The organism is Streptomyces sp. NPDC052012 (genome assembly GCF_040689265.1).
In the GTDB taxonomy this organism is placed as follows: Bacteria; Actinomycetota; Actinomycetes; order Streptomycetales; family Streptomycetaceae; genus Streptomyces.
The window spans coordinates 109,325-150,476 of record NZ_JBFAXA010000020.1 but is presented as its reverse complement, the minus strand read 5'-3'; the positions used below and the strand labels follow the sequence as shown (position 1 = coordinate 150,476).

The window sequence follows — 41,152 nt, the reverse complement described above, 5'->3', positions numbered from 1 at the left end:
CTGCAGGGGGGACCCTGTGGGAGAGTAGGACGCCGCCGAACAATTATTCCGGGGAACCCCGCACCGTATGGTGCGGGGTTTTCTGCGTTTCTGGGGAGTTCGTTTCTGGAGGGTTCTCAGGACGGTTCGACCAGCTTCGTGTCGTAGGCCAGGATCACCGCTTGGATGCGGTCCCTCGAACCCGTCTTGGCGAGAATGCGGCCCACGTGGGTTTTGACCGTGGACTCCGCCAGGTGGAGGCGGGTGGCTATCTCGGTGTTCGTCCAGCCCTTGCCGATGACCGTGAGGATCTCGCGTTCCCGTTCCGTGAGGGCGGCCAGGCGCGGGTCCGGGGTGTTGTCGTCGGCCTTGTTGCCGGTGGGCAGGTGGTGGGCGTAGGCGTCCAGGAGGCGGCGGGTCAGGCTGGGGGCCACCACCGCGTCGCCCGTGGCCACCGCGCGGATGCCCGACAGCAGTTCCTCCGGCTGGGCGTCCTTGATGAGGAAGCCGGAGGCGCCGGCGCGGAGGCCGGCGTGGGCGTACTCGTCGAGGTCGAAGGTGGTGAGGATCAGGACGCGGGTGCGGTCGCCGGTGGCGACGATGCGGCGGGTGGCCTCGATGCCGTCCATGCCGGGCATGCGGATGTCCATCAGGACCACGTCGGGGTGGAGTTCGGCCGACTTGCGGACGGCTTCGCTGCCGTTCGTCGCCTCGTCCAGCACTGTCAGGTCGTCCTGGCTCTCCAGGAGCATCCGGAAGCCGAAGCGCTGGAGGGGCTGGTCGTCGGCGATGAGGACGGTGGTCACTGCGGGGTTTCCTCCGGGAGGTGCAGGTGGACGCGCCAGCCCTGTTCGGGGTGGGGGCGTGGGCCGGCCTCAAGTGTGCCTCCGTACAGGGCCGTTCGCTCGCGCATTCCGGTCAGGCCGCGGCCGTCGGGGGACGGGGGTGCGGTGGGGGTTCCCGTGTCGGTGACGGTGAGCGTGACGGCGCCCTTGTCGCCGTAGGCGATGGTGATGTCGGACGAGGCGTTCGGGCCGGCGTGTTTGAGGGTGTTGGTGAGGGCTTCCTGGATGACGCGGTAGACGGTGAGCTGGCGGCCCGGCGGGAGGGTCGCCTCGCCCTTCACCGTGGTGTGGACGGGGAGGCCTGTCGAGCGGACGCCGTTGATCAGCTGGTCGAGGTCGGTGAGGGTGGGCTGGGGGGTCAGTTCGGCGGGTTCGGTCGTGTTGGTGTCTTCCCTCAGGACGTCCAGGAGGCGGCGTAGTTCGCCGAGGGCCTGCCTGCTGGTGGTGGCGATGGCGTCGAGGGCTTGGGCTGCGCGTTCCGGGGATTTGGCGGCCGCGTATCTGCCGCCGTCGGCCAGGCCGGTGATGACGGAGAGGTTGTGGCCGATGATGTCGTGCATCTCGCGGGCTATGCGGGAGCGTTCGGCGGCAGCGGCGAGCTGGGCCTGCTGGTCGCGTTCGATCTCCAGGCGGCGGGCGCGGTCCTCCAGGGCCTCGGTGTAGTTCTGCCGGGTGCGGACGGTGATGCCGATGAGGGCGGCCACGACGACGGACGTCGCCTGCGATCCGATCTGCTGGCTCCACTCCCCCTCGCCGTAGCGGGCGGCCGAGACGAGGACCGGGGTCATCGTGAGGGCCGTGGCCCACCACAGGTGGCGCAGGGGGAGGCGCAGGGCGATGTGGAAGATGACGAGGAGCTGGAGCAGGGCGGCCTGGAGGAGCGCGCCGGTCCAGGCGTTGACCAGGGCGAAGGGCGCCATGGTGAGCAGGACGGCGGCGGGGTGGGCGCGGCGCCGGAGCAGCGGGACGGAGAGGCCGAGGCTCAGGGTGAGGACCAGCCAGCCGGGGACGTCGGGGTTGGGGGCTACGTTTCGCCAGCCCTTGCCCACGTAGTCGACGAGGGCGGCGGTCACCCAGAAGCCGGCCAGGTGCAGGTCCCACAGCAGTGGGTGGCGCCGGTCGAAGGCGCGCAGCCGCCGTCGTATGCGCTGGACGTACTCGGTGAGGGGTTCGGCCCGCCGTTCTTCCGTCACGGGCTCCATGGTGCGGGGCGGGAGGGTCATACGTCCCGGCGCCTGAGGAAAGTCGCCGCGGCGGCCAGGGAGGCGGCTGCCCACAGGGTGAGGGCGAGGAGGGCCGCGGCCGGCGTCGCCTGGTCCGGCAGGGGCTGGGCGGCGGTCAGGGACTCCAGGGCCTTGGCGGGGAAGTAGCGGACGGTGTCGGTGACGATGTCGTACGGGAGCATGCGGAGGACTTCCGGGAGGATCATCACCAGGCCGATGTAGGCGCCTGTGGCCATGGGGACGGAGCGGGCGAGGGCGCCCAGGCCGAGTGCCATGACGGCGAGCAGGGTGAGGGCTGCCGCGTTGCCGGTGAGGCCGCGCAGGACGCCGGGGTCGCCGAGGGCTGCGGACTGGTCGGTGCCGGTGAGGAAGGACTGGGCCAGGGGGAAGGTGAGGAGGTTGGTCCACAGGCAGAGGGGGAAGGTGATCGCGGCCAGGACGGCCGCCTTGGACCACAGGACCGGCAGGCGGGTCGGCACGGCGGTCATCGTGGCGCGGATCTGGCCGGTGGAGTACTCGCCGGCGGTGGCGAGGATGCCGAGGACGGCGAGGTTGACGGTGGCGAACTGGGTGCCGAGGAGGACGAAGACCACCGTGTCGAGGCCGCCCTCGCCGGTGCCGTCGTAGGCGGCGCTGATGCCGACGCCCATGCCGAGGGTGAGGGCGGTGGTGGCGGCGAGGTTGATCGAGGTGGAGCGGAGCGTCCACAGCTTGTGCCATTCGGAGCGCAGGACGCGGGCCGGGGTGATCCGGTAGCCGGGGGCGGGGACCGTCGTGGTGGTCATGCGGCTGCTCCTTCCGGGGTGGCGGTGTATTCGACCGCGTCGCGGGTGAGGTCCATGAACGCCTCCTCCAAGGAGGCCGTGTTCGGGGTGAGTTCGAACAGGGGGATGCCGTGGGCGGCGGCGGTGCGGCCGATGTGTTCGGGGCCGGTGCCGTGGACGGTGAGGGTGCCGGGGGCGTCGGTGGTGAGGGTGATGCCGGGGGCGGTGAGGAGGTCGGCGAGGGCGGCGGCCTCGGGGGTGACGACCTTGACGGTGCCGGCGCCGGAGTGGCGTACGAACTCGGTGACGGTGGTGTCGGCGAGGAGCCGGCCGCGGCCGATGACGACCAGGTGGTCGGCGGTGAGAGCCATCTCGCTCATCAGGTGGGAGGAGACGAGGACCGTGCGGCCCTCCGTGGCCAGGGACTTGAGGAGGGTGCGGATCCACAGGACGCCCTCGGGGTCGAGGCCGTTGACCGGTTCGTCGAGGATGAGGGTGCCGGGGTCGCCGAGCAGGGCGGCGGCGATGCCGAGGCGCTGGCCCATGCCGAGGGAGAAGCCCTTGACCCGGCGGTGGGCGACGTCGGTGAGGCCGGTCTGGGCGAGGACCTGTTCGACGCGGCGCTTGGGGATGCCGTGGGTGAGGGCCAGGGCGCGGAGGTGGTGGTGGGCGGTGCGGCCCGGGTGCACCGAGCGGGCCTCGAGGAGGGCGCCGACCTCGGTGAGCGGTGCGGGGTGGGCGGTGTAGGAGCGGCCGCCCACGGTGGCGTGGCCGCGGGTGGGGGCGTCCAGGCCGAGGATCATCCGCAGGGTGGTGGACTTGCCGGCGCCGTTGGGGCCGAGGAAGCCGGTGACGGTGCCGGGGCGGACGGTGAAGGACAGGTCGGTGACGACGGTCCGGTCGCCGTAGCGTTTGGTGAGGTCCTGTGCCGTAATCATGCTTCGATGCTCGTCCGCGCGGGGGTGGGGGGGCGTCGGACCGGGGGCGGTTAATGGGGTGAGGGCGTCGTACCCGGGTACTACGGTGGCCGCATGAGCTACGTGATCAGGTCTGTTCGTGCCGAGGAGTGGCCCGCGGTGAAGGAGCTGCGGCTCGCGGCGCTGCGGGATCCGGTGGCGCACCTGGCCTATCTGGAGACGTACGAGCAGGCGGTCACGCGGGACGACGACTACTGGCGGGAGCGGACGGCCCGGGCCGCCGAGGGAGCGGACGGGGCGCAGCAGATCATCGCCGAGGCGCCGGACGGGCGGTGGGTCGGCTCGGTGACGGTGCTGGTGGAGGAGCCGGGGACGACGGACTGGGCCGGGCACGCCGTGGAGTGCAAGCAGGGGCATCTGGTGGGGGTGTTCGTGCGGCCCGAGGAGCGGGGGAGCGGGCTGACCGAGGTGCTGTTCGACGCGGTGCTCGACTGGTCGTGGGCGCACGGGGTGGAGCGCGTGCGGCTGTTCGTGCACGAGGAGAACGGGCGGGCGTACCGGTTCTATCGGCGGGTCGGGTTCCAGCCGAGCGGGGTGACCGTGCCGTTGGAGGGGTCGGGGAAGCTGGAAGTGGAGCTGGTGCTGGAGCGCGTCTGAGTCCGGGTCAGACCGGTCAGACCGGGAGTTCGTCGTGCGGCCAGCGGGCTCGGCCCTGTTCGCGGGAGCGGAGCAGGGCGAGGGTGGGCATGCCCTGGTCCGTGCCGGTGGCGAGGAGCTCCGGGAGCTGGGGGAGGGGAGCTACGGCCGCTACGTCGTCCAGGACGAGGGTGAGTGGTGGGTCGAGCCGACCGGAGGATGACCGTGCGGCCATGCGCCGGCCGTGCTCGACCACGCTTGCGGCGAGGGCCGTCAGGAGGGGCATCGCGCCCGGGGTGGTGCGGGGGTCCTCGATGGATTCACCCACCACATAAAGCGTGCCCCCTTCGTGGATGAAGGAATCCAGGGCGAGGGCATCATTTCGGTTGGGAGTGCAGGCCTCGCGGACGTTGACCGTGGAGAGCGCGGCGAGGGCGCGGGTGGTCAGCTGCTGGGCCATGTCGCGGCGTTCGGGGTGGGCGGTGAGGGCGGCTTCGAGTTCGCCTGCGGCGCCGGGGGCGGCCTTGGGGCTGGTGCGGAGGATGCGTACGGCGTCCTGGATCTGGGTGCCCTGGGACCAGCGGTGGACGTGGCGGATCGTGCGGCCGTCGATGGCGGCGGCGTGGAGGTAGCTGCGGAGGAGGGTTTCCGCGGTGTCGCTGACCGCTTGGTCGAGGCGGCTTGTGGGGCGTACGGGGGTGAGGAGTGCGGCTGCTCTTGATACGGCGGTGTCCTTGACCTCGCAGCCGGTGGTGGGGGACCAGTGGAGGCGCGACGGCGTGTCGCAGAGGTGGGTGGGGTCGTAGAGGTGGGTGGGGCCCAGTTTGGCTCGGGCGTCTTTGGTGGACTCCCAGAGGGCGGGGTTCGAGGTGACGACGAGGATGGGGCCCTGCGCGTCCTGGACGGCTTGGGTCGCGGTGGTGTGGCGGGTGGCCGGGGGGCCGTAGTGGACCGCGCGAGTTTCCCACCCACCCGTCCGTTCGCCGTCGGACACAGGCGTGGGGGTGGCTTCTTGCGGTGCCGCCTCCTGCATGTGCTCCGGTGCCGGTCTCGGCGTCGGTACGTCGTGGTGGTCCGGCGCCGGCTCCCGTGCCGGTGCCTCGTGACGTACGGGCGCCGGTTCCGGAGTCGGTGCCTCGTGGCGCACGGGCGCCGGTTCCGGTGTGGTGGCCGCGGCCAGTCGCTCCGCACGTCTGCGTGCCCGTCCCGCCCGCCAGCGGGCCACCGTGCCCAGGACGAACACCGTGAGGACGAGGAGGACCATCAGCTGGCCGATGAACAGGCCCCAGAACAGGCCGTAGCCCGTGAGGTCGGTGGAGGGGGTTTCCGGCCAGGCGCCGGGGATGTCGTGGGGCTGGGCGATGAGGTGGCGCATGGCCAGGGGGGTTCGGGCGAAGGTGACGCCGGCCGGCCAGGAGCCGTGGGTGAACAGGCCGGCGAGGCCCGTGGCCGTCCAGACCAGCACGGTCATGCCGAGGAGGAAGGCGAGGACGCCGATCAGCAGCCCGTCGGGGATGCCGCCCTGGCCGTCCCGCCCCCGGTGGTCCTCCGGTCTCACCTGTCCGCCCTCCCCCTGCGCCTACGCCACCGTCGATTCGGAGTCGCCGACGTGTTGTTCCACGAAGGCAGCCGCACGCTCCTCCGCCTCCAGCTCGGCGGCGCGCAGGGCGTCGTCGGACAGGTCGGCGGAGGACTCGGTCATGGCGCGGTCGGTGAAGACCAGGGGGCGTTCGGTCTCGGTGACCAGGTGTTTGACCACCTGGACGTTGCCGTTGACGTCCCACACCGCGATGCCCGGTGTCAGCGTTGGGATGATTTCCACCGCCCACCTGGGCAAACCCAGGACCCGGCCGGTCGCCCTCGCCTCGTCCGCCTTCTGGGCGTAGATCGTCCGTGTCGAGGCCATCTTCAGGATGGCGGCCGCCTCCTTCGCGGCGGCGCCGTCGACGACGTCGGACAGGTGGTGGACGACGGCGACGAAGGACAGGCCGAGCCGGCGGCCGAACTTCAGCAGGCGCTGGAACAGCTGGGCCACGAACGGGCTGTTGATGATGTGCCAGGCCTCTTCGACGAGGAAGATGCGCTTCTTGCGGTCGGGGCGGATCCAGGTGTGCTCCAGCCACACGCCGACGATCGCCATCAGGATCGGCATGGCGATGGAGTTGCGGTCGATGTGGGACAGGTCGAAGACGATGAGCGGCGCGTCGAGGTCGATGCCGACGGTGGTCGGGCCGTCGAACATGCCGCGCAGGTCGCCGTCGACCAGGCGGTCCAGGACGAGGGCGACGTCCAGGCCCCAGGCGCGTACGTCGTCTATGGCGACGTTCATCGCCTCGGCCGACTCCGGTTCGGGGTGGCGGAGCTGGTCGACGATGTCGGAGAGGACCGGCTGGCGTTCGACGATGGTCTCGTTGACGTAGGCGTGCGCGACCTTCAGCGCGAAGCCCGAGCGCTCGTCGAGGCCGTGGCCCATGGCGACCTCGATGATCGTGCGGAGCAGCGCGAGCTGGCCCGTGGTGGTGATCGCGGGGTCGAGCGGGTTGAGGCGGATGCCGTGGTCCAGGGCGGCCATCGGGTCCAGGCGGATGGGAGTTATCCCCAGCTCCTGCGCGATGAGGTTCCATTCGCCGACGCCGTCCTCGCCCTGGGCGTCCAGGACGACGACCTGGCGGTCGCGGAAGCGCAGCTGGCGCAGGACGTAGGTCTTCTCCAGGGCCGACTTGCCGTTGCCGGACTCGCCGAGGACCAGCCAGTGCGGGGCGGGCAGTTGCTGGCCGTAGAGCTGGAAGGGGTCGTAGATGTAGCCCTTTCCGGAGTAGACCTCGCGGCCGATGATGACGCCGGAGTCGCCGAGGCCGGGTGCGGCGGTGGGCAGGTAGACCGCCTGGGCCTGGCCCGTGGAGGTGCGCACCGGCAGCCGGGTCGTCTCCACCTTCCCGAACAGGAAGGAGGTGAAGGCATCGGTGACGACGGACAGCGGATCCCGCATCTGAGATCAGCCCCTACCTTCGAATGCCGGTGGCGAACGGGAGTGTGTTCACGAAGGCGCGGTGGTGCTCGCGGTCGCACCACTCCAGCTTCAGGTACGACTTTCCGGCCGAGGCCCTTATGGTCCGCTTGTCGCGGGCCAGGGCTTCGGGGGAGCGGGAGGAGACGGTGATGTAGCCGACGAGGTTGACGCCGGCGGCGCCGCTCGCGAGGTCCTCGCCGCGCTGGTCGAGGCGGGAGTGGGCGGCGATGTCGCGCGGGTCGACGGTGCGGTTCATCTTGGCGGCGCGGGACTGCTCGGCGACGTCGTTGGTCTTCTCGGTCAGCATGCGTTCGATGGCTACCTCGGTGGGCTCGAGATCCATCGTCACGGCGACCGTTCGGATGACGTCCGGGGTGTGGACGAGCAGCGGGGCGAGGAAGTTGACGCCGACCGGGGTCATCGGCCACTCCTTGACCCAGGCGGTGGCGTGGCACCAGGGGGCGCGGGTGGCGGACTCGCGGGTCTTGGCCTGGAGGTAGGTGGGCTCGGTGGCGTCCAGTTCGGCCGGCCAGGCGTTGCGTTTCGTCATCGCCTGGATGTGGTCGATGGGGTGGTCCGGGTCGTACATGGAGTGGATCAGCGAGGACAGTCTGCTCTGGCCGAGCGGCTGCCGTACGCGGATGTCGGCCTCCTGGAGCCGGGAGCAGATGTCGGTCAGCTCGCGGGCCATGACGACGGCGAGCCCGGCGTCGCGGTCGATCTTCCCGCCCTGGGTGCGCACCGCACGCGCCATGGCGTTGGCCTCGGCGGCCAGTTCGCGGTTGTAGTGCATGCAGGCGACGAGGTACGCGCGGTGCTGCTCGCTGCTGGTGGACACCATGGACTGCAGCTGGTCGTACGACTCCTGCAGCCAGGCGGGTGCGCGGTCGTCCCCGCGGACGGCGACGTCCTTGGCGTGGGCGTCGGGGTCGGCGGGGAGGGTGCGGGCGAGCATCTGGATGCGGGTGACGAATCCGTCGCCGTTGGCGACGTGCTTGAGCAGGGTGCCGAAGCGGTCGACGAGGGCTTCCTGGTCCTCGGAGTCGCGCAGGCCGACGCCGGGGCCCTCGATCTCGATGGCGGCGGTGACGGTCTTGCGGTCCGCGTGCAGCAGGACGGCGATCTCGTCCGGGCCGAAGGGTGCGGCGAGCCAGGTGATCCGCCCGATGCCGGGCGGGGGCCCGACCTCCACCTCGCGCCCGTCGAGCCGGGTGCCTGCCTCGACGACCCCTGACCGGTAGGTGGCGCCGGTGCGCAGGGTGCGCTTGTAGCTGCGGTTGATCTCGAACCACTTGTAGAACGTGCGGTGCTTGTACGGCACGTACACGGCGGCCAGCGCCAGCATCGGCAGGCCCGCGAGCAGCACGATGCGCAGGGACAGGACGGGGACGAGGAGCCCGCACATCATGCCGAGGAACGCGCCCACGACGATGAGCGCGATCTCTCCGGTCTCGCGGTTGCGGCCGATGATCGCGTTCGGCCGGGCGCGGCCGATCAGATACGTACGGCGGGGCGTGACCGGGTGGGACACATGGGCCGCGTGGGAATCAGCCGTCAACGCCCTTCACCTCCCGTGCGGTTGGTACTGCTGGTGCGGGTGCTGCTGGCGTGCGGTGTGTTCACCGGGCTGCTCGAGCGGGGGGCGGGTGCGGCGGAGGGGACAGTTCCGCCGCCGCCGTCGGAGGTGCGCGAGCTGTGCGCGGCGACGCCACCGGAGGCGGGGTTGGAGGGGCGGGGGGCCTCGTTGTGGTGGGCTCGGGAGCTGTGGGTCTTGATGCCCTGGGCGACGAGGGTCGCCGGGGAGCTGATCACGGCGGCGGCCTTGCTCTCGGCGCCCTGCATGATGCGGTTGTTGCGGGAGCCGGCGATCTCGTCGCCGAAGCCGGGGACGAAGCGGTAGATCATCGCGGAGGCGAAGATGGCGAGCAGGATGATCGCGAGGCCGGAGACGACGGCGGAGAAGGCGTCGGGGCCGTCGTCGGCGGAGAGCGCGCCGGCGAGGCCGAGGACGATCACGATGACCGGCTTGACGAGGATGACGGCGATCATGATGCCCGCCCAGCGGCGGACGTGTCCCCACAGGTTCTTGTCGACGAGGCCCGCGTAGACGACGGTGCCGAGGAGGGCGCCGACGTAGAGCAGGGCGGCGCGGATGACGAGCTCCAGCCAGAGGACACCGGCGGCGAGGATCGACACGAAGGAGACGACGATCAGCATGATCGGTCCGCCGCCGATGTCGTCGCCCTTCTCGAGCGCGCCGGCGAACGTCCCGAAGAACGTGTCGGTCTGATCGCCCGTCGCTTTCGCGAGGACCTCGGTGATGCCGTCGGTGGCGGAGACGACGGTGTAGAGGATCAGCGGGGTGAAGGCGGAGGCCAGGACCGTCAGCCAGAGGAAGCCGATGGCTTCGGAGAGGGCGGTGGCGAGGGGGACACCTCGGACGGCCCTCTTGGCTACGGCGAGCAGCCAGAGGAGGAGGGTGAGGATCGTGGAGGCGGCGAAGACGACGGCGTACTGCTGGAGGAAGGTGCGGTTGGTGAAGTCGACGTTGGCGGTGTCCTCCACGGCGGCGCTGAGCTTCTTGATGGTCCAGGAGGCGGCGTCGGCGCAGCCCCTTGCCAGGGAGGAGAGGGGGTCGAGGGTGGAGGTGGGGTCGGTCAGGCCGCCGCCGGTGCCGCCGGGGGAGGTGCTGCCGGATTCGCCTTGCTCGCAGTAGTCCTTGGCGGGGCCGCGGATGAGGTCGCAGGGGTCGTTGCTGTTCGTCGGGGTGGGCGTCGGCGTGGGAGCGGCGACAGCCTGGGTGGCGAGCAGCACCGCCGTGGTCTGTACGCCCGTGACGGCGGCCGTGAGCTTGAGGAAGCGGTGGTTAGCGCGCATACGTGAACCCTCCGTACTCCTCGACAGCCTTCGTCATGTCGTCGGCGGTGGAGGCCTGCTGGTCGCGCCCGACTGGGACTGGTCCGTCCTTCTGCTGGAAGTCGGTGACCTTCCAGTCGTTGTTGATCCACTTCAGCTGGTAGGTAGTGGTGTACCAGCTCTCGGTCACCGGGCTGGTCGAGCCCTCACCGGACAACCCGAACAGTGAGGTGTACCAGACCTCGACGGTGGCGCTGTCCGCGCCGGAGGCTGTCACCTTGGTGCCCACGGGGATCACACGGGACACGAAGGTTTGACCGGCCGGCGCCTTGCCGTTCTTGTCGAGGCCGATCTTTCCCAGGAACTCGGTGTTCGAGTACGCCTTGTCCAGGTCGGCTTGCCGGGCGGCGGCGACGTCGGGGGCGTAGACGGTGCTGACGATCTCACTCCGTCGGTTCTTGTCGAACATCTCGGCGGAACCGAGGGCGACGGAGTAGTTCGCCGCCGCGCTCTCCGCCCCCTGACGGTCATGGGCGAAGCCCGACGGGATGCCGGCCGCCTTGGAGTCCACCGGCTTCTCGCCCGAGGGGGCCGTCGCCGCGGCCTTGGGGGCGTCGGCGGAGTCCCCTTCCGTACCGGAATCCCCGCCCCCGCGGTTCGCGAAGGCGATCGCGGCGATGAGGAGGACGACGACGCCGACGACCGTCACGAGGCTGCGCGACGACGACCGGCGCCCGCCTCTGCGTGCACCGCCGTACAGATCGCCGCCGCCTTCCGGCATGCGGGTGCGGGTCTGGCCCGATTCGCCGTCACCGAGACTCATACCGCGTACGCCCCCTCGACGTCGTGCGGAAACACCTCGTACTCCGTGTACTCCTCGTACGACGGTAGCCGTGCTGGTTCCCGCGCGGGCGCGGTGTGGTGACTCGACATCAGGGAAACGCAACCTCAGCCGGTGGGCGCGACGGGCGGGTGGGTTGGAGGGGGTGCCGGGCGGGCCCGGTCGGAAGAGATGGTGCCGGGGCTACACCGCCATGCCGTACACGATGGTGAACAGCGTGCCGAGTGAGCCGATGATGAAGACCCCCGTCAGGCCCGCGATGATGAGGCCCTTGCCCTGTTCGGCGCTGAAGGTGTCCCGCAGCGCGGTCGCTCCGATGCGCTGTTTGGCGGCGCCCCAGATGGCGATGCCGAGGCAGATCAGGATGGCGACGGCCATCACCACCTCGATCATCACCCTCGCCTCGTTGCCCAGGCTGCCGAAGGGGCCCCAGTCCGGAGCGATCCCGCCGATGATGGTGTTGATGTCTCCCTTTTCGGCCGCAAAGAGCATGTAAGTCACCGCCCCTGTTGGGTAGTTCCGCAGTCCCCTGCGGTGCGCAGAGGTCAGGCCTCATTCTCGCCGACGATGCCGCCGTCGTATGTCGACTTGGCGTCATTGACGGGCGGGATTCGTACGAATAGCTCGTATGGTCACTCTGTGTATCACGCCGCGTCACGCTGGGCAATGAGGTATGGGCGGAACCTGGCGTGTGGTTCTGTCGCCGGCTCTCTCCGTACAGTGCACGGTTCCCTGACGGTCGTTCGGGTGAGGGGTCGTGCCGTTGTTCCCCGGGTGAAGGCTACCTGGCGTCGCCTGCGCCTGACAGATGATCACCACAGGGGTCGGCGTCCGGGGGCGGTGCAGGTGTGAAACCTCGCCACGAGCTGCGGCGCCTATGTCTTGGATATGATCCGTTGGCGCATGCCTTCGAGCCACCGCCGTAGCGTCATGCCTCTGGGGGGTAGGAGTTCGAGCCCCAGTATGTGCGTCGCCTGCTTGAGTTCTTGGTCCGAGTCGACGAGGGCGAGGAGCTCGGTGATTTCTTCGGCAGCGTCTCCTGCTTCCTCCCCACTCATGTCGCCGACATAGTCATCGATGGCCTCCTGCCACGTGGCATACCAGCAGGGGAAGTCCTGGCAGAAGTACGCTCCCAACAGCTGATCCAAGATCGGGAACCGCTCTTCCCATTCCTGCGGACTCCGTGGCTTCAGGCGCCGGTCTTGCAGGGCCCGATGGATCTGGTCCCTCGCGATGCGCAGACAGTCCTCTACGGTCATGCCCGCGGGGGGCTGTATGCGCGGCAGCGCATTGACTTCGTCGGCGATCCCCTCGGCGGACAGTCCGATGGCGAGCAGCTCGTCGATCTGCTGCACGGCCGTAGCGCCACGTGCCGGGTCGCGGGCCACCAGCCTGAGGTAGGGCGCCAAACCAGGACCGGGAACATCGGCGGCGTCCGAGTATGTGAAGCCGCTGCTTGCGTAAGCCGACAGAACATGATGGATCTCATGGAAGCGCTGTGCCGGCGGGCCGGCCTCGGTCATGCGTATCTCCTCACTGGTTGGGGGAGACGAGGACGAGCAGGGGATCTCCCTAGCGGTCGCGCCGGATCAGTGAGGAATACGCGCCAAAATCCGGGACGGGTTCCCAGTTGGTGGAGACATCAATGCCATGGCGACCCTCCCTGGATTCCTGGCCGTCGGCCTCGACCGTACGTTGCACAACGCCGTCGGCTGTGAACTCGTACGTTTCCAGGCGATCTACATCCGCGTACCCACCGCGTTCCTGAGAGGATCCGTAACTGTAGGACCTCACCGTTTCCAGGAAAAGTGACCCGTTGATCAGGGTGAACGTGTAATCGAGCGCGTCGCGACCGTACTCGTCCATGAAGATGACCGAGGCGTAGCCTGTTTCGAGTCGCATTTCCACCCGCAGTTCCGGTGCGGCCCCTTCTCGGGGGGATGCGACAGCGGTGTAGAGCTCGCCGGAGCTGTGACGGTTCCGAGCCTGCTCCGGCGTGAGCGGGTTCATGGGGGTCTCTGTCAGATTGTTCCACTGCTCGCAATAGGTCCACATCATGGCCGATTCACCCTGTACCCTTCGGTAGCCGGTAGACGAAGCCTTGCACGTCCCGGATTATCACACCATGATTCGCTGCTTCCCTGAGCGCCCACTCCGGCACAGGTTGGGACTGGACGGGGACTTCCAGGTAGTATTTCCCTTTCAGGGGCTTTCCGATCAGGTGTGGATATTTAGCCCGTGCTTTTGGTGTGTCCGGTATCTTTGTGCCGGCCTTGTACTTCTGGCTGATCTCACGCAAATAATTCTTGAACGTATCCGGCGTGATCTGTGATATCTGTGTCCGCTTGCGCGAGACTATCTCCTTTCCAGGTAAGTACGAGTCAAGCCATTTCCCGTTCTCGAGATAGACCTCATTGGCCGGGTATCGCGGCCAATTTTCTATGTTGAATCTTCTACCCGCATTCCACTGGTCGCGCAGCCACTGCGGAACGTCACCACGATGCCCGCCAGGCGGCTCACTCGCCCCCGCTCCCCCCGCGCCGACCGCCATCAGAACCACACCCGCGGATCCGAGTACGCCCGCACCAAGCGCGGCTTCGGTTGTTAGGGCGGCGCCGACTGCTCCGCCTCCGGCGAGGGCGAATCCGCCAGGGGGGAACAGGGCGAGCAGGGAGAGCAGGAGGAGGGCGAAGCCGAGGTAGACCAGGAACGTGTTCAGGGCGTCGAGCAGATGGAGCGTACGGACGGCTCTGCCGTCGGGACCCGCGTCTCCGAGCCCGCGCCAGAGCAGGAATACGCCGGTGGTTGCAGCCCCAAACGCGATGCCCAGACGGAAGCGGTGGGCGGCCAGCAGTTCTCCCAGCGGCTGTGCCGACACCTGCCGCCAGCTGCCCAGCAGAACCGTGAGCTGGTAGGCGATCCAGGCCAGGGCGGCTATGCCGAAGCCCATGAGGATGTGTGGTCCCGCATCGGTGCTGAAGAACTCCTGGAGGCCGGCGGTGGAAGTGAACGAACCGACCACCAGGAACAGCAGCGCGGGGAGCATGAGGACGCACGGGATCAGCAGCAGCCACCGCCGGTTCGAGCGGCGGGCTCCTCTGACGGCCTTCAGCCAGGCGCGGATGTTCAGGGCCTGCCAGGCGCTCCGGTTGTCGGAGGCGTCCATGCGGGCGGTGATCCCCGCTACCACTTCATGCAGTTCCCTGCTGTCGTCGGGCGGCGCCGACGTGGTGGCGTACAGCAAGGAGCGCCGCAGCCTGACGTACCGCAGGACGATCAGCAGGCTCCATGGCAGACGCCAGGCCGCGTAGCGCAGCAGGGCTCCCAGGCTGTCACCCTCGGCGCGTTCCGACGCGAGGAGCACGCCGGGTACGGTGCGCTTGCCGCGGTGGAGTCGGCGCAGGTCGACGACCATGGCGAGGGGCAGGCACAGGAGCGGTGCCACCCAGGTCAGACCGTCCAGGGCTTCCAGGCGCTGTCTGGCCTCTTCGGTGTGTTCCTCCACCGCATAGTTGTTCACGGCGTGGTGGACGGCGGCGGCAACGATCGGCGGCACCGACAGCAGCCGCACCCAGCCGTGTGCGCGCCACAGCAGTCCCGCCCCGAAGCCGGCCAGGGCGGTCCACACCAGGTGCGTGAACGTCTCCGTGCCTGTCGGCCCGCCCAGCTCCAGTTGGCTGAATGGTGCCGGGAGCCAGGACGTCAGCACCTGCCCGAGGCCCGGTACATAGGGTGGGGACAAGCTGTCGGGGATGATCCAGCCCTCGCCCCGGTCGATCGCCCGGTCCGCGTCGAGGCCGAACCGCAGCACTGCCTCCAGCAGTCCGAACCCGGCGCCCAGTGCCGCGCCCACCACCACGAAGTCAGTGAGCCCCCACTGGCGGCGGACCCTCGCGCTCAACCCCACCAGCAGCAGTGGGGAGACCTTGATCAGTTCCTCCACCCAGGGCGCCACGGTGTAGCTGGTGGTGTTCACGACCGTCACCAGCGACTGCCCGGACTGCTCCGCGTAGACGCGTGTGTAGGCGAACTCCACCAGCGCGGTCGCGACGCCGCAGCCGTACACCCCCACGACGAGCGCAAGCAGCACGGTCGACAGACGCACTGAGCGTGTGGGAGAGGAGAGGGCGAACAGTTGCAGTACGCCCCACACGGCCGCAGCCGCCATCACCAACGTCACAGGCACACCACCCCGAGCTGCACCGACTCGAACGCTGATTCGCAATCGCGAGCGTGAGGCGATGCTAGGTGGTCAACTTGCGGCTCGGTGGGCGAGTTGGCGTCAAGTTGTGGCAGGCGTGGCCTGGAGTGGGCTGTTCAGTTCACGAAGTGATCGAACTCACCGGCGCGGACACCGAGCACGAAGGCGGTCCACCTGTGGTGGTCGGTGGTCACGGTGGCGGCGCCGGGGGTGTGGAGGCGTACGGTGCCGTCCTCTGTGGCGGTGATGCGGATACGGGGGTGGGGTGCGGGCGCGCCCTTGAGGGAGTGGAGGAGGGAGCGGAAGGCGTCGGGGGTGGTGGTGAGGATGGCGCCGGTGGGGTCGGCGGATTCGGTCATGTGGATGGCTTGGGGGGTGGCGGCGACGTGTATGCAGGAGTCGCCGGTGCCGCAGAAGGACGACTTCTGCCAGGTGAGCTCGGGCATCGCGGTTCCTCTCACAGGTCTCGCAGGACTTGGTGGATGGCGTCGCGAGACTTCACCGGGTCGAGCGCCCGGGAGTCCAAGCGGTCGAGCAGTACGCGGTATGCACCGAGCCGAGCAGCGCCTCCGCGAGGAACAGCCCGACGATCACCAGCACGGTTGCGGTCACCGGCCGGGAGTCCGACAGGTCCGTGAACACCTTCTTCACGACGAGCGGCTGCACGAGCACCACTGCGGCGGCCACACAACTCAGCAGCGAAGCGACGACCAAGGCCGGCGCCTGTGGCCGGGCATGGGCGAGCAGCTGCCGCAGCGGCACCTTGACGACGTCGGTGTCCTGTCCGGTGTTTCCTTCCTCCGGCCGCAGTCCGAACGCTCCCCGCTCGTGCCCTGCCCTCACCGTGTGTCCTCCCTCACCTCGCCAGCGGCGCAGCGAACCCGCGACACCCTGGAAGGAGATGCCCGTCCTGCACTTCAAGTTGCAGGCCCTACCTGGCACTCGGCCCACACCAGCTTCCGTCTCCGGCCCCCTCGCGAGCGGTCCCATGAGGACGCCCACGCCCGCAAGAGCGACAGACGACGGCCGCGCCCGGTGTAGTACGTCCGCGACGCACCTCGGGATTCACCCGATGCACATGCCAACCCGATAACCCTAGGCCTGTCGGTTACGAGATCGGCACGATGCAGGTCGTGAGTGGGTGAAGAGCGTGAGGACGCGCCCTCTTACCTCACGAAACGGACGCTGTATGAATTCTGGCCGCGAACTGGCCCTTGACGCAGGGGAGGTTGGTGTTGATGACGCCCCGTCGATAGCGTTGGCACACGTGTGAAAATCCTCGCCCCACCGGGAGCTGTCCGTGAACCGCCGTTCCACCCTGCTCGCAGCCGTGTCACTGACCACTGTCGCGGCCCTGTCGCTGTCCGCCTGCGGAAGCGGTGACGAGAGCGACCATAGGGACGACCGGATCGCCGGAGCCGACTTGTCCGGGTCCGGAGCGCCCAGCTCGAGTGCCACGGAGTCCGTCCGCCGTCCGACGGTCAAGCTGCCGTCGGACGTCAAGCTGGCCTTCACACCAGAGGAGACCGGGGACTCAGTGAAGGACGCGATCCTCCGCGACAATGCTGAGTTCATCCGTGCCCTCAACGCGGCCATCGTTGCCCAGAATCCGCGACTGCCTGTCCTGGAGTACTACACGGAAGGAGAAGGCGCGGCAGCCGCACAGCAGTGGGTGCAGCAGTTCATGGACGCGGGCTGGACGGTGACGGGCACTACTCGGTACTTCGACCGCGCCGTGAAGGTGAAGTCCGAGTCCAGCGCGGCCATTGGCTACTGCGGAGACGAGAGCAAGGGCTACAGCAAGGTCATCAAGACCGGCGAGCTCAAGGGCACCCAAGTGACCAAGGACAGCTATGTCGCCTACAGCGCTCAGGTTGCCAAGAACAAGCAGGGTGTCTGGGAGCTCGTGAAGATCGCCTCGACTCGCGGTGCGGCAGGGTGCCAGCCGTGATCAACCCGCTCCGGACAGCTCTTATCGCCGTTGCCGTAGCCGTGGCTTGCCTGGGTTCGGCCTCGAACGCCCTCGCGACGCAAGACCCTCCTGGCGCCTCCCTCGGCGATGGCCCTGGTCCGAAGGCGGCGGACACCAGCGCATCCGCGGGTGCCCAAGGCGACAAGCTCTCCTCATCGGTCACAGGCGTGATCGTCTTTGACCGCTCCAAGAACGGCACCGGCACGTCAACCGGTGGAGTGACGTCCACCACAACCTGGACCCCGCCCGCCTGCTACTACGCGCCCAGTTACACGCCCAAGGAGATCAGCTCGCGGATGCGGCAGATCTGGATGGGCAGTTCCCCGAGCCCCGAGTGGTCCAGGAAGACACAGGACTACTTCGTCAACGGCAAGCCCTACAAGGACTTCAATGAGGAGAAGGAAGGGGAGGGCTACTGGTGGGACGCGTACATCACCGAGGGGCGTGAGGCGGACCCGGCGGCTCAAGACTGTGACGCGTTGCCGTTCTGGGTCGACAAGGGTGACGCACCGCCGGCGGATGTCCCGCAGGCGATCACCTCCGAGGTGCTCGCTCAGCTCGCCTACTCCGAGATCCGTGTCCCTTCGACCGAGGTGAGCCTCGCGCCGGCGGGGGCGACCAAGGTGAACCTGCCGACGTGGGCGTGGCTGGACACCACTCAGTTCAAGCCGGTGTCCGTTACTGCTTCCGTCCCACTTCTCGGCCTGAGCGCGACCACCACCGCAGAGCCGGTCTCCTTGAAGATCACGCCGGGTACGAACGATGCGATCACGTATCCCGCATCCGGTGAGTGTGCGATCCGAGACGGGCAGATCGGCGAGCCCTACGCCAAGGGCAAGGCCGACGAGACCCCGCCCTGCGGCGTGAAGTATCTGCGCTCATCGGGCGACGGTGCGTACATGCTCAAGGCCACGGTCACCTGGAAGATCAACTGGACGAGCACGACTGGTGAGGGCGGAGACCTCCCGGACGGCACGTTCGGTGCGGAGCAGGACGTCACGGTCCAGGAGGTCCAAGCCGTCAATCGCTGACACAGAGGGGAGCGAAGGTGTCCAAGGGACCCGACCTGCAGGTCGACTTCAGTCTGTTGAACAAGAGCGCCAAGCAACTCAATGAGATCCAGACGGAATTCAAACGTCTAGGAGAGTGGAAGAAGGACGTCAGGGCCGTCGTCGGCGATGCGCGAGTCCGCAAGGCCATGGGGGACTTCGTGGACAACTGGGACAAGAACCGTAAGCGGCTGATCGAAGAGATCGAGGAAGTGGGGAAGATGGTCGAGACGACGCGAGACGCCTTCCAGAAGCTCGATGACGACCTGGCCAAGGCCACCGAAGGCAAGAAAAGGTAGCGCTTTGGAGGCGAGCGACTGATGGTACCCATAACTCCACCTGGGGGAACGTTGCATGGCACGGCCCGCTGATTGGTCACCGCTGGCCGCAGCGGACCCTGTTCCCGGTGACCCGGCGGGGACTCGCGAGGAAGTGACCCATATGAAAGGGGTCGCCAAGAAACTCCGTGAGCAAGCTGCAGCCATGCTGGCGATCGCTGACAGTGACGGCTTGAAGGGCAAGTACGCCGACGAGCTCGGTGAGAAGGCACGGGGACTGTCCAAGAGGCTCGATCTCGCCGAAGACCGTTACCGGGAGGTCAAGGGCCACCTCGACGGCTGGGCGGACGACATGGAGACCGCCCAGAAGAAGGCCGGTCAGGCCCTGCGGCAGGCACAGGAAGCTCAGCGGGTGCTGGACGCTAACAAGCCGGATGTGAAACAAAAGGACTCCGGCAAGGAAGAGGCATCCGAGGATCCAGCAGTCAAACGTGCCGAGGAGGACCTCGAGGAGGCGCGCCGAAGGCTGAACGCGGCGGTGACCTTCTACGATGAGCGCGCAGAGCACTACGCGGGCAAGATCCGGTCGTCGATCGACGACGACATGGAAGATAGTTGGTGGAACGACTTCAAGGCCGCCGTAGGAGACGCCGACTGGCTGGGTGACTGGGCAGAGGCGTTGAGCTGGATCGCAACGGGCTTCTCTGCCCTGGCGATCTTTTTCCCGGCTCTGGGTGTCGTGGCCCTGGCGCTGACTGGTGTGGTGGCTTTGATCCATCTCGTCCAGGCGCTCACCGGAAACGGTTCGTGGTTCGACGTCATCATGGACATCGGTGCGCTGAAGATGGCGCGTAACGGGATTAAAGCGGCGAAAGCCATTAAAGGGCTGCAACAAGGCGCTCGTGAGGTCGCGCAAGGGCTGGCCAACAAACAGGCGAAGCAGGCGGCTCAACGCGCGAGCATGGGCGCGCGACGCGCAGGTGGAAGGGCGGGTCGGATTCATCGGGCTGCGGACTTCCAGAAGGGCAAGCGCGCTGCACGCCAGGTCAGGGAGACGGAACTGCCTCGGCCGAGTCTGCGTGAATCAGCCAGCGTGTTCGGTGACAAGGCCATCATCAAGCAGGTGAAGGACATTCGGCTTTGGCGCGATCAGTTCCCCGGCAGTCCGAAACTGACCGAGAGCGCCGAGGCGGCGAGCAAGCAGCTCAGCGCCTATCAGGGCTCGTGGATCGTGGGGACGGGCCTGGACGCTGGTGACAAGCTGGCGGGCGCGGTTGATTCCACTTCCGACGAATACGATCGAATGAAGGCGCGGATCTCCGCACCTGTCGGTTCGCAATGGTGAGGTCCAGGCTGGTGAGGGACGAATCGGATACGGCGCCGCAGCGTCGGCCGCGAAAGGTGGGCGAAGGCAGGACCCTGCCCTCTGCTCATAGGCGTGGACGCCTCTCCCCCAAAGCAGTTCGAGCCGCTCGAGCCGCGCAAGAAGCAGCTTTCCGGCAGGAGGCCGCACTGTATGGGGCCCAGGCGGACGTCTCCACAATCGGTGACGGCGAGGAAATGCGGGGTGACCGCTACCGATACGCGCTCCTTGCTGTGTGCTTGCTGGCGTTCGTGCGGGTGGGGCTGTCGATGGCCACGGAGAGGATCCAGGGGGAGGCCCTGCTGCCGCTGCCGACCTGGGAGTGGGACGTGGCCGCGCTGACTCCCTTGCTGGTGCTGTTCCGATACCGAGATCCGGCTCGACGAAGGAGGGTCTTCCAGCTGGACTCCCATCTGCGCTTTTTCAGCGGCTTCTATCTCTTTTACGCGCTGCCCTTCGCTGTGCTGGACCAACGCTGGGTGCTGTGGCCTGCAGTAGTCTTCAGCGTCTCGGTGTTCGTCGGCATCTGGTACACGAACAGGCGGAATGCCGATCATGGCTGAGATCGTTTCTCCGCCCAACGGCTATCGTCTGCTCCTGCCCTCGGACTGGGTACAGATTCCGCTGCGTCACATCGAGGCAGAGGAGGCCGCGCGCAGGATCGCCACCGAGGCGATGGGACGGGTACCTGCCGACGTCCCGCGTGACAAGCTGACACCGCTTCGGCTCGAACTCGAGGGCCGACTCCGCGCCGCAATCGCCGACGCCCAGAAGGCCAAGGCGCTGGACCTGTATCTGCCGATGCGGCTGGACGGCGAAGTGAATCTCGGCGCCTCGATCGTCGTCTCAGAGGTCAGGCTGCCCCAGCAGTTCGCTCCCGACGGCTCTTCCGTGCCGGCATCCGATCCTGTGGACATCGCCGTGCGGTTGATGTCCAGGGGCGAGGGTATGGGGCTGGATCTCGCGAGTGGAGAGATCGACGGCGCTCTGGCGGTAAGGCGGGAGTGCGTGGTGTCCGCCGACGCCGGCCGCGGAGCTGAGTTGGCCAGCCGGAGAGTGGACTACATGGTGTCGGTGCCCGGCAATCCCCGCCAGTGGTTCCTGGCCGCCTTCTCCACCGTGGGAGCCGGTGATCCGCACGACGAGCTGGCTGACGCGCTCGTTGAGTGGTTTGACGCGTTGATGGGGACCTTCCGGTGGAGCTGGACGTGATCGAGGACTGGGCGGATCCGGAACACGAGTTCGATCTCGTGGTCGACTACGACCCGAGCCTGTGGCTCGAGATCCCGCCGCGGTGGGACGACGAGTCGTGGGAGGACATCGGCGCATGGGCAAGTGACTCCGCACGGCTTCTGTGGCAGTCACACGGCGCAGACCCAGGAGAGGGTGGGATTCCGTTTCTGGCGGGCACTCTGAGTCGCTGTGCCGAAGCCTTTTCCCCGGAACGGTTCGACACACGGGTCCTGCTGCATATCAGTTCGCCTACGAGCATGCCTCTGCCCGTCTTCACCGCGGTGCGCCCCGCAGTGGGGGACCGTGAGGCGACACTGCGTGCTTTGGTCCGGGCAGATGATCCGGACGCGGTCGAGCCTCCGGTCGTCGAGGCCTTTCCGAGCGAAGACCTGGGCGAAGGCTTGCGCGCACTGCGTTACGTGCGCCAGGACGACGCCCGGGAAGTGCTGGCCGGATTGAGTTATGCCTGGCGCAATGAAGACATCGGGACCGACACCGTCCTGTGGACGGCCACGGACGACATCGCCCAGGTCCTTCGGGCCGCCAAGGACATCGAGCAGTTGACGCGCGAGATTCTGATCCGCATCTGGGACGGGGAGCCGGAGGAGGGCGGCGCGGCGGACGTGAGGTGATGGGGGTGTGCCGGGGCGGCGCGGGTTCGGTGGTGGGCCGAGCTCGTTCCAGTGGTCAGGAGGCCGCTCTACACTGGCCGCGGCGGTGGACTCGCGGGCTGTGCTGGAGGGTTGACGGTGCGTAAGGTTTGGGTGTGGGGGACCTTGGCCGTCGGTTCTGGGCTTGCCTTTGTGATGGTGCTCGTCATCGGGGTGTACGTCGTTGCCGGGAATCTGGTCAACGGGGTGGGGGGCGGGGCCGCCAAGGCGTTGGCCAAGGGGGCTGTGCCGGCGGCTTATCAGGGGCTCGTGGCCAAGTGGGGGAAGCTCTGTCCCGCCATCAATCCCGCGTTGCTCGCCGCGCAGCTGTATCAGGAGAGCGGGTTCAATCCGAACGCGAAGAGTCCGGCCGCCGCGCAGGGGATCGCTCAGTTCATTCCGGGGACCTGGGCCACGCACGGGATCGACGGGGACGGGGACGGGGACCGCGATGTGTGGGATCCCGCGGACGCGATTCCGTCGGCGGCGCAGTACGACTGCACGCTCGCGTCCTATGTGAAGGACGTGCCCGGGAATCTGACCGAAAACATGCTGGCCTCGTACAACGCCGGGGCCTACGCGGTGATCAAGTACCGGGGTGTGCCGCCGTACAAGGAGACGCAGAACTACGTGAAGCGGATCCGGGCGTTGGAGGACAGCTTTGCTGCGCCCGTGGGGCGGGTGGATCCCTCGCGGCAGGCTGCCGGGGCCATCGCGTACGCGCAGAAGAAGTTGGGGACGCCGTATCTGTGGGGTGGGAACGGGACGCCTGAGCAGGGCGGACGGTTCGACTGCTCCGGGCTGACCAAGGCCGCGTACGAGAGTGTGGGGATCGAGCTGCCGCGTGTGGCGAACGATCAGTACAACGCCGGGCCGCATCCGAAGCGGGACGAGTTGCTGCCGGGGGATCTGGTGTTCTTCTCGGATGATCTGACCGATTCTCGGGCCATCCGGCATGTGGGGATTTATGTCGGGGGTGGGTACATGATCGATGCGCCGCGTCCGGGGGCTGTGATCCGATTCGACCCGATCGACACGCCTGACTACTTTGGTGCCACCCGCGTCACCGAAGATGGCGCGAAAGCACTCCCCACGACGGTGTGAGCGGAGCGTGAAGCAGCCCCCTGAGCTGCGGCGATGAGTCTCTCTTCGATAACGTCTGAGTGATCATTCAGTGGAGTGTGGAACGTATCAACGGGGGCCGTGCGTTCCTGTTGTCGTAGCCCGGGCAGACGTACGGATCTGACGAGCGGATCTACAGACCACGGGGGTGGCAAGTCGCGGCGTACGCACGGTGCGCCGGGAGAGAAGACGAAGGGGCCGCAGCACCATGGCTGGACTCGCCGAATCCGGGTCGAACCCCGACGTCGACCTGCTCTACGACATCAATGGCCTCGCCAAGGACGCGCCGCCGTGGTTCGACCGGATCATGGAGTACGTCGGCGAGTACGGGCTGCTCCTCGCCATGGTGCTGCTTGTGGTGTGGTGCTGGTGGGGTGTGCGTCGGCGAGGTGGTGAGGACGCGGCGTCGTCCGTCGCCGCGTTGGTCTGGGCGCCGCTCGCGGCCGGGGTCGCGGTGCTCGTCAACGTGCCGATACGGGGGTTCGTCGAGCGGCCCCGGCCGTTCAAGGATCACCAGGGGCTCGAGGTCCTCGTCTCCGGCAAGAACGACTTCTCGTTCGTGAGCGACCACGCGACGATCACCATGGCGCTGGCGGTGGGGCTGTTCGTCGCCAACCGGAAGTTCGGGATCGTCGGAATCGGGATCGCGCTGCTCGAAGGGTTCTGCCGTGTCTACATGGGCGTGCACTACCCGACCGACGTCGTGGGCGGACTCGCGCTCGGTACGGCCGTCGCCCTGCTGCTCTCGCCCGTGGCCATGGCGCTGCTGACGCCGGTCATGCGGGCGATCGAGCGGTCGCCCCGGGTGGGGTGGCTGATCGCCGCGAAGGGGGCACGGGCAGACGCGCTGCGGCGGGACGGTGTGATGCCGGGGGCTCGGAGTGAGGCGTCGGGGGCTGCTGCCGCTTCTGAGGAGCGGGATCTGGCTGCGTGAGCCCCGTCGTCTCGTGATCCCCCGTCGCCCCTTGATCCCTCGTCATCTCGTCCGCCCCGTCGTCTATGCTCCCCGGCTTCTCAGAGCGCCTGGGGGTGGGTGAAGAGGCGGGTCGGGTCGTACTGCTTCTTCAGTGCTGCCAGGCGGGGGGCCGCCTGGCCGTAGTACGCCTTGCGCCAGTTCTTCAGGGTCGGGTCCGGGTAGTTCTGGTACGCGGCGCCGGACGCGTACGGGCGCATCGCCTTGTGGGCCGACGTCAGCCACGACTGGGCCGGGGTGCCGGAGGCGGTCTCGCTCCAGGACGCGAGGTACTGCGCCAGCATGCGGGAGCGGCGGTGCACGAAGGCCGTGGCCGTGGGGGAGACCCGGTTGACGGCGCCGCCGAGAGCGGTGAGCGCGATGCTGGCCGAGCCGCCCCGGACGGTGGGGAGCTGGGAGAGCAGGGTGCGGATGGCGTCCTCGCCGAGTGCGCGGTCGAAGAAGTCGGAGCGGGCCGCGTAGGTCTCGCGGCGCAGGGCGCCCTTCGGGGAGCGGCCGGGGGTGGTGCCGGGGAGATGGCACTGGGCGTCCTCGGAGAAGGAGGAGCAGCCGGCGTACAGCTCCATCGCGTCCTCGTACGAGCGGCGGCGGAGCGAGACGGAGGCGGCGGGGGTGCCGATGCGGGCGGCGAGGCGGTCGACGGCGTTCTGGAGGTCGGTGTAGGTGCCGAGGGAGAAGGCCGCGATCGAGAGGGTGGGTGTGCGGGAGGGGGTTGCGGCGAGGTGGAGTGACGACCAGATCTCGTCGGGCTGGGTGGGGGCCCAGTCCTGCCAGGCCTTGACGACCGCGGCGGCTTTCGGCCACGGCCAGGTGAGGTAGGCGGTGACGCCCTGCGGGGCGGGGTGGGTCTTGAAGTGCAGCTCCGTGACGATGCCGAAGTTGCCGTTGCCGGCGCCGCGGAGGGCCCAGAAGAGGTCCTTGTGGTCGGTGGGGGTGGCGGTGAGTTGCTTGCCGTCGGCGGTGATCAGCGTGGCGGCGGTGAGGTTGTCGCAGGTCAGGCCGTAGGCGCGGGAGACTACGCCGTGGCCGCCGCCGAGGGTGAGGCCGGAGATGCCGACGGTGGGGCACGAGCCGCCGGGGATGGTGGTGCCCTTGGCCGTGAGGGCGCGGTAGACGTCGATGAGCTTGGCGCCGGCGCCGATCACTGCGGTGGTTCGGGCGGCGCGGATGGTGCTGAGTTTCGATACGTCGATGATCAGGGCGTTGTCGGCGGAGGATGCGCCTGTGTAGGAGTGGCCGCCGTTGCGGATGGTGAGGGGGGTGGCGTGGCGGCGGGCGTAGGTGAGGGCGGTGCGGATGTCGTCGGCGTGCTGGACGTAGGCGACGGCGGCGGGTTTGAGGGTGTCGAAGCGGGTGTTGTAGAGGCGGTGGGCTGTTGGCCAGGTGGCGTCGCCGGGGCGGATGAGGGGGCCGTCGAGGTCTCGGGCGAGGGCGGTCCAGTTGGCGGGGGCCTTGGTGGTTGCGGTTTTTGTTGCTGTGGTGGTGGTGCGGTGGGGGGTGGGCGTGTGCGTGGGGCGGGTGCCGGTGTCGGTGCCGGGGCTTGTGTTTGTGCAGGCGGTTATGAGGGTTGCCGTGCCGGCTGCGATGAAGGTCCGCCGTTCCATGTACGCCTCCCGTTGGTGTCGTGGGACGAGACGGGGTGGCGGGCGTGGGGGTTCCATGGTGCGGGTGGGTGGGGGCTGGGCGGGGGTGGGTGTCGCTTGCCCGCGCTTGCGGGGTGCCTCCCCCACTCTCGGCTTCGCTCGAGCGGGGGGACCCCCATCGCCCACCCGTGCCGCCCCAGCGGCACGACTGCCCGCAGCTACGCGGGGGCGCCCGCGGCTGGGTGGGGGTGGGGGGCGCGGCCCGGCGCTGACGGGGTGCCGTGTCCACCCGTGCCGCCCTGGGGGCACCTCCCAGGCTCTTAAAGGCACTGGGGGGCACGACTGCCCGCAGCTAGGCGGGGACGGCTGGCCGCAGCTGCGTGAGTGCAGGTGCGTCGACTGCCCGCTGCTAGGCGGGGACGGCTGGCCGCGGCTGCGCGGGGTGGCGGGCGGGGGTGTGTCACTCCAGGGTGTGGTTTTTGGCGTCTGTTCTGGCCTGGCTTCTGGCTCTTCTTGCGGGGCCTCGCCAACCGCAGGTGCACGTGGCTATGCAGAAGGGGCCCTGCTCCGTGGTGGTCGTGGTGTGGTGCACGGGGGTCGGTTCGGCGTCCTCGTTCGACACGGGACAACCGTAGCGGCGGCGGCCGCGCGCGTGACGGGGGCACCTACTCGTCGTTAACCGGAACGACAGGCGGCCCGTGTCGGACGTAGCGGGGGTAGGCAAGGCGATGGCTGGATCGCGACGGCAGCTGCGGGGCAGGCAGGCCGGTGTCGGGGGCGTTGCGATCGGGGTGGTCGGATGTCTCTGGGTCGCTGGCTCCGGGTGTTCCCCCAGCGGGGCCGTGACCGGGGGGCCGCCCGCCGGGGACCCGGTCGAGGTGGTGGAGCGGGCCGCCGACGCGCTGGTCGACGCCCGGAGTTCCAAGGCGCGTACCTCCATGGAGATGGCCACCGGCGGGACCCGGGTGACCATTCGCGGGGAGGGCGTCTACGACTTCGCGCAGCGGATGGGCCGGCTGAAGGTCGTGCTGCCGGAGGATCCGGCGGGGGACAGCGCCCGGCGGCCCATCACCGAGCTGCTCGCGCCCGGTGCGCTCTACATGAAGAACCGAGGAGCCGGCGTGCCCGCCGACAAATGGGTGCGGGTGGACACCGCGACGCTGTCCGACGGCAATCTCGTCACCGGCGGTGTCACCGATCCGCTCACCGCCGCCGAGGTGCTGCGCGGGACGCGGACGGCGACGTTCGTGGGCAGGACGGAAGTGGCCGGGGCGGCGGTGCGGCACTACCGGGGGACTGCGGATCTCGCCGTGGCCGCGCGGCGGGCCACGGAAGCCGACCGGGCGGCGTTGCGTACGGCGGCGAAAGGGTTCGCCACGGCCGAGGTTCCGTTCGACGTCTACCTCGACGACCAGGGGCGGATCCGCAAGATCCGGCACCGGTTCAGCTTTGTGAACGGGCAGCAGGAGCGGCCCGTCGCCGTGGCGTCGACGACCCTGCTGTACGACTTCGGGGTCCCCGCGGACGTACGGCTTCCCGAGGCGGGGGACATCTACGCGGGCCGGATCGCCGAGGAGTGACCGGCGTGAACTAGCCCTTACGTGCCATGCGCGGTCTGTGTCGCGCTCCCTACTCTAGGAAGCCGGTGACGGCAGAGATGAGGTGACGCGCGTGGCTCCGCTCGGCGGTGGGACGGTTCAGGACCACGTGGCCCTCGCCGAGATCGAGCTCACCGGCGAGCTGATGATCGCCGCCTCCGCCGCCGAGGACCGGCTCAGTCTGGAGAGCATCGACCAGGTGCTGAGGGTGGCCGAGGAGCGTGAGGGTTCCGACCTGGGGCCCGTGAAGTCCGGCCGCTGAGGGCCCACGTCACCTGCGCGCGCTCAAGGCCCAGTCACCTGCGCGCGCTCAAGGCCCAGTCACGTGCGCGCGCTGAAGGCCCACGTCATGTGCGCATCATGCGGGCGATCGCCTGCGTCGCCTCCTTGACCTTCGCGTCGATCTCGTCGCCGCCCTTGACGGCCGCGTCCGCGACGCAGTGGCGCAGGTGCTCCTCGAGCAGTTGCAGGGCGAAGGACTGCAGGGCCTTGGTGGAGGCGGACACCTGGGTGAGTATGTCGATGCAGTAGACGTCCTCGTCGACCATGCGCTGCAGGCCGCGGATCTGGCCCTCGATCCGGCGCAGACGCTTGAGGTGCTCCTGCTTCTGCTTGTGGTAGCCGTGGATGCCGCGGTCGTGGTCGGTGACGATCTCCGCCGCGGTGTCCGTGGCGGTGTCCGTCGCCGCGTCCGTCACGTCCGGGGCGGAGGGCGCACCGGCGCCGGCCTCGGTGGTCGTCATGGCGTCCTCCTGATGTTCTGGCCGAGATATACCCCTGGTGGGTATATGGTACCGAACTTTGCTGGGTATAGGCCCCTTGGCCGACCGCCCCCGTGCTCATCACTGTGCCTGATGGGCGACACTGGGGGACGGCCCGTTAGTCGTGGCCGGATGATGCGCCTAGCATCAGCCTGACCGAAACCGATGCACATAGAGGACCCCACGTGCGCTTTCGTCTGACCCCCAGGGAGACGAGCTTCTACGACATGTTCGCCGCGTCCGCGGACAACATCGTCACGGGCTCGAAACTCCTGATGGAACTGCTCGGGGCGGACTCCTCCGCCCGGGCCGAGATCGCAGAGCGTATGCGGGCCGCGGAACACGCAGGTGACGATGCCACGCATGCGATCTTCCACCAGCTGAACTCCTCGTTCATCACGCCCTTCGACCGCGAGGACATCTACTCCCTCGCGTCGTCCCTCGACGACATCATGGACTTCATGGAGGAGGCCGTCGACCTGGTCGTCCTCTACAACGTCGAGGAACTGCCCAAGGGCGTCGAGCAGCAGATCGAGGTGCTGGCGCGGGCCGCGGAGCTGACCGCGGAGGCCATGCCGCATCTGCGCACGATGGACAACCTCACCGAGTACTGGATCGAGGTCAACCGCCTGGAGAACCAGGCCGACCAGATCCACCGCAAGCTGCTGGCCCACCTCTTCAACGGCAAGTACGACGCCATCGAGGTGCTCAAGCTGAAGCAGATCGTGGATGTACTCGAGGAGGCGGCCGACGCCTTCGAGCATGTGGCGAACACGGTGGAGACCATCGCCGTCAAGGAGTCCTGACCCGTCCATGGACACCTTCGCTCTGGTCGTGACCATCGGGGTCGCGCTCTTCTTCACGTACACCAACGGCTTCCACGACTCGGCCAACGCGATCGCGACGTCCGTGTCGACGCGTGCGCTCACGCCCCGGGTGGCGCTCGCGATGGCGGCCGTGATGAACCTCGCCGGCGCGTTCCTCGGGTCCGGGGTCGCCAAGACGGTCAGTGAGGGGCTGATCCAGACGCCCGAGGGGTCGACGGGGATGGGCATCCTCTTCGCCGCGCTCGTGGGCGCGATCGTCTGGAACCTCATCACCTGGTACTTCGGGCTGCCGTCGTCGTCCTCGCACGCACTGTTCGGCGGCATGGTCGGCGCGGCGCTGGCCGGTGGTACGACCGTGTACTGGGACGGGGTGCTGGAGAAGATCGTCATCCCGATGTTCGTGTCGCCGGTGGTGGGTCTGCTCGCCGGTTATCTGGTGATGACGGCGATCATGTGGATCTTCCGGCGGTCCAATCCGCACAAGGCCAAGCGGGGCTTCAGGATCGCGCAGACGGTGTCCGCGGCGGGGATGGCGCTGGGACACGGTCTGCAGGACGCGCAGAAGACGATGGGCATCGTGGTGATGGCACTGGTCATCGCCGATGTCGAGGACTACGGCGACCCGATCCCGGTGTGGGTGAAGATCGCGTGTGCCGTGATGCTGTCCGCGGGGACGTACGCGGGTGGCTGGCGGATCATGCGGACGCTGGGGCGGAAGATCATCGAGCTGGACCCGCCGCAGGGGTTCGCGGCGGAGAGCACGGGCGCGACGATCATGTTCGGCTCGGCGTTCCTGTTCCACGCGCCGATCTCGACCACGCATGTGATCACGTCGGCGATCATGGGTGTGGGGGCCACGAAGCGGATCAACGCCGTGCGGTGGGGGGTGGCCAAGAACATCGTTCTCGGCTGGTTCATCACCATGCCGGCGGCCGCGACCGTCGCCGCGGTCTCCTTCTGGCTCGTCAATCTGGCCTTCCTGTAAGGCGGTTGGCCAAAAACAGCTGTCTCAGCAGCCTCTTCCGTGCCATAGTGGGGCCGTTTCGCGAACATGTGTTCGAGAGAAGGAGGGGGAGCAGCGTGACGATCACCAGGCGCCTGTTGTCCGTGACGGGTGTGGCGGCGGCCGGTGTGGCCGCCGTCGTCCTCGGGGCCACACCGGCCTCGGCGGGGATCAGCAGCTACTACGCCGACACCGTGGCGGCCAGCGGGTATCTGTCGCAGGCCGGCACCATGCGGTTCGACACCAACGGCGACAACTTCAACGCCTGCGACAACTGGTCGGACGGCGCCGGTGTCATCGGCTACTGGAAGGTCGGCAGCACCGGCACGGTCCACTCGCTCTACAACGGCGGTGGATTCGGCACCTGCCGGACGTCCGACCAGGACCTCGCCGAGTCGGCCACCGTGTACATCAAGGTCTGCATCTCGGACAACGGTGACGTCAAGGAGAGCACCTGCAGCTCCTGGGAGAAGGGCTACGCGGACGGCGTTCCGTAAACCCGGACCCACCCGCACCACGCACGAGCCCGCCCCCCGGATTCCGGGGGGCGGGCTCTTTGGTGCCTCGCGGTGGCACCGCCATGCAGCACCGCGAGGGGCTCGAGGGGGCCGGCTCAGCCGAAGCGGCCGGAGATGTAGTCCTCGGTGGCCTGGACCGACGGGTTGGAGAAGATGCGCTCCGTGTCGTCGATCTCGATCAGCTTGCCGGGCTGGCCGACCGCCGCCAGGTTGAAGAAGGCGGTGCGGTCGGAGACGCGGGCCGCCTGCTGCATGTTGTGCGTGACGATGACGATCGTGAAGCGCTCCTTCAGCTCCCCGATCAGGTCCTCGATGGCGAGGGTGGAGATCGGGTCCAGGGCGGAGCAGGGCTCGTCCATCAGCAGCACGTTCGGCTCGACGGCGATCGCCCGCGCGATGCACAGACGCTGCTGCTGACCGCCGGACAGGCCCGAGCCGGGCTTGTTGAGGCGGTCCTTGACCTCGTTCCAGAGGTTCGCGCCCCTGAGGGACTTCTCGACGACGTCGTCCAGCTCGGACTTCTTGTACTTGCCGTTGAGCCGCAGGCCCGCCGCCACGTTGTCGTACACGGACATCGTGGGGAACGGGTTCGGGCGCTGGAAGACCATGCCGACCTCGCGGCGCACGGCGACCGGGTCGATCCCGCTGCCGTACAGGTTCTCGGTGTCGAGCATGACCTTGCCCTCGACCCGGCCGCCGGGCGTGACCTCGTGCATGCGGTTGAGGGTGCGCAGGAACGTGGACTTGCCGCAGCCGGAGGGGCCGATGAAGGCCGTCACCGAGCGGGGTTCGATGGTCATCGAGATGTCCTCGATGGCCAGGAAGGAGCCGTAGTAGGCGTTGAGGCCGCTGACATCGATGCGCTTGGCCATGTGAATCACTGCTTCTTTCGGGTCGCTGACGGTACTGACTCGTGGCCGCGCGTCAGCGACCGGTCTTCGGTGCCTTCCAGCGGGCTATGCCGCGGGCCACCAGGTTGAGGATCATGATGAACGCGATGAGCGTCAGGGCCGCCGCCCAGGCGCGGTCGTAGGCCGCGTCGGAGCCGTTGGTGTACTGCAGGTAGATGTACATCGGCAGCGAGGCCTGCGGGTCGGAGAAGGGGTTGGAGTTGATGAAGTTCGTACCCCAGACCAGCAGCAGCACGGGGGCGGTCTCACCGGTGATACGGGCGATCGCGAGCATCACGCCCGTGGTGATGCCGCCGATGGACGTCGGCAGGACCACCTTCAGGATCGTGCGCCACTTCGGGACGCCCAGGGCGAGGGACGCCTCGCGCAGCTCGTTCGGGACGAGCTTGAGCATCTCCTCCGTGGAGCGGACGACCACCGGGATCATCAGGATGGACAGGGCCATCGAGCCGGCGAAGCCGGAGTAGCCCATGCCGAGGATGAGGATCCACAGGCTGAGGATGAACAGGCCCGCGACGATCGACGGGATGCCCGTCATGACGTCGACGAAGAAGGTGACGGCCTTGGCGAGCCGGCCGCGGCCGTACTCGACCAGGTAGATGGCGGTGAGCACACCGACCGGCACGGAGATCAGGGTGGCGAGGCCGACCTGCTCCAGGGTGCCGAGGATGGCGTGGTAGATGCCGCCGCCGGGCTCGCTGTCGGCGACGACGCCCATCGAGTGGGTCAGGAAGTAGCCGTCGAGGACCTTCACGCCCTGCTTGACGGTCTCCCAGGTCAGGGAGGCGAGCGGGACGACGGCCAGGATGAAGGCGACCCAGACCAGGCTGGTCGCGGTGCGGTCCTTGGCCTGCCGGCTGCCCTCGACCTTGGCGGAGATGGCGTAGGAGCCGAGGACGAACAGCAGGGCGGCGATCAGCGCCCACTGGATGTCGCTGTTCAGGCCGGCCGCGGTGCTGATGCCGAGGCCGGCGGCGACCGATCCGGCGGCGACCGCCCACGCGAACCACTTCGGCAGGGTCGCGCCGCGCAGGGAGCTGACCGGAGGCTTGTCGTGCTGTGTGTGGCTCATGCGTTGGCCCCCGAGTACTCCTTGCGGCGGGCGATGATCAGTCGGGCCGCGCCGTTGACCAGCAGGGTGATGACGAACAGGACCAGACCGGAGGCGATCAGCGCGTCACGGCCCATCTCGGTCGCCTCGTTGAACTTGCTGGCGATGTTCTGGGCGAAGGTGCCGCCGCCCGGGTCGAGCAGGCTGGCGTTGATGTCGAAGCTCGGGGAGAGCACCATGGCGACGGCCATCGTCTCGCCGAGCGCGCGGCCGAGGCCGAGCATCGAGGCGGAGATGACGCCGGAGCGGCCGAAGGGCAGCACCGACATCCGGATGACCTCCCAGCGCGTGGCGCCGAGGGCGAGGGCCGCCTCCTGGTGCATCCGCGGGACCTGGCCGAAGACCTCGCGGCTGACGCTGGTGATGATCGGCAGGATCATGATGGCCAGCAGGATGCCGACGGTGAACAGCGAGCGCGGGGCGCCGTCGTTCCACTCGAGGATGCCGGTCCAGCCGAGGTACTCGTCGAGCCAGCCGTAGAGGCCGTCCAGGTGCGGCACCAGGACGAGGGCGCCCCACAGGCCGTAGATGATGGACGGGACGGCGGCGAGCAGGTCGATCACGTACGCGATGGGGCCGGCCAGGCGGCGCGGGGCGTAGTGCGTGATGAACAGGGCGATGCCGACGGCGACCGGGACCGCGATGATCATGGCGATGATCGACGACACGACGGTGCCGAAGGCCAGGACCGCGATGCCGAACTGCGGCGGGATGCCGCTGGGGTTCCACTCGAAGGCGGTGAAGAAGTTGGCCTCGTCCTTGCTGATCGCGAGGACGGCCCGGTAGGTGAGGAAGGCCGCGATGGCGGCCATGATCACCAGGACCAGGATGCCGGACCCGCGGGAGAGCCCGAGGAAGATCCGGTCGCCGGGGCGGGTGGCGCCGCGGGCGGCGCGCTTCTGCTCGGTCGGCGTGGGCTGGGGGAGCGGGGGAGGAGCTGTCTGCTGTGTCGTTATGTCCATCGGGGTCTCCGGTCTGCGGAGCCGCCGGGGTGGGCGGCTCGGTCGGAGCCGCCCGGTGGCCGGGGGCTCCAGGTGGCGGTGCACCGGACGGTGCGGACCGGCCCCGTCACCGGGGTCGGTCCGCACTCTCGGGTCAGCTGAGGCTCGAGATGGTCTCGCGGACCTTGGTGATGATCTCCTCGGGCATCGGGGCGTAGCCCGCCTCGGCGAGCAGGCTCTGACCGTCCTCGGAGGCGATGTAGTTCAGGAAGGACTTGGTGGCCGGCAGGGTCTCCGCCTTGTTGCCCTTGTCGCAGACGATCTCGTACGTCACCAGGACGATCGGGTAGGCGCCCTCGGCGGACGGGGTGTAGTCCAGCTCCAGCGCGAGGTCCTTGCCGGTGCCGACGACCTTGGCGGCGCCGATGGCGGCGGTGGCGTTCTCGACGGAGGCCTTGACCGGCTCGGCGGCCTCGGTCTTGACGTCGACCGTCTTGATGCCGTCCTTGGCGTAGGAGAGCTCGAAGTACGAGATGGCGCCCGAGGTCTGCTTGACCTGCTGGGCGACACCGGAGGAGCCCTGAGCGGACTGGCCGCCCTTGGCCTCCCAGGCCTTGCCGGGCTCGTACTTCCAGTCCTTGGGCGCGGCGGCCTTGAGGTACTTGGTGAAGTTGTCCGTGGTGCCGGACTCGTCCGAGCGGTGGAAGGCCTGGATCTTGAGGTCGGGAAGCTTGGCCTCGGGGTTGAGCTTCTTGATCGCCTCGTCGTTCCAGTTGGTGATCTTGCTGTCGAAGATCTGGGCGAGGGTGGCGGCGTCCAGGGTGAGGGTGTCCACGCCCGGGACGTTGAAGCCGACGGCGATGGGGCCGCCGACCATCGGCAGGTCGATGCCCTGGCCGCCGGAGCAGACCTTCTTCGACGCCTCGACCTCGTCGGGCTTCAGCGCGGAGTCCGAACCGGCGAAGGCGGTCTGGCCCTGGGTGAACGCGGTGATACCGGCGCCGGAGCCGTCCGGGCGGTAGTTGATCTGCACGTTCTTGCAGGCGGCGGTGTACTGCTTGACCCAGGCGTCGATGGCGTTCTTCTGCGCGGAGGAGCCGGAGGCCTGGAGCTGGCCCTTGGCGTCGCCGCAGTCGATGTTGCCGGCCTGCGCGGTGGCGGAGGCGTCGCCGCTGCCCCCGTTGCCGGTGTCGTCGGAGCCGCACGCCGTGAGGGCCAGGGCGCCGGAGACGGCGAGAGCACCGAGAGCGAGGGCCCGCCGGTTCATGCGCTGAAGCTTCACTTGAGTTCCTTCCAGGAGCCGCCGTCCTGAATTCGGCGGCGTGCGAAGTCTGAGTGACGCGGATGCTTCTTTCTTCGGGCGATCCGCATCGCGTAAGGCCGAAATTAGGCAGAACAGGTGAAGGCGCCGATGGGCGTAAATGAACGGGGGGTGAACCCCTGTGGACGGTGCGGTGAGGTCACGGAACGCTTACGTCGAGGACACGGGTGCGTCGCGTATCCGGCGCAGGGTCGCCAGGAGGGCGGGGACGAGGGCGGCGTCCCTCGGTTCGGTGAGGTGGGGCTGGGCCTGCGACGGTGGGAGCCAGAGGACGCGGTCGACCTCGGAGGTGGGGGTGAAGGTGCCGGATACGGCTTCGGCCGCCCAGTAGCGGACCTGCTTGGGGCGGCCGTTCGCCAGGTAGCGCACGGTGGGCAGCTCGGCGGCCGGTACCGCGGTGTGGCCGGTCTCCTCGGCGACCTCGCGCAGCGCGCCGGCGAGCGGGTCCTCGCCGCGCTTGAGCTTGCCCTTGGGCCAGGACCAGTCGTCGTACTTGGGCCGGTGGACGAGGCAGAGCTCGATCTCGCCGGTCACGGGGGAGCGACGCCACAGGACGCAGCCGGCGGCGTGGACGACGAGGCTGCCGGTGGTGCCCACGGGGTGCCCGCCTTTCTGGAACGTCGCTGACCGGACGTCGCTGTCTGTACGTCGCTGTCCCGAAGCCTGCTATAACGTGCCGATCGCTTCCTTCTGCTCCTTCTGCCAGCTGCGCTGGAACGCGTACCGCGCCGCCTCCACCTCATGCCGCTGGTCGGCGTGCAGCACTCCGAGCGCGTACGCCGTCGCCGGGGCGATCCGCGGGGTGCGGGCGGCCTGCGCCGCCGCTGCCGCCGCCTCCGAGGCGTCGCGGTGCCGGTCGAGGGCCTCGCCCGCGGCGAGCAGACGGAGGTCGACGGGCGGTTCCCCGTCGGTCCGGTCGTGGGCGGCGTACAGCACCTCACGGGCGTAGCGGTGCAGGCGCAGCAGCAGGCGGACCTGGTGCCAGGGGGCGTCCTGCGGGTGCGGCGCCGGGTCCGGGGACAGCCCGTGGATCAGCGCCTCCGCGTTGTACGGGCTGCCGGCGGTGACCAGCGGCAGCGCGGCGATCGCGTCCGCGAGACGCTCCCGCGCGGCCTGCGCCAACGGCCGCAGATCGGCGCCGCCCGCGGCCGGGGCGAGCGGGACCTCGCTGGCCAGGACGGCCACCTTGTCGGCGATCGCGTGGAACCGGGACGAGCCGAGGGCCTGGAGCGCGGTGGAGTGCGCCCGGGTGCGGGCGAGCGTCAGCTGCCGGTCCAGCAGGGCACCGGCCTTGGCCGCGCCCACGGTGAGGTTGGCGCCGCCGGTGGGGGCGGTGGCCGTGCGGGGGGCTCCGGCGGCCGAGCGGGCGGTTCCGGTGGCGGGGCGGGTGGTTCCGGCGGTGGGGCGGGTGGTCCCGGCGGTGGGGTCCGGCGCCGGCTCTGTGCGGGACGTGGCTTCGTCGGGTCGGTGGGTCCGGAGGGCGGAGGCCGTCCGGGCCCCGCGCACCGGGCCGTCCGGGGCGCCGACCGCCCGGCGGGCGGCGGACTGGGACGCGGTGGCGGCGGCCGGGGCGTCCCCGCCCGGGACACCATCGGCCGGCGCCACGCCGTCGGACGCGCCCGGCGCGCCGCCCGCGGCCGCTGGATCGGCGGCGCGGGGGGAACGGTCGGCGGGTCCGCCGGTGCGGCGGCTCGCCGTGCCGGCGGCGGTGCCGAGACGGTCGTCCGCTGTCTCGGCGCCCAGGAAACCGTCGGTGCCCGGGCCGGGTCGGCCGCTCGTCCTGCCGGTGCCGGTGGTGCGCCCCGGGCTGTCGCTGCCGGTGACCGTGTCGATGCGGGCGTCCGCCGTGCCGGCGCGGCCGCTCGTGGCGCCCGCCGGCGTCGCCGTTCCGTCGGACACGGGCCTCACGCGCACCGCACCGACCCCCTGCGGCGGCAACACCGGGGCTCCCGACAGGCGCTGGAGGGCCTGGAGCAGGCGGTCCAGGCGGGACGCGTACGCGTGTTCCAGGGCCAGGGTGCCGGAGACCCAGGCCAGTTCCGGGCGCATGGACTCGGACCAGTCGGGATCCAGCAGGGGCTGGAAGGTGTGCAGGGTGCCGCTGATGCGGCGGGCCGAGCGGCGCAACGCCCGGGCCGCCTCGACGGAGCTCTCCGAGCCGGCCGCACCCGCGCCGGTCTCCCGGTGCAGGCGCAGCGCGCGGAGGAACTCGGTGGCCTGGGCCCGCAGATAGCGCACGAGGGCGTCCGCCGGGACCTGCTGGGCCGAGGGGTCCGTCGGGTCAAGGTGTTGCTGTGCCACGCCGGCGCCTCCGGGCGTCTATGAGCATCTCCTGGATGTTGCGCAGGGGCTGGCCGTCCCCGTCCGTCGCCTGCCGCATCCACTCGCCGTCCGGGCCGAGGTGCCAGGACGCGGTGGTGTCCGACATGCCCGTCTCCAGCAGGCGGTTCAGCGCCGCACGGTGAGCCGGGTCGGTGACGCGGACCAGCGCCTCGATACGCCGGTCGAGATTGCGGTGCATCATGTCGGCGCTGCCGATCCACACCTCGGGCTCGCCCCCGTTGCCGAAGGCGAACACGCGCGAGTGTTCGAGGAAGCGGCCGAGGACGGAGCGGACCCGTATGTTCTCCGACAGCCCCTCGACGCCCGGCCGGATCGCGCAGATGCCGCGCACCCAGATGTCGACCGGCACACCGGCCTGCGACGCCCGGTAGCAGGCGTCGATGACCGCCTCGTCGACCATCGAGTTGACCTTGATGCGGACGTACGCGGGACGCCCGGCGCGATGGTGCTGGGCCTCCTTCTCGATCCGTGAGATCAGGCCGTCCCGCAGGGACTTGGGGGCGACGAGCAGCCGCCGGTAGGTCTCCCGGCGGGAGTAGCCGGAGAGGCGGTTGAACAGGTCGGAGAGGTCCGCGCCCACCTGCGGGTCGGCGGTGAGCAGGCCCAGGTCCTCGTAGAGGCGGGCGGTCTTCGGGTGGTAGTTGCCGGTGCCGACGTGGCTGTAGCGCCGGAGCGTCTCGCCCTCCTGACGGACCACCAGGGACAGCTTGCAGTGGGTCTTCAGACCGACCAGGCCGTAGACGACATGGCAGCCCGCCTCCTCCAGCTTGCGCGCCCACTTGATGTTGGCGTGCTCGTCGAAGCGGGCCTTGATCTCGACCAGGACGAGCACCTGCTTGCCCGACTCGGCGGCGTCGATGAGCGCGTCCACTATCGGCGAGTCGCCCGAGGTGCGGTACAGCGTCTGCTTGATGGCGAGCACGTCCGGGTCGCCCGCCGCCTGCTCGAGGAAGGCCTGGACGGAGGTGGAGAACGAGTCGTACGGGTGGTGCAGCAGCACGTCCCGGCTGCGCAGGGCGGCGAAGATGTCCGGCGCCGACGCCGACTCCACCTCGGCCAGGTCGCGGTGGGTGCCGGCGACGAACTTGGGGTACTTCAGCTCGGGCCGGTCCAGGCTGTGGATGCGGAAGAGGCCGGTCAGATCGAGGGGCCCCGGCAGCGGGTACACCTCGGCCTCGCTGATCTTCAGCTCGCGCACGAGCAGGTCCAGCACCTCGCGGTCGATGGACTCCTCGACCTCCAGGCGCACCGGCGGGCCGAAGCGGCGCCGCATGAGCTCCTTCTCCAGCGCCTGGAGGAGGTTCTCGGCGTCGTCCTCCTCCACTTCGAGGTCCTCGTTGCGGGTGAGCCGGAAGGCGTGGTGCTCCAGCACCTCCATGCCCGGGAACAGCTCCTCCAGGTGGGCGGCGATGACGTCCTCGATGGGGACGTAGCGGCCCGGGGAGCTCTCCAGGAAGCGGGACAGCAGCGGCGGCACCTTCACGCGGGCGAAGTGCTTGTGGCCGGTGACCGGGTTGCGGACGACCACGGCCAGGTTCAGCGACAGGCCCGAGATGTACGGGAAGGGGTGCGCCGGGTCGACCGCGAGGGGCGTGAGGACCGGGAAGATCTGGTGCCGGAAGAGGGTGAACAGGCGGGCCTGTTCCTTCTCGGTCAGCTCGCTCCAGCGGACCAGGTGGATGCCCTCCTCCGCGAGGGCGGGGGCGATGTCCTCGTGGTAGCAGGCGGCGTGCCGGGCCATCAGCTCGCGCGAGCGGGCCCAGATCATCTCCAGCACCTCGCGCGGCTGGAGGCCGGAGGCCGAGCGGGTGGCGACGCCGGTCGCGATACGGCGCTTCAGGCCGGCCACCCGGACCATGAAGAACTCGTCCAGGTTGCTGGCGAAGATCGCAAGGAAGTTGGCGCGCTCCAGCAGGGGCGTGGCGGGGTCCTCGGCGAGCTCCAGGACGCGCTCGTTGAACGCCAGCCAGCTGCGCTCCCGGTCCAGGAAACGCCCCTGCGGCAGCGGGGCGCCGTCGTACGGCGACTCCTCGTAACCGTCGAGGTCCGCGTCGATGTCGGGTTCGAGATCGGAGACCACCGCGGCGACGGTGTGCGGGCGGTGCGCGGCTATGGAGCCCACGGAGGGCTGCGCGTGCTGTACCTGTGCCTGGGCATTCGGCTGGCTCATGGACCCATTCTTCCGCGCCAGCGGCGTCACGGGCGCGTCGGAAAGCGCGGGCGGGAGCGGTGGTGCCCCTGAGGCGTCCCCGTTCCCCCCGGTGCCCCTTCTGGGCGGCGAAGGCTCTGGCGCGGCGGGATTCATTGGGCGAGCGTCGCAAGCCAGTCTGAATCGATGGTTACGGAGACATGACGTGCGGGATAGCGGGGGGCGGCTCGCGGGGTTCCGCACGGACGCGCCCCGCCGCCCGCGAACCCGGACACCCCGGGGCGTACGGGTCCGCGTTTCCGGCGGTACGGCACCGGACCAGGGCGAACGCGGCGGCGGTGGCGAGCGTGGCGGCGGTGGGGACGATGCCGGTCAGCGCACCGGCCCTGGTCATCAGGGCGTGCGGTGCGGTCGCCGCACGGTCCGCAGGAGAGCGGGGCGGCGGGGCACGTCCCCGGCGGCGGTGGCGAGCGCGGCGGCGGGGACGATGCTCATGCGGCGGCTCGCTCGGCCGGTGCCGGGGTGGTCGGCACGGTCCGCAGGAGAGCGGGGCGGCGGGGCACGTCCCCGGCGGCGGTGGCGAGCGTGGCGGCGGGGACGATGCTCATGCGGCGGCTCGCTCGGCCGGTGCCGGGGTGGTCGGTGCGGGGAGCGGGGTCGGCGGTGCGAGGGGGGCCGCGGTGTGGCGGCGTACCAGGCGGAAGGCCGCGTACGTCAGGAGCGCGGCCAGCAGGAGCAGGGCGGCGGAGGCCGTCAGGTGGAGGGGCCAGAAGTGGGCCGCCGGGTGGACGTCGCGGTAGAAGGACACGGCGTTCAGGTCGGCCAGTTCGGCTCGGCAGCCGGGGACGAGGCTGCTGCCGCAGGGGGCGGGGACGCGGTCGCCGGAGGCGGTGAGCACGCCCTCGCCCGCGGCGATGCCGGCGCCCGACGGGCCGTCGCGCAGGCTGCTGAGCCTGGTCACGGTGGGCCACAGGTGCGGCAGCGCGAGATGGACGGCGGTCCACAGCCCGGCGACGGCGACGACCGCCGTGGCGAGCGCGGCGAGCGACCGGCGCAGCAGCAGGCCCGCGAGCCCTCCGGCGGCGAGCCCGGCGAGAGCCAGCGCGACCGGGAGGACGCCGCCCGAGTAGAACGTGGGCATGTCGTACCAGGGCTTGGCGGCGTCGACGCGGCCCTCGCCCGCCGTCCACGCCAGGCGGTGCAGCCAGGCCAGCAGGCCCGTCGAGACGGTGATCAGCAGCGCCGGGAACGCGAGCCGGGCGGCGAGCCAGCGGGCCGGGGAGACGGCCTGGGTCCAGGCCAGCCGGGCGGTGCCGGACTCCAGCTCGCGGCCGGTCAGTGACGCGCCCGCCCACGCGGCGACCAGGAACGGCACGGCGAGCACGGCGGCCGTCGTGTACGTGTACAGGTCCTTGTAGAGCAGGATCGCGTCCTGGTCGTAGGAGCAGCGCGGTGCGAAGGCGCAGGCGTTGTACTCCTTCCACGCCGTCGCCGCCGCGTCGGTGAGCGGGCCCCCGAGCCACAGCAGGGCCGTGCCGGTGGCGATCACGAGCAGCGTCCAGGCGAGCGCGGCCGGGCGGTGCAGTCGCAGCAGCCAGCGCAGTTGACGGGGTGAGGGGTGCCCGGGGGCGGGTGCGGCGGTCACGCGGCGGTCTCCGTGGTGGTGTCGTGGGCGTCCGGGACGAGGGCGGGCGCTTCGGGGCTGCGCAGATAGGACAGGACGAGCTCCTCCAGGGAGGGCGCGCCCGTGCGCCACTGCGCGGGCAGCGGGCCCGCGGGGCGGATCAGCGCGCTGAGCTGGCGGCCGGTGGTGCGGGACTCGACGACCTGGTGCGGGCCGAGCTCCGTCGCCGCCGGGGCGGTCACGTGGGTGTGGGCGGCGAGCAGCTCGTCGATCTCGCCCGCGAGGCGGACCCGGCCGCCGCCGATCAGCAGCAGATGGTCGCAGGAGTCCTCCAGCTCGGCGACGACGTGCGAGGACAGCACGATCGTCGTGCCGTGCGCGGCCGCCTGCCCCATCAGCACGCCCATCAGCTCGTGCCGCGCCAGGGGATCGAGGTCGGCCATCGGCTCGTCCAGGAGCAGCAGCTCGGGCCGCTTGCCGAGGGCGAGCGCGAGCGCCACCCGGGTGCGCTGACCGCCGGAGAGCGCCCGGATCCGCCGGGACGGGTCCA

General features: G+C 69.4%; 41 protein-coding genes (1 of these 41 only partly in view). 15 read left to right on the top strand and 26 right to left on the bottom strand.

The features are described from left to right. Positions 1–116: 116 nt before the first annotated feature. From AB0412_RS27185 to AB0412_RS27170, 4 genes are read right to left on the bottom strand one after another with little or no spacing between them, the layout of a single operon-like run. The gene (locus AB0412_RS27185) at positions 117–785 is read right to left on the bottom strand and encodes a response regulator transcription factor (RefSeq protein ID WP_366405199.1); all 669 of its coding nucleotides are present in this window, start codon (positions 783–785) and stop codon (positions 117–119) included. Beyond that, positions 782–2,026: a histidine kinase gene (locus AB0412_RS27180; protein WP_366405208.1), complete on the bottom strand. Its 1,245-nt coding sequence runs from the start codon at positions 2,024–2,026 to the stop codon at positions 782–784. The genes AB0412_RS27185 and AB0412_RS27180 overlap by 4 nt, the downstream gene beginning before the upstream one ends. A gap of 17 nt (positions 2,027–2,043) precedes the next feature. Then, positions 2,044–2,832: an ABC transporter permease gene (locus AB0412_RS27175; protein WP_366405198.1), complete on the bottom strand. Its 789-nt coding sequence runs from the start codon at positions 2,830–2,832 to the stop codon at positions 2,044–2,046. Further along, positions 2,829–3,749, bottom strand: coding sequence for an ABC transporter ATP-binding protein (locus AB0412_RS27170; protein ID WP_366405197.1), 921 nt, complete (start codon positions 3,747–3,749; stop codon positions 2,829–2,831). Before AB0412_RS27170 ends, AB0412_RS27175 begins: the two co-directional genes overlap by 4 nt. 93 nt (positions 3,750–3,842) lie before the next feature. Between AB0412_RS27170 and AB0412_RS27165 the strand changes: the two genes are divergently transcribed. Then, positions 3,843–4,385 carry a GNAT family N-acetyltransferase gene (locus AB0412_RS27165; RefSeq protein WP_366405196.1) on the top strand — a complete coding sequence of 181 codons (543 nt, stop codon included), beginning with the start codon at positions 3,843–3,845 and terminating at the stop codon, positions 4,383–4,385. 16 nt (positions 4,386–4,401) lie between these two features. Here the strand turns inward: AB0412_RS27165 and AB0412_RS27160 are convergent, their stop codons facing one another. The 11 genes from AB0412_RS27160 to AB0412_RS27110 all read right to left on the bottom strand — a co-directional run bounded on the left by AB0412_RS27160 (position 4,402) and on the right by AB0412_RS27110 (position 16,115). Next, complete coding sequence (locus tag AB0412_RS27160; RefSeq protein WP_366405195.1) at positions 4,402–5,922, bottom strand: type VI secretion protein; 1,521 nt, start codon at positions 5,920–5,922, stop codon at positions 4,402–4,404. Between the two features lie 21 nt (positions 5,923–5,943). Further along, positions 5,944–7,353, bottom strand: a complete 1,410-nt coding sequence (locus AB0412_RS27155) for an ATP-binding protein (protein ID WP_366405194.1) — start codon at positions 7,351–7,353, stop codon at positions 5,944–5,946. Positions 7,354–7,366: 13 nt separating this feature from the next. Further along, positions 7,367–8,932 carry an SCO6880 family protein gene (locus AB0412_RS27150; RefSeq protein ID WP_366405193.1) on the bottom strand — a complete coding sequence of 522 codons (1,566 nt, stop codon included), beginning with the start codon at positions 8,930–8,932 and terminating at the stop codon, positions 7,367–7,369. Then, positions 8,929–10,251, bottom strand: a complete 1,323-nt coding sequence (locus tag AB0412_RS27145) for a hypothetical protein (RefSeq protein ID WP_366405192.1) — start codon at positions 10,249–10,251, stop codon at positions 8,929–8,931. Before AB0412_RS27145 ends, AB0412_RS27150 begins: the two co-directional genes overlap by 4 nt. Next, positions 10,241–11,053, bottom strand: coding sequence for a hypothetical protein (locus AB0412_RS27140; RefSeq protein ID WP_366405191.1), 813 nt, complete (start codon positions 11,051–11,053; stop codon positions 10,241–10,243). Before AB0412_RS27140 ends, AB0412_RS27145 begins: the two co-directional genes overlap by 11 nt. A gap of 201 nt (positions 11,054–11,254) precedes the next feature. Beyond that, complete coding sequence (locus AB0412_RS27135; RefSeq protein WP_260827355.1) at positions 11,255–11,563, bottom strand: hypothetical protein; 309 nt, start codon at positions 11,561–11,563, stop codon at positions 11,255–11,257. A gap of 383 nt (positions 11,564–11,946) precedes the next feature. Then, positions 11,947–12,594, bottom strand: coding sequence for a contact-dependent growth inhibition system immunity protein (locus AB0412_RS27130; protein ID WP_366405190.1), 648 nt, complete (start codon positions 12,592–12,594; stop codon positions 11,947–11,949). Between the two features lie 49 nt (positions 12,595–12,643). Continuing rightward, entirely contained in the window at positions 12,644–13,129 is a 486-nt protein-coding gene (locus AB0412_RS27125) for a hypothetical protein (protein ID WP_366405188.1), read from the bottom strand. A 7-nt stretch (positions 13,130–13,136) separates the two neighbouring features. Next, complete coding sequence (locus tag AB0412_RS27120) at positions 13,137–15,251, bottom strand: PrsW family intramembrane metalloprotease (protein WP_366405187.1); 2,115 nt, start codon at positions 15,249–15,251, stop codon at positions 13,137–13,139. Between the two features lie 137 nt (positions 15,252–15,388). Further along, positions 15,389–15,718 (bottom strand): DUF397 domain-containing protein, encoded by a 330-nt coding sequence (locus tag AB0412_RS27115; RefSeq protein WP_366405186.1) that lies wholly within the window; start codon positions 15,716–15,718, stop codon positions 15,389–15,391. A gap of 52 nt (positions 15,719–15,770) precedes the next feature. Then, the gene (locus tag AB0412_RS27110) at positions 15,771–16,115 is read right to left on the bottom strand and encodes a hypothetical protein (RefSeq protein ID WP_366405185.1); all 345 of its coding nucleotides are present in this window, start codon (positions 16,113–16,115) and stop codon (positions 15,771–15,773) included. A 457-nt stretch (positions 16,116–16,572) separates the two neighbouring features. Here AB0412_RS27110 and AB0412_RS27105 point away from each other — a divergent pair, with 457 nt between their 5' ends. The 9 genes from AB0412_RS27105 (at position 16,573) to AB0412_RS27065 (ending at position 23,873) form a co-directional block, all read left to right on the top strand. Further along, entirely contained in the window at positions 16,573–17,223 is a 651-nt protein-coding gene (locus AB0412_RS27105; RefSeq protein WP_366405184.1) for a hypothetical protein, read from the top strand. Continuing rightward, a complete protein-coding gene (locus AB0412_RS27100) occupies positions 17,211–18,275 on the top strand; it encodes a hypothetical protein (RefSeq protein WP_366405183.1) in 1,065 nt (354 codons plus the stop codon). Before AB0412_RS27105 ends, AB0412_RS27100 begins: the two co-directional genes overlap by 13 nt. Before the next feature lie 17 nt (positions 18,276–18,292). Next, positions 18,293–18,592, top strand: coding sequence for a hypothetical protein (locus tag AB0412_RS27095; RefSeq protein ID WP_366405182.1), 300 nt, complete (start codon positions 18,293–18,295; stop codon positions 18,590–18,592). A 55-nt stretch (positions 18,593–18,647) separates the two neighbouring features. Continuing rightward, positions 18,648–19,916: a putative T7SS-secreted protein gene (locus tag AB0412_RS27090; RefSeq protein ID WP_366405181.1), complete on the top strand. Its 1,269-nt coding sequence runs from the start codon at positions 18,648–18,650 to the stop codon at positions 19,914–19,916. Positions 19,917–20,173: 257 nt separating this feature from the next. Continuing rightward, complete coding sequence (locus tag AB0412_RS27085; RefSeq protein WP_366405180.1) at positions 20,174–20,497, top strand: hypothetical protein; 324 nt, start codon at positions 20,174–20,176, stop codon at positions 20,495–20,497. Continuing rightward, positions 20,490–21,146 (top strand): hypothetical protein, encoded by a 657-nt coding sequence (locus tag AB0412_RS27080; protein ID WP_366405179.1) that lies wholly within the window; start codon positions 20,490–20,492, stop codon positions 21,144–21,146. The genes AB0412_RS27085 and AB0412_RS27080 overlap by 8 nt, the downstream gene beginning before the upstream one ends. After that, positions 21,131–21,799, top strand: a complete 669-nt coding sequence (locus AB0412_RS27075) for a hypothetical protein (RefSeq protein WP_366405178.1) — start codon at positions 21,131–21,133, stop codon at positions 21,797–21,799. Before AB0412_RS27080 ends, AB0412_RS27075 begins: the two co-directional genes overlap by 16 nt. Before the next feature lie 117 nt (positions 21,800–21,916). After that, on the top strand, positions 21,917–22,921 hold the full coding sequence (locus AB0412_RS27070; RefSeq protein WP_366405207.1) for a bifunctional lytic transglycosylase/C40 family peptidase: 1,005 nt from the start codon (positions 21,917–21,919) through the stop codon (positions 22,919–22,921). A 226-nt stretch (positions 22,922–23,147) separates the two neighbouring features. Then, the gene (locus tag AB0412_RS27065; RefSeq protein WP_366405177.1) at positions 23,148–23,873 is read left to right on the top strand and encodes a phosphatase PAP2 family protein; all 726 of its coding nucleotides are present in this window, start codon (positions 23,148–23,150) and stop codon (positions 23,871–23,873) included. 80 nt (positions 23,874–23,953) lie between these two features. On the opposite strand, the gene AB0412_RS27060 is transcribed toward AB0412_RS27065, so the two are convergent. Then, the gene (locus AB0412_RS27060) at positions 23,954–25,516 is read right to left on the bottom strand and encodes an FAD-binding oxidoreductase (protein ID WP_366405176.1); all 1,563 of its coding nucleotides are present in this window, start codon (positions 25,514–25,516) and stop codon (positions 23,954–23,956) included. A 707-nt stretch (positions 25,517–26,223) separates the two neighbouring features. Here AB0412_RS27060 and AB0412_RS27055 point away from each other — a divergent pair. After that, the gene (locus AB0412_RS27055; protein ID WP_366405175.1) at positions 26,224–27,075 is read left to right on the top strand and encodes a hypothetical protein; all 852 of its coding nucleotides are present in this window, start codon (positions 26,224–26,226) and stop codon (positions 27,073–27,075) included. A gap of 82 nt (positions 27,076–27,157) precedes the next feature. Beyond that, positions 27,158–27,355 carry a hypothetical protein gene (locus AB0412_RS27050; RefSeq protein WP_366405174.1) on the top strand — a complete coding sequence of 66 codons (198 nt, stop codon included), beginning with the start codon at positions 27,158–27,160 and terminating at the stop codon, positions 27,353–27,355. Between the two features lie 85 nt (positions 27,356–27,440). Here the strand turns inward: AB0412_RS27050 and AB0412_RS27045 are convergent, their stop codons facing one another. Further along, the gene (locus AB0412_RS27045) at positions 27,441–27,836 is read right to left on the bottom strand and encodes a metal-sensitive transcriptional regulator (protein WP_366405173.1); all 396 of its coding nucleotides are present in this window, start codon (positions 27,834–27,836) and stop codon (positions 27,441–27,443) included. A gap of 203 nt (positions 27,837–28,039) precedes the next feature. Between AB0412_RS27045 and AB0412_RS27040 the strand changes: the two genes are divergently transcribed. The 3 genes from AB0412_RS27040 (at position 28,040) to AB0412_RS27030 (ending at position 30,181) form a co-directional block, all read left to right on the top strand. Then, positions 28,040–28,660, top strand: a complete 621-nt coding sequence (locus AB0412_RS27040) for a DUF47 family protein (RefSeq protein WP_028797706.1) — start codon at positions 28,040–28,042, stop codon at positions 28,658–28,660. A 7-nt stretch (positions 28,661–28,667) separates the two neighbouring features. Continuing rightward, entirely contained in the window at positions 28,668–29,666 is a 999-nt protein-coding gene (locus tag AB0412_RS27035; RefSeq protein ID WP_366405172.1) for an inorganic phosphate transporter, read from the top strand. A 95-nt stretch (positions 29,667–29,761) separates the two neighbouring features. Next, positions 29,762–30,181: a hypothetical protein gene (locus tag AB0412_RS27030; RefSeq protein ID WP_366405171.1), complete on the top strand. Its 420-nt coding sequence runs from the start codon at positions 29,762–29,764 to the stop codon at positions 30,179–30,181. Positions 30,182–30,297: 116 nt separating this feature from the next. Here AB0412_RS27030 and pstB read toward each other — a convergent pair whose 3' ends face one another. From pstB to AB0412_RS26985, 9 genes are all read right to left on the bottom strand, one after another. After that, complete coding sequence (gene pstB, locus AB0412_RS27025) at positions 30,298–31,074, bottom strand: phosphate ABC transporter ATP-binding protein PstB (RefSeq protein ID WP_260827962.1); 777 nt, start codon at positions 31,072–31,074, stop codon at positions 30,298–30,300. A gap of 52 nt (positions 31,075–31,126) precedes the next feature. Beyond that, the gene (pstA, locus tag AB0412_RS27020; RefSeq protein WP_366405170.1) at positions 31,127–32,185 is read right to left on the bottom strand and encodes a phosphate ABC transporter permease PstA; all 1,059 of its coding nucleotides are present in this window, start codon (positions 32,183–32,185) and stop codon (positions 31,127–31,129) included. Beyond that, positions 32,182–33,186 (bottom strand): phosphate ABC transporter permease subunit PstC, encoded by a 1,005-nt coding sequence (gene pstC, locus AB0412_RS27015; RefSeq protein ID WP_366405169.1) that lies wholly within the window; start codon positions 33,184–33,186, stop codon positions 32,182–32,184. Before pstC ends, pstA begins: the two co-directional genes overlap by 4 nt. A 133-nt stretch (positions 33,187–33,319) precedes the next feature. Next, positions 33,320–34,447, bottom strand: coding sequence for a phosphate ABC transporter substrate-binding protein PstS (gene pstS, locus AB0412_RS27010; protein WP_366405168.1), 1,128 nt, complete (start codon positions 34,445–34,447; stop codon positions 33,320–33,322). 189 nt (positions 34,448–34,636) lie between these two features. Beyond that, entirely contained in the window at positions 34,637–35,083 is a 447-nt protein-coding gene (locus AB0412_RS27005; protein WP_366405167.1) for an NUDIX hydrolase, read from the bottom strand. A 69-nt stretch (positions 35,084–35,152) separates the two neighbouring features. After that, positions 35,153–36,787, bottom strand: a complete 1,635-nt coding sequence (locus tag AB0412_RS27000) for a CHAD domain-containing protein (RefSeq protein ID WP_366405166.1) — start codon at positions 36,785–36,787, stop codon at positions 35,153–35,155. Beyond that, complete coding sequence (locus tag AB0412_RS26995) at positions 36,768–38,999, bottom strand: RNA degradosome polyphosphate kinase (RefSeq protein WP_366405165.1); 2,232 nt, start codon at positions 38,997–38,999, stop codon at positions 36,768–36,770. The genes AB0412_RS27000 and AB0412_RS26995 overlap by 20 nt, the downstream gene beginning before the upstream one ends. A gap of 583 nt (positions 39,000–39,582) precedes the next feature. Continuing rightward, positions 39,583–40,623 (bottom strand): ABC transporter permease, encoded by a 1,041-nt coding sequence (locus AB0412_RS26990; protein ID WP_366405164.1) that lies wholly within the window; start codon positions 40,621–40,623, stop codon positions 39,583–39,585. Continuing rightward, positions 40,620–41,152, bottom strand: partial view of an ABC transporter ATP-binding protein gene (locus tag AB0412_RS26985; RefSeq protein ID WP_366405163.1) — the 3' portion only. 376 nt of this gene lie beyond the right edge of the window; 533 of the gene's 909 nt are visible here — the last part of the coding sequence; the start codon falls outside the window, past its right edge — the gene reads right to left on this strand; it ends in the stop codon at positions 40,620–40,622. The genes AB0412_RS26990 and AB0412_RS26985 overlap by 4 nt, the downstream gene beginning before the upstream one ends.

Excerpts from the sequence above, each read along its gene's own strand:
- AB0412_RS27180 (WP_366405208.1), bottom strand. The coding sequence starts at position 2,026 with ATGGAGCCCGTGACGGAAGAACGGCGGGCCGAACCCCTCACCGAGTAC.
- AB0412_RS27175 (WP_366405198.1), bottom strand. The coding sequence starts at position 2,832 with ATGACCACCACGACGGTCCCCGCCCCCGGCTACCGGATCACCCCGGCC.
- AB0412_RS27170 (WP_366405197.1), bottom strand. The coding sequence starts at position 3,749 with ATGATTACGGCACAGGACCTCACCAAACGCTACGGCGACCGGACCGTC.
- AB0412_RS27165 (WP_366405196.1), top strand. The coding sequence starts at position 3,843 with ATGAGCTACGTGATCAGGTCTGTTCGTGCCGAGGAGTGGCCCGCGGTG.
- AB0412_RS27155 (WP_366405194.1), bottom strand. The coding sequence starts at position 7,353 with ATGCGGGATCCGCTGTCCGTCGTCACCGATGCCTTCACCTCCTTCCTG.
- AB0412_RS27145 (WP_366405192.1), bottom strand. The coding sequence starts at position 10,251 with ATGCGCGCTAACCACCGCTTCCTCAAGCTCACGGCCGCCGTCACGGGC.
- AB0412_RS27140 (WP_366405191.1), bottom strand. The coding sequence starts at position 11,053 with ATGAGTCTCGGTGACGGCGAATCGGGCCAGACCCGCACCCGCATGCCG.
- AB0412_RS27135 (WP_260827355.1), bottom strand. The coding sequence starts at position 11,563 with ATGCTCTTTGCGGCCGAAAAGGGAGACATCAACACCATCATCGGCGGG.
- AB0412_RS27130 (WP_366405190.1), bottom strand. The coding sequence starts at position 12,594 with ATGACCGAGGCCGGCCCGCCGGCACAGCGCTTCCATGAGATCCATCAT.
- AB0412_RS27125 (WP_366405188.1), bottom strand. The coding sequence starts at position 13,129 with ATGATGTGGACCTATTGCGAGCAGTGGAACAATCTGACAGAGACCCCC.
- AB0412_RS27115 (WP_366405186.1), bottom strand. The coding sequence starts at position 15,718 with ATGCCCGAGCTCACCTGGCAGAAGTCGTCCTTCTGCGGCACCGGCGAC.
- AB0412_RS27090 (WP_366405181.1), top strand. The coding sequence starts at position 18,648 with ATGGCACGGCCCGCTGATTGGTCACCGCTGGCCGCAGCGGACCCTGTT.
- AB0412_RS27080 (WP_366405179.1), top strand. The coding sequence starts at position 20,490 with ATGGCTGAGATCGTTTCTCCGCCCAACGGCTATCGTCTGCTCCTGCCC.
- AB0412_RS27065 (WP_366405177.1), top strand. The coding sequence starts at position 23,148 with ATGGCTGGACTCGCCGAATCCGGGTCGAACCCCGACGTCGACCTGCTC.
- AB0412_RS27060 (WP_366405176.1), bottom strand. The coding sequence starts at position 25,516 with ATGGAACGGCGGACCTTCATCGCAGCCGGCACGGCAACCCTCATAACC.
- AB0412_RS27055 (WP_366405175.1), top strand. The coding sequence starts at position 26,224 with ATGGCTGGATCGCGACGGCAGCTGCGGGGCAGGCAGGCCGGTGTCGGG.
- AB0412_RS27045 (WP_366405173.1), bottom strand. The coding sequence starts at position 27,836 with ATGACGACCACCGAGGCCGGCGCCGGTGCGCCCTCCGCCCCGGACGTG.
- AB0412_RS27035 (WP_366405172.1), top strand. The coding sequence starts at position 28,668 with ATGGACACCTTCGCTCTGGTCGTGACCATCGGGGTCGCGCTCTTCTTC.
- pstB (WP_260827962.1), bottom strand. The coding sequence starts at position 31,074 with ATGGCCAAGCGCATCGATGTCAGCGGCCTCAACGCCTACTACGGCTCC.
- pstA (WP_366405170.1), bottom strand. The coding sequence starts at position 32,185 with ATGAGCCACACACAGCACGACAAGCCTCCGGTCAGCTCCCTGCGCGGC.
- pstC (WP_366405169.1), bottom strand. The coding sequence starts at position 33,186 with ATGGACATAACGACACAGCAGACAGCTCCTCCCCCGCTCCCCCAGCCC.
- AB0412_RS26995 (WP_366405165.1), bottom strand. The coding sequence starts at position 38,999 with ATGAGCCAGCCGAATGCCCAGGCACAGGTACAGCACGCGCAGCCCTCC.